The following is a 40,383-nucleotide window of genomic DNA, read 5'->3' as shown; positions in this document are numbered from 1 at the left end:
ATGCGTGATCTGATCCTGAGATTGAGCAAAAGTTCGATTTATTCAACAAAGCCTCATTTAACTACACACCTAAAAAATAAACCTTGCCGTAACTATATGATATTGATCATTTTATTGAAGCTAGATCAGAAGTGTTTAAAATCTGCTTAAAAACACTTAAACGGTGATCATTTTTGTGCAGAATTAAATACAAAAATTACTATTTTTGCTCATTTTCTTCTGAGCTATGCAAAATCCCCGAAATCCCCCGAAAGCCACGTCATTAAAGGCGTCGCGCTATTTCAGACTCTCCCATTAGCTATGTAAAAATGATCACTCCCACACATCCGGCCGGTTTTTTAATAGATAGAGAAAGTTACCAGAGTGGTAGAAGCAATGTGCTCGACTGGATTTCCGAGGACGTAAAGCCCCAATGCAGATAGAAATCTTTTGCTTCCTCAGACAGCGCATGAACTAATAACGCTTTCGTCCCCACCTGTTCAGTAACCTGCCGGGAACGCAAGACCGCATCTTTTAATAGTCCCGCACCAATTCCACGGCGCTGGTAACGTTCATCTACCGCCAGACGACCCAAGACTAATACGGGCAGCGGATCAGGCATATTACGCCGTAACGCGCCCGATACGGATTGACGCTGTACGCTGCCGGTTGCCAGCGCGTAAAAGCCAATAACCTGATTGGCACCCGATTCACACACGATAAAAGTGCGTGATGCGCCAATGGTTTGATTCTTGAGAGCCTTACGCTTCAACCAGTCATCCAGCGACGGTTCTGAACTTCGGAAATCAACCACGGCATGCTGAGGTAATAATAATTCAGGTGCCGTTATTCCCACGGTGATTTCCTGTCTAATAACGCCTGTAACCGCTCATTGGTGGCGACAGGTTTTTCTAACGCGGTAATAAAGGCATCAAATTGTGATTCATCAACCAGAAACAGGCGTTGATCCAATAGCACCTCTTCCGCCTCACGACATGCAGCCTCAAGGATAAAATCAGTACGTGACTTTGAAAGCAGTTTCGCGGCAACGTCTATCAGTTCCCGTTGTGATGATTTCGCCCGAATGTTGATCGGTGCCTCTTTTGCCTCTGTTCTCATAAAGGCCTCCTGTATAGCTAATCGTTATACAGAAATCATAATCAATTGTGTAGCAAATAGCTACACACAGGTTAAATATCACTATAGGGTGACGAGTGACTCATCACCTGTTCACCAACTCATCATCTATTAATCTATTGATTATTAAAAATAAAAAACTCTGGTGAAGAGGGTGAACAGTTTTGTGCAAAATCTTTTTATTTTGGCTACTGACGGTTACATGACGAACAGCGCTTTTCCGTCCTCTCCTTTTAACGCTTGCTGTAACGAGCCTAAGAGTGCTTTTAGTTCACCGCTCAAATACTGGCTGAATGCCTCCCGCCCTAACGTTCTATTAAATACCGCTTGTGGCAGGAATCGCCGCATTTCAGCGCTAAAGCGGCCATCCCCCACAACCTGATCAATGCTTTCTATGCGCTGTGCCAGTAGCTCATCATAATTCGGGATGCGGTAATCCTGTATTTTCTTACGAATCAGATCGATATCATAAGTCGCGCTCTGCTGGATCAGCCACGGTAAGTCCCAAACGTCACGGTAGCGGATATATTTGGTGGTCGCGACGAGCGAAACCAGTTTGTCACACATCACTTCATTTAGCGTTTCACACATGACCAGCGTATCGGAATAACCATCGGGCAGAACTTCATAGTTACGTTTTAGCGTCATCGGCGCTCGGGTATAAGCCGGAATATTGGCGATCTCAATCTTGATCCGCTGTCTCGGCATATCACGTTTTTCCGGTGCGGTGGTCACGGATACCTGCCATTTGTCGATACGGACTTCCTCATAGCCGGGTTCATTCCGTAACTCATTTGGCTCTTTCACGTTGACCTCAAGGCCGTAGCGATTCCCCAGATAATCTTCAATACAGGCTTTCATGTTTTTTAGGTCTGCGCCAGAAAACGCAACACCGCCGGCAAAATCCAAATCTTCACTGAAGCGGTTTGCGCCATGACACAACCTTAACGATGTCCCGCCCTGAAAAGTAAGTTGTTCTAACAAGCCCGCGATATCCAGACAGTAGAGAATGTCATAGTGCAAAAGCTCCTTTTCCACCACATTGCGCAAGCCTTCAAGCTCGGCTGATTCCACCGCTTTGCTGACCAGTTTGGCAAAGTTAACTTTCTGATTCATGATGTAGCTCCGATTCGTCAATCAGATGGATATTGCGGCCAACGCGGCGTAAATCCCTCACAGCGGTTTTCTTCGTCGCGTGCCGTAACGGAGAATTGCCAAAATAGGTATCCTGTAAAATCTTCTCAGGTGGCCGCTTGGTATGGGTAAATTCAATCACCCCAAAAGGCGTTTTATGTTCTTCGGAACGTCCGGTGGTCATCACCGTGATCCGGTCAATCGGGATTTGAGAAATCACGCCATATTCAGACAAGGCGGATTCGAGGCTAAGATAATTATATTCACCACGCCGCAGTGCTAACACGATACGCTCAAGCGTATAGGCATCTTTGCTTTTGGCATGGTTATAAACATACACGCCGCGAATAGCACGGGTTAGGATGCCATCTTTTACCAAACGATTTAGCCCGGCATTAAACGCTCTGGGCGTATCCTCATGGAAAATCTTGGCTAAATCGCGGGAGGTGAAGACATAACGCCCTTGCTTATCGAATGCGTTTAAACGTTCAATAGCAGTGATCCTGTCCATTTATAAGTCCACATGAAAACCACATAATTGTGTCATTCACGTATACTTGAATAAAAACCACCCGTCAAGTACACGCAAATAACACTAATAAGTGACATTCGCGTGTACTTGTCAAAGAATGACCATAGACTGAGGTGACAAAAGGTAGGTTTCACAGGGTGAGATCGTTGGACAAAATCCCTATCACTTTTCAGCATTGGTATACGTTTAGGTATACAAACAAAGTCTGAATTCACACTTAAAACATAAATATCATAATGTTACGATTGATATTCAGATTCCCCAGCGGCGCTACTAACCGGTGTCGCTTTCGGACAAGGGGACGGTATCCACCAGTCTGGTGGAAAGTGGGCATGATAGAAGAATGATATCTGTCGAACATTCTGGCGATATCATGCAGGGAATCACCTTGCTTATACCTGTCCCAGATAATCGCTTTCTGTTCCGACGTGTAGTTAATACGCGTTCTTCGTTTCATGGCAACGTCCCCCTTGATTAAGGATAGCGTTGCATCGACCTGTTGAACTCACAGCTCAAAGCAGATGTCATACTCTTCAACTTGTCCGTTCCGTGCCAATAGCAGAAATTGCTAATATACCGGTGTATTAATCAATGCGGAGCAGGTCACTATGGCTATAAAACACACAATTCGATTCCTCGGCTAAAGATATTTTTGCTACTCATGTCACAAATAAGTCCCACAGTTTCCACTTTAATCAAGCAAAAAAAATCTTTAGTCCCACTCTTAGGCCCATAAAAAATTGAATCAGGAATAAGCCATCTAATCAAAATAATAGGCAATAAATTCAGCTCCCCCCAGCGATATATTTCCTGCTTATACGTTTGGACATCAACGATAGCGAAATTTTACATTACGAAAGCAGATAATAACAATTTGTTATAAATTAAAGTGTAAATTAACGCCAATTTTTCAAATGTGAGTTAGATGACGATACGTGATCAAATTCACGCCCTATCACTGGTGATAATACAAATACAGAAATATTGACATTCATTTTATACGACTAAAAAGAGGTGTTACTGCTATGTTCAGAAAATTATCTTTCCTGAAGTTCGTTGTCATTTTTGCTATTTCTCCCTTTGCATTTGCCAAATCGGACATATTGCGTATCGGCGTCGATTTAACTTACCCGCCCTTTCAAAAAATGGATAAAAACGGTAATCCATCGGGCTTTTATATAGAAGTCACCGATGCCATCTGCCAATCAATCAATGCAAAATGCGATTATATCGTCAATACATTCGACGCTCAGATCCCCGCCCTTCTCGCAAAAAAAATAGATATCATTTTGCCGCTTGGGGTGACACGTAAGAGAAAAGAATCGATAGATTTCAGCAACTATGTTTCTCACGTCCCCACCAAACTTGTCGCAAGGAAAGCGTCCAATCTTCTTCCCCAAGCTGAGCTTCTGCGCGGGAAAAATATCGCAGTACAGAAAGGCTCCATTCAAGAAGCCTACGCCAATAAATATTGGCTACCCGCCGGGGTGATTGTTAAAAGCTATCCCGATCAGGAAGCCATTTATGAGGATTTATATTCAGGAAGAGTTGAAGGTGCACTGTGTCCGTCGGTTGCCGTCGCGTTTGGATTTTTAAAAACCCCACAGGGTAAAGATTTTGAGCTAAAAGGCCCGGAAGTCACTGATGCGGATTTATTCAGTATTGGTGCAGCATACGGTATCCGCAAAGACGATACGGAAACAAAACAGCTAGTCAATCAGGGGCTGAAAGATATCGTCCAAAAAGGCATATATGCAAAAATACAGAAACGCTATTTTGGTGACATCGATTTAAGCGTGAAGGAATAATATCAGGCGCGGTTAATGGGTGCTTTTCATGTCCAACCGCTCTCCCCGGTCCACCAAAAGGCTGGGGAGATTTTGCCAAAGCAAGAATTTACTGCCTTTCCCTCCGCACCAGCGTCTGCAACAGAATCTTGATAAAGAGGGAAAACGCCATCGTCCCTTTTTCTGTTACTATCACGCGTTGGAAAATATCGATATATATGTGAATATATTCCGCTTCACATCACCGCTTTCAATCACGCTTTCACAGTGAGCGACATGCAGGAGAAATCATGAGCCTTCACCTCTGGCTGGCTTATACAGGAATCATCATCGCCCTGATTGCCATTCCGGGCCCATCCGCCTTAATCAGCATGTCGCATGGTTTACGCTACGGCGCTTCACGTGCAACAGCGACCGTACTCGGCGGCGTCAGCGCGGCAATGATTTTGATGTCCTGTTCAGCATTGGGGCTAGGTGCCATCCTCGCGGCGTCAACCACCGCCTTCATGGTATTAAAAATAGTGGGGGCGGTTTACCTCATCTGGTTAGGCATCGCGTCATGGCGTTCTAAAGATATGAGCACCGGGGAACAGGACACACAGGAAACCGCTGCACCGGGCTGGTTTCCGTTATTCCGCAAAGGCTTTCTGGTCGGGATCAGCAATCCAAAAGATTTGCTGTTTTTCGCCGCGCTCTTTCCCAATTTTATCGATACCAGCGCCCCACACGCCTTGCAGCTCATCATTCTTGCATTGACTTGGGCCTTCTTCGATTTCAACATCATGTTTATCTATGCCTGCACCGGCCGCCGTTTATCAGGTCTGTTTTCCAATCCACGCCGCATTAAGCTGTTTAACCGTTCAACGGGCGGGATCTTTATTCTGGCAGGTACCACGCTGGCAGCGTCAACGCGTTAATTGGCTGGATCCTGCTGCTTTCAAGCTGGCAGGCGCCACCCCGTTACGATGCCGTAACAAAATCAGCAATGCCTTTCTCGTCCATCCGATAGCGAATCCACTCATCCTGCGGCTTCGCGCCAATGCTTTTATAGAAGTTGATCGCGGGTTGGTTCCAGTCCAGCACACTCCACTCCAACCGTCCGCACTGTCTTTCCCGCGCAAGACGCGCCACCTGTTTCAGCAGCGCTTTGCCTGCTCCCGCATTACGATATGCCTGCGCGATGTAGAGATCTTCCAGATAAATGCCGTATTTCCCCAGCCAGGTTGAATAGCTCATGAAGAAAATCGCATAGCCGACAGGCTTACCGTCAATCTCGCAAATCAGCGTTTCCGCCGTCGCCCCTTCACCAAATAGTGAGTGCTCAATATCCTCAAGCGAAGCCAGGACTTCGTGGCGCGCCTTCTCATACACGGCAAGCTCGATGATTAAATCCAGAATCACGCTCGCATCTGATTTCTGAGCGGGGCGGATAACGATGTCAATACAAGCTCGGTCTATAACAGCTGGGTTCATAACGTCTTTCTTCTCCTGTGCTAATTTTTCCAATGCTAACCATAACCAAAGCTTGCCATGCTACCGGATCAAAAATACTGTATGAACTGCATTTTCTACAGCGACTGATGAACATCATGCATCTGGACTTACGACGTATCGATCTAAATTTGCTGGTGGTGTTTAACAGCGTGTACCAGCATCGATCCGTCGCCGCAGCGGCAAAAGAGCTGGCGATGAGCGCATCGGCGGTTAGCCATGCGCTAACGCGCTTGCGCAATACGTTTTCCGATGAGCTATTTTTTCGCGTGGGCAACACCATGCACCCGACTGTTTTGGCAGACGGTATCGCGGAGCCGATCGCGGAAAGTCTGGCACTGCTAACGCGAGGCCTGACGCCACGTCCACGTTTTAATCCCGCCCACAGTACGGAAAGTTTCACCTTTTCCATCACCGATTACACCGCGTTTTCCGTCTTTCCAACCCTGATGGCACACATGGAGAAACTGGCACCCCATATCAAATTCAATCTGGTCTATTCGCCACAGAAAGTTGCGATTACGGATTTGCTGGCAGGGAAAATCGATTTTGCTTTAGGGTTCACTGACATGACGCAATCTGAGAACCGGGACATCGAAGAGATAGACTGGATTGAAGATAGTTATGTCATCATCACCGCCGCTGATTATCCCTCAGGCGAGTCGCTTACGCTGGATGATTACCTTGCCGCCCGGCACCTTGTGGTTACACCGTGGAATGAGTCACGCGGGGTCATTGATTACGCACTGGATCAGCTCAATAAGCAGCGTCATATCGCGCTAAAAACGCCGTCCATGATGAGTGCTCCGTTTATTATCGCCGATTCAACGCTGATCATGGCATTACCGCGTAATATTGCGACAATTTTTGCACAACTCCTACCGTTACGGATTCACCCTCTGCCTTTCACTGTGCCGCCCTATCGCGTGAAAATTTACAGCCACCGCAATAGCCGTTCGGAAGCGAGCCAGTGGATTAAAAACCTATTACACAGCCTGGTGGCACGACCCATTAGCTAGCCTGATTCACCGCCCTCTCCCTGTTAGCATGCAGCAGCCAGCGACTTCCGACGATTTCTCTTCGGCTATGCTGGCGCGACAGTGGCTGTGGCTGTGGCTGTGGCTGTGGCTGTGGCTGTGGCAAGCCAATCCTGACGAACGCTGGCTGGCGCATCCTCACCTGAGGATTACGCTATTCTGTCAGCCCATGCCGACCCGTACAAATGCGCCTTCATGGTATGACGTGCCTAATTTGCAGATACAAAAATTTCCGGCTGAGGAATTCGAGTTCACCACGCAGCTGACGCCCGTTCTGGAGCAAGTCGGCGAGCGTTCCGCATTCCTCGCCATTGAGAAAAGTGCGGCAGGTCTTGAATGGGTCACCGGATTCGGCTGGATGAGCGATGCACAGCAGTTGGAGCAACACCAGAGGCGTCTGGCGGTGTTGCCTGAAAAACAGAGCCTCACCCTGCGTGTCACGGTACGGCAGAACGCGATTTGCCAGTTCGCCTGACGAAGCGAGGATGGGGAATATACGGTGTGGGAGGATAGCTTCGCCGCAGGGTCGGGCAAATGGGTTAGCGATAAAGTGGGGCTGTACGCGCTGACGACAACATCAGGAAACAGCGGGAGTCACACCTGGATTAAAGATGTGAAAATCACGCGTCTGGCTGTCTGATCTTGGGTACGGTTCTGGTATCACAGTGCCCCAGAATTACACACCGAGAGCGTCAGCAACCTGTTCGCTTTCCACTTTGGAAAAATTTGCGTAGGTCAGTGCATCGAGTAGCGCTGCGCGATCGATCGTCGGATAAACCTCAGGGCCTTGTAAAAGTTGGCCGATGTCGTGAATGCTAAGCTGGAGATAGATGGCGTGTGAAGCCACGGCAATATCACGAGCGCTATAACCCAGCTTCCGTAAAATCACCGCAACCTGCTGAGGTGTTATCGCATCCTGGTACACGGTATAAAGCACATCGGCAATCAGTGTCGACGTCAAAACCGAAATACGGGACACGTCACCAGCTCGCCCACCCAATGCCTGAAGGATATGATCGACAGCTTGTTCTGGCGTTTTTCCCTGCGCCTGTTGTGCAGCCAGTACAGAAACCAGTTTATTTTTTATTTCATCATTTGCCATCGTTCGGTTCCTTAATACATTCATTACAGATGTAATTTTAGTATAAGCACGCTACCCGTCATGGCGGTAATGAGCAAATAAAATCATGCGATTTCGTGTGAATATCGAACAAAAAATCGACAAACAGTTCTAAAATCCAGAATAGATTTCCTTATCAGGAAACACAAACGCACTAAGATTGATGAATGTAGACCAGAGTGACGGAAATAAAACACAGTTTGATACAACTCCGTTTACATCGTTTCACCCTCTTTTTTCCTGAAATGCGATAATCCCCCGATAAAAATCGTATTTTCGTTTCTGCCTTGTCATTTTCATCGACCGAAAAGGCCATGCAAAATGAAAGGATTAGTGAGCAAAAAGGCTATAAGTCATGATCACCACCGACGCTAATAACGCAGTCGCCTCCGTGGCCTGGCGAACCAATGAAGTCATCGCCATCTACCCTATCACGCCCAGTTCCAGCATGGCTGAACAGGCCGCAGTCTGGTCGAGCAACGGCGGGTTGAATATATGGGGAGATACGCCCCGCGTTGTTGAAATGCAATCGGAAGGCGGCGCGATCGCTACCGTCCACGGCGCATTGCAGACGGGCACACTCGCGACCACATTTACCTCATCGCAGGGTCTGCTGCTGATGATCCCCACGTTGTATAAGCTGGCCGGCGAACTGACCCCGTTTGTCCTGCACGTCGCTGCCCGTACGGTTGCGACGCATGCGCTTTCCATCTTCTGCGATCATTCCGATGTCATGGCCGTGCGCCAGACGGGCTGCGCCATGCTGTGCGCCAACAATGTACAGGAAGCGCAAGACTTTGCGCTGATTTCACAAATCGCCAGCCTGAACAGTCGCCTGCCGTTTATCCATTTCTTCGACGGTTTCCGCACCTCACACGAAATCAATAAGATTGAGCCGCTGAACGATGAGACGATTCGCCAGCTTCTGCCACAGCAGGCCATTGATGCACACCGTGAGCGAGCGCTCACACCAGAACATCCGGTGATTCGTGGGACTGCCTCTAACCCTGACACCTTCTTCCAGGCGCGCGAAGCCACTAACCGCTGGTATGACGCAGCTTATGAGCACGTTGAGCAGGCGATGAACGATTTTGCCGCAGCGACAGGACGCCAGTACCAGCCGTTTGAATACTACGGCCACCCAGAAGCGACCAAAATCGTCGTTCTGATGGGGTCCGGCGTCGGCACCTGCGAAGAGGTAGTCGATACGCTGTTGATGCTCGGTAAGAAAGTCGGCGTGGTGAAAATCCGTCTGTACCGCCCGTTCTCCGCCAAACATCTGCTGACTGTGATTCCGCAAACAGCAAAAAGCATCGCGGTACTGGATCGCACCAAAGAGCCGGGTGCGCTGGCAGAACCGCTGTATCTCGATGTGATGACCGCGCTGGCCGAGGCGTTCTCCGCAGGTGAGCGTTCACTTATGCCACGTGTCATTGGTGGTCGTTACGGGCTGTCCTCCAAAGAGTTTACCCCGCAGTGCGTACAGGCGATCTTTAATGAGTTAGCACTTGCCAACCCACGACCGCGCTTCACGGTAGGGATTTATGACGATGTCACCAATCTGTCCCTGCCACTACCGGAACAGCATTTTCCGGGCAGCGCATCACTCGAAGCGCTGTTTTACGGCCTGGGCAGTGACGGCACCGTTTCCGCAACCAAGAATGCGATCAAAATCGTCGGTGAAACCACCCCGATGTTTGTGCAAGGCTACTTTGTCTATGACTCGAAGAAAGCCGGTAGCCTGACCGTTTCCCACATGCGTGTTGGCCCACACCCGATCAACTCAGCCTACCTGATCGATCAGGCGGATTTCGTCGCCTGCCATCAGTGGCAGTTTATCGACAAGTACAACATGGTCGAACGGCTGAAGCCCGGCGGGGTTTTCCTGATCAACTCGCCGTATAGCAGTGACGACCTGTGGCACCGTTTGCCACAGGAAGTGCAGGCAGGGCTTAACCAGCGCAATGCCCGCGTGTACTGCATCAACGCGGCCAAGATTGCTCGCGAATGCCATTTGGGCGCGCGCATCAATACCGTCATGCAGATGGCATTCTTCCATCTGTCACAGATTCTGCCAGCCGATGTGGCGGTGGAAAAACTGCGTACCGCCATCGCCAAGAGCTACGGCAGTAAAGGTCAGGAGTTGGTTGAACGCAACTGGCAGGCGCTGAGCGCCACATTGGAAGCGCTGGCCGACGTGCCGCTGGACGCCGTCAACCCAGACAGTCCGCAGCGCCCGCCAGTCGTGTCCGACGCCGCACCCGACTTCGTTAAAACTGTCACGGCCGCTATGTTAGCAGGACTGGGGGATACACTGCCCGTCTCCGCCCTGCCGCCGGATGGCACCTGGCCGACTGGCACCACCAAGTGGGAAAAACGTAACATCGCGGAAGAAATTCCGCTGTGGCAACCGCAGCTTTGTACGCAGTGTAACCACTGCGTTGCCGCCTGCCCGCACTCGGCCATCCGCGCCAAAGTCGTCCAACCCTACGCGATGGAAAATGCGCCCGCGTCACTGCAATCGCTGGATGTGAAAGCACGCGACATGCGCGGTCAGAAATATGTGTTGCAGGTCGCGCCGGAAGACTGCACCGGCTGTAACCTGTGCGTGGAAGTCTGCCCGGCCAAAGACCGCCAGAATCCAGAAATTAAAGCCATCAATATGGCATCCCGTCTGGATAATCTGGCGGCGGAAAAAGAGAACTTCGATTTCTTTCTGCAACTGCCGGAAATCGACAAATCTGCGTTGGAACGCATCGATATCCGTACCTCTCAGTTGATTTCCCCCCTGTTCGAGTACTCCGGCGCCTGCTCAGGATGCGGCGAAACGCCTTACATCAAGCTGTTGACCCAGCTCTATGGCGATCGTCTTCTGGTGGCGAATGCGACGGGCTGCTCGTCTATTTATGGCGGTAACCTGCCCACCACCCCGTGGACCACCGACGCCAACGGTCGCGGCCCGGCCTGGGCTAACTCGCTGTTCGAAGATAACGCCGAATTCGGTCTGGGCTTCCGTCTGAGTGTCGATCAGCACCGTCAGCGTGCCGTGCGCCTGCTCAACAAGCTGGCACCGCAGCTACCGCCAGATCTGGTAAGCGCATTACAAGAAGAGTCCATCGCGCCCGATCTGCGCCGTCAGCAGATTGAACAGCTGCGTGGATTGCTGGCAGCCATCAATGATACCAACGCCAGCGTGCTGGCAAGTGAAGCCGACCACTTTGTCGATAAATCCATCTGGCTCATCGGCGGTGACGGCTGGGCGTACGACATCGGCTATGGCGGGTTGGATCACGTCATGAGCCTGAGCGAAAACGTCAACGTGCTGGTACTGGATACCCAGTGTTACTCCAACACCGGTGGTCAGCAGTCCAAGGCAACACCGCTAGGTGCGGTGACCAAGTTTGGTGAGAAAGGTAAACGCAAAGCGCGCAAAGACCTTGGCATCAACGTCATGATGTACGGTCACGTGTATGTCGCGCAGATCTCGCTGGGCGCACAGTTGAACCAGACGGTGAAAGCGATTCAGGAAGCCGAAGCCTGGCCGGGTCCGTCGCTGATTATCGCGTACAGTCCGTGTGAAGAGCACGGCTACGATCTGGCATTCAGCCACGATCAGATGCGTCAATTAACGGCTACGGGCTTCTGGCCGCTCTACCGCTTCGACCCACGTCGCGCCGAAGAAGGGAAAGCCGCACTGGTCACCGATTCTCGTCCGCCATCAAGCAGCCTGAGTGAAACGCTGCTGAAAGAGCAACGCTTCCGCCGCCTGAATAGCATGATGCCGGAAGAAACCGCGCAGCTCTATGAAGAGGCTGAGTTGGATCTGCGTCGCCGCTTTGACTTCCTGACCATGATGGCAGGCAAGGCAGAGAAAAACCCGCAGGAATAACCTTTCCCCTTAAACCGGCTTCGGCCGGTTTTTTTATGGCGTGCCATCCCTGACCTCTACCCTTATGGGCCGTTGCTGACGCAACGTTAAAAATTTTTCCCGGAAATTTTTTATTGGCGATTCTCCCCAATCCAAACGAGGTTGAATATCGAAGAACCCAGCGTTGATACTCCGGTTTGTCAGGCACGGTAAAGAGGGGCTGACAAGACGCAAGTTACCTTATACTTTATGAGATTATTCGCTCGTTATTGTGTCAAGCCGCTCTCACAGACGCAGAGGAAGAAACATGAAAGGAAAGTTCGCCCCCTCACAGATTGCATTGCACTGGCTGGTTTTTCTGTTGCTCGTTGTGACCTATGCCACCATCGAACTACGCGGATTTGCTGAACGAGGTTCGCTACTGCGCACCATGATGATCGTAACGCATTTTAGCTGTGGCGTAGCCGTACTGGTGTTCATGCTGGCTCGCCTGTTCTTGCGTCATCGGCATACCTCACCCTCCATTACGCCACAGCCCCCTCGCTGGCAAAGTGCGCTGGGTTCACTCACCCACGCCGTTATTTACCTGCTGTTTATCACGCTACCGATACTGGGCGTTGCCTCACGCTACTACAACGGTCGGGACTGGATGTTGTTTGGCATCAGTATGCCAACCGCCGCGACGCCGAATTTCGACCTCGCCGAAACGCTGATTGGCTGGCATGAAACGCTGGCACCGTTAGGCTACTGGCTCATTGCCGCCCATACCGCAGCCGCCCTGTTCCACCACTATGTCATGAAAGACAATACGCTACTGCGCATGATGCCAGCCAAGCGCGATTAATCAGGCAACGAAGGAGCAAGAATGAAAGTCGCACTGGGGCAATTCGCCGTTGACCGCGAGTGGCAACAAAACGCCACAACCATCGCTGAATTCATGTCAGCAGCACAGCAAAACGGCGCCGATCTGCTGGTGCTGCCTGAAGGCGTGCTGGCTCGCGATATCACCAATCCCAACATGGTACTGACCGCCGCTCAGCCGCTTGATGGCCCGTTTATTTCACATCTGCTGGACGCCAGTAAAGGCAATAACCTGACGACCATGCTGTGTGTGCATATCCCAAACGGCGAAGGGAAAGTCTGGAATACGCTGCTGGCACTGCGCAACGGTGGGATCGTTGCTCAATACCGAAAACTGCACCTGTATGATGCGTTTTCCGTACAGGAATCGGAAAACGTACTGGCAGGCGAAGCGATTCCAGCGCTGTTGACCATCGCCGGATTAAAGGTCGGACTGATGACCTGCTATGACATTCGCTTCCCTGAGCTTGCACGCCGTCTGGTGCTGGATGGCGCAGATGTCCTTGTTCTCCCCTCCGCGTGGATTAAAGGGCCGCTGAAAGAGGCACACTGGGAACTACTGGTGCGCGCAAGAGCATTGGAAAACACCACTTATCTCGTCGCTGTTGGCGAATGTGGCGTCAAGAATATCGGCAACAGCATGGTGGTGGATCCTTTAGGCGTTGTCGTGGTTCAGGCACCGGAAACACCGGCTCTCCTCTATGCCGACATTGAGCCGAAACGACTGGCATACGCCCGTCAGGCTCTCCCGGTACTCGCTAATCGACGCTTTAACAAACCCACGCTAGACGGGGAAAATTGAGTCGCGGTTCACTCTCAAAGGTTTTCTTTCTCATTCGTGCACTAAAAAGTGTGATTAGTTACACATGTTGTTTCCCTCGAAGGCCATTCTGCACATATAATGCGCATCCGGTCGTCATCGCGACCTTAGCAGACCAGCCTCCTGATTCGGGGGGTGCATTTACCACTCAAATAAAGAAACGAAAATGAGTATTCGCGCGATCTTTACGTTAGTTCTTGCAGCCGCCGCATTCAGCCAAGCCGCTTTTGCCGTTGTTTATCCTCTGCCTGCGGCGAATAGCCGACTGATAGGCGAGAATATCGAAATCACCGTACCAGAAGATAGCACGCAGCCGTTGGAGCATTTTGCAGCGCAGTTCCAAATGGGTCTGAGCAATATGCTGGAAGCTAACCCGGATGCGGACGTTTACCTGCCTATTCCCGGCAGCAAAATGGTGATTCCTCATCAGTTAATTCTGCCAGATGCACCGCGTGAAGGTATTGTCATCAACAGCGCAGAAATGCGTCTGTACTACTACCCGAAAGGATCCAAGACCGTAGTCGTACTGCCAATCGGGATTGGTGAATTAGGTAAAGATACGCCGATCAACTGGACGACTTCCGTTCAACGCAAGAAAGCAGGTCCAACCTGGACGCCAACCGCCAAGATGCATGCAGAATATGCGGCACGCGGTGAGACGCTGCAAAAAGTTTTCCCAGCAGGCCCGGATAACCCGATGGGACTGTACGCGTTGTATATCGGTAACCTGTACGCGATCCACGGCACTAACGCCAACTTCGGTATTGGCCTGCGCGTCAGCCACGGCTGTGTTCGTCTGCGTGCCGATGATATCAAGTATCTATTCGACCACGTTCCAGTCGGTACTCGCGTTCAGTTTATCAATGAGCCAGTGAAAGCTACCGTTGAGCCAGATGGTTCGCGCTATGTTGAGGTTCACAATCCGCTGTCACGCACGATAGAAGAATTCCATTCTGATTCTCCGGCACCGATCAGCATGACGCCAAAAGTGAGCAAGGTTCTGGCCGATGCCAGCGTGAACACCAGAGAAGTTGCTCAGGCAATCCAGAGACGTTCTGGTATGCCGACCAAAATCAATGGTCTGATCGAGCAAGACACCCCGGAAATTCCTGTTGAGTCTGCTACGGCACCTGTTTCCCCAGAAGCACAGCCGCAAGATAGCCTGAGTGCGGATAAAAATGCCGCACCGGTAGAATTACAGCCGACAACTACCGTGACCGACGCTAACCGTTCGTAATCACGATGACACGTTGGAAACCCGTTCAGGTTTCCAACGTGTTTCTCAAACGCCCCTATCGCTTCATTTTTCTGCGCCGCTTTACGATAAAATGTGCACAGAGAAAAAAACGTGCGCGCTGTAACCTATCTGCTCGCCGTGTATTGCACCACCTCTAAATCACAGCTACTTTTAACATCTGGATCCCCCATCCGACAGCGCAATAAGTGCCTATTCCAGTAGGCGTTATTTGCAAGTGAGATAGCCCTAATGGACAGCGATACATGACTGATAAAATCAAAAACATTTTCACCTGTGACTTACCTGCAAGCGTCCAGTTTCCCCGCTACGATCGCCGGGCGCTGAAGCCGCGCATCGTCCATATCGGTTTTGGCGCTTTTCATCGTGCTCATCAGGCACTGCTCACCGATCGCGTGCTGAATAGGGTGGGAGGAGACTGGGGAATTTGTGAAGTCGTGCTATTCAGCGACGATACAATGATCAATGCACTGCGCCAGCAGGATCATCTGTTTACCGTGCTGGAAAAAGCCGCGACGAGCAACCAGCCGATTGTCGTTGGTGCCGTGTGTGAATCGTTACATGCCAAAATAGAAGGCATTAACGCCATTATTGAGAAACTCGCCGCGCCAGAAACCGCTATCGTTTCCCTGACGATTACCGAAAAAGGCTATTGCATGGACGGTACAAGCGGCAAGCTGGATCGTACCAATAAGCTGGTTCAACAGGATCTCATCGATCCCCGTCACCCCGTATCGGTACCAGGTTTGCTGGCGGAAGCGTTGCGCCTGCGTCACGAACGTGGAATTGCGCCGTTCACTGTACTCTCCTGCGATAACGTGCCGGAAAATGGTAAAACGGCCAAAGCCGCCGTGCTGGAATCTGCGGAGATCAACGATCGGAGCCTGATCGATTGGATCAACGCTCAGGTTTCTTTTCCGAATACGATGGTAGATCGGATTGTCCCTGCGGCAACGCCGGAAACATTGCAGGAAATTGCCGATCACCTTGGCGTTGCCGATCCTTGTGCGATAGCCTGTGAGCCCTTTATTCAATGGGTAATCGAAGATCATTTCACTGCCGGACGCCCCGAATGGGAAAAAACAGGCGTACAACTGGTACATGACGTACTGCCGTTCGAAGAAATGAAACTGCGCATGCTGAACGGTAGCCATTCATTTTTAGCCTACCTGGGCTATCTCGCCGGTTACGATCACGTCAGCGACTGTATGAATGACGAGAACTATCGCCGGGCCGTGTCTCATCTCATGCTGCTGGAACAGGCACCGACGCTTATCGTCGTGGATATCGATCTGAAAGATTATGCCGTCCAGCTACTGACCCGTTTTTCCAACCCGGCACTCAAGCATCGGACATGGCAGATTGCCATGGACGGTTCACAGAAGCTACCTCAGCGCATGCTGGAATCGCTACGGTGGCACGTGAGCAATGGAGGAGACTATCGCTGTCTGGCATTGGGCATCGCTGGCTGGATGCGTTATGTCAGCGGAAAAGATGACGCAGGCAACCCGATTGAAATCCGCGATCCGCTGGCTGACAAGCTCAGGAACATCGTGGAGGAAACATCAGACAGCGCCGAGCGGGTCAGTGCGTTTCTTAACATTCGTTCTATTTTCGGCGAGGATCTACCAGTCAATCACGATGTCTTTAACGCTATCGCGCAAGCCTACCTGAAGCTGCGCGATCACGGCGCAAAGAACACCGTGGCCGCACTGGTACAGGACTTTACATAACGATAAATCCAAGCAAACCCAGGTAAAACGCACTTTGGACACCCAGAGCCAAAGTGCGACTTTTCCCTTTTGTTTCATCCAGCCACGGCAGCAATGACCAACTCATTCCCCCACCAATCACGGCGATCAGCAACAGTCCAGCAGCGATCAGCCAGACGAGCTTATCCAGCAGCGAATTGGGAAACAAAATTTGCATTGCAGAGACGACGAGAAACAGGGTGACGCAACGTAATACCCCAACCAGAATACCCGCACGATCTCTCAGCCCGCGCGGCGCAGAAGTCGGTAACCAGGCCTGAAAAGCAAACAGCCCAACCACGGCAATAAAAACCACATAAATGACCGCGTAGATCATCAAATGACTCACGTTACGACTCCTGATAAGAAAAGACGGCAGATTGAACTGGGCGGGATGATGACGAGTTTTCCTCTCTGAGGTCAATGCGTTATTTCATATCACGCTATCGATTTGTGGGGCAGCGCTCAATGTCGGCTCGTCGCCAATCTGCATGCATACCGTCAAAATGTAATAAATATACATATTATGTAACTTAAGCACATAAAGTCAGGATCAGAAAATTATAAAAAGCAAATTAAAATATCTTATTTCATGATCTACCTGACAGATCGTCATTAAAAGCGCGCGAAAGCGTGATCGCCAGTTTACTTTCCTTTCAATAGAGCAAATCATAAAGAAATAACAGTTCAATACAAATGAAATATTATTTCATATTTTAAATTAGGCTGATCATGAATAAACCCATCTCTTTTAAACATACGTTCTGCTACGGCAGCGCAAACCTGCTCGGCAGTGGCGCACTTGCTATCAGCGGCGCATGGCTGATGTACTTTTACACCACATTTTGTGGATTAACATTGGTTCAGGCCGCTGCCATTTTCTCCGTTGCCAGCATCATTGATGCTATCAGTAACCCCATCATGGGGTACATCAGTGATAACTTCTACAACACTCGTGTTGGTCGCCGATTTGGCCGCCGTCGCTTCTTTATTTTGCTGGGTGTCCCGCTGGTTCTGGTCTACCCCATGCTGTGGGTTGATGGATTTGGTTTCTGGTACTATCTGGCGACATACGTGCTGTTCGAGCTGATTTACACCTCGATCATGGTGCCGTATGAAACGCTGGCTACCGAAATGACCTCCGATTTCAAACTGCGTTCCAAGCTGACAGGCTCTAAAGCCATTTTCGGCAAAATCGCCAACTTCCTGGCGGCATTCATTCCTGGGCAGTTTATTGCCATCTACGGTAAAGATTCCTCAACGCCATTCTTCTACACCGGTCTGGTCTACGGCGCCATTATGTGTGCGGCGATGATCGCGCTGTATATGACATCCTGGGAGCGCCCGGTCAACGAAATCGTCCGCGAGAGCACCTCTGGCCTATGGCAGGCGATGAAAAAGTTGAGCGTGGATATGGCCTCCACCTTCCGCCTGCGTATTTTCCGCAAGCATCTGGGAATGTACCTGTTTGGTTTCGGTGCAGAGTGGCTGTTTGCTTCCGCATTCACCTACTTCATCGTTTTTGGTCTGAAGCAGAACACGGCGCTGGTGTCACACCTCAATAGCTTCAGTTCCGTCATGCAGCTCATTTCTACCGCAGCCTTCATCGGTATCTGTGTCAAAATGGGCTTTGCGCGACCGTTCCGTCTGGCGTTGATGGTGGTGATTGTCAGCGTTCTGGCCTATGCCGCGCTCTATTTCGCTAACTGGTCAGAAGACATGACCATCTTTGTTCTGTTTGCCATTACCGCTGTATTTGGCCTGAGCACGGGCGGCATCTACTATATTCCCTGGACGGTTTATACCTTCCTGGCCGACGTGGATGAAGTCCTGACCGGTCGCCGCCGTGAAGGGATCTACGCAGGCGCCATGACGTTTGCCGGTAAAATGGTGCGCTCGGTGATTGTCTTCGCAATGGGCTGGACGCTGAGCCAGTTCGGCTTTGTCTCCGGGCAGTCAGCACAGCCGGAATCAGCGGTTCAGGCGATTATTGGCGTGTTCTCACTGGGCGTTATCGGTCTTGCGTTGGTTGCCATTTACTACACCACGCAGATGAAGCTGGATCGTAAGAACCATGCCATCCTGCTGGAAGAAATTGCACGTATCAAAGCGGGCGGCGCGATTGCCAACGTCCCACCTCACGCACGTGCTGTCGCAGAAGAACTGACAGGCTGGGAATATGAGAAGTGCTGGGGCAACAACCCGTTAGGCGTTCAGTCTGAAGAGACGAAACCGCAGGTTGCTACTACGCAGCATTAATCGAAAATAATCGTTTATTCAGACGGTGATTGACGACAACTATCCATTAAAAACATCAGCCCAATCTTGTATTGGGCTGATTCATTCAGGCCTTTGTTTGTTGACTAAGTGAACGGGTGTATAACACGCCAGCGATCAGACACAGCGTATAGCCGAACAGTTCGGCCCCCTCCTCAGCCACATTCTTCACGGTTCGGATATATCCCTCATCCATCAGCGTTCCCCACAGTTGGTTCATACCAAACAGACGAGAGAAGACCAGAACGGCCAGCAACCCACACACCATATAGCTGTAGCTAGCGTGACGGAGAAAATGCGCCAGTCCGGCGAGCGTACTATTGAGTGAAGATGCCGCGTAACCTATGCAAACCGCCGCACACAGTAGGGCGAAATAGAACCAACTGCCATGTGCGATCGCATCCAAAAGGAAATCCATCTCTCTAATCAACAAACAGAAAAAGAACCCAGCGATAAGCAAATAACCGCCCCGATGCGCGCGCCACGTTATCGCGAGGCGCAAAAACAGCAGCCCGGTTAGTAATAAGAACGCTTCCTGAGTAAACTCAGTAACGGAAATCTCCCCCACGGCGTCACCTAACACCACGACATCAACAAATAACGCAAGCAACACCAGACCCACAATGACCGCCAGCAGCAAGGCCCCCCCCAAACGGCGAACAATAACGGCAACGTCTTTACTCATACTTCAATAATCCGTACAGCAAAATAATAATGTTGCTAATCATAGCATTTCGTAAAGGAGGAGATTGGGCCATTGGTGCGCCGGAATAGCGTTCTATATGGCAATAGAAGGATATGGCAGATGATCGCATCGATCATCTGCCAAATAGTAGGATTAAATTAACGACGCTTCTTTCAATTCACTTTTCAGGTAGGCGTAGTATATCGGAGCCGCGATCACACCGGACAACCCAAATGCCGCTTCAAACACCAACATCGCCAGCAGGATTTCCCATGCGTGCGCTTTGATCCTCGTCCCAACAATTTGTGCATTCAAAAAGTATTCAAGCTTATGAATCAGCATCAAATACACCAGCGCAACCAGTGCGATGGGCAGCGAAAGCGATAAACCCGACAGAAAAACAATCGAATTAGAAATCAGGTTACCGATCACCGGCAGCAGACCGAAAATGAAGGTGAGAACCACCAGCGTTTTGGCAAATGGCAGATGGATACCACACAGCGGCAGAGCGCCCAGAATAAAAATGGCAGACAGCACGGTGTTAACCGTAGAGATTTTCACCTGAGCGAAAACAATGTTGCGGAACGATGCCGATAATAATGTCACCCGACGTAGCAACTCCGCTTTGAGTAATGGCTTCTCGGTGTCCTGATCGACGTTATAAAGCGACACAATCGCCCCCAGTACCATACCGATTAGCATCGTCACAAATCCATGCAGGAAACTTTTCCCCATGTTCTGCAACATCACAATATGTGCCTGAACCCATTGCAGCAGCTCACGCTGAAGCTCTTCAACACTGACCGGCAGATACCCCGGTAGATAGTGGGCGACCTGCTGTTGGATGTCATTGAGGATGTAGCCAATACGCACGTTGAAGGCCGTCGTATCCTTCATTTCCTGCATCAACAGCCCGACCAGACTACCAAACAGTAAACTCAACAGGCTGACCACCAATGTGCTGATCACCGCGACCACAATCCAGCGGGCGCGCTTACCGCTGATGACCCGTTGAAAATAGGGCGTTAGTAAATTCACGATTTCATACACCAAAAAACCGGCAATAAAACAGGCCAGCAGGCGTAAAGGCAGCAATATAAGCAGGCCACCCATAATAAAGAAAAAGCTCAACAGGCGAGCTTGTTTCAGGTTCAGTAACTGCATGATGACTTCCCGTATGAAGAGGCAACGTCGAGAATACTCGTTGTGGAATATGCTACGCCTTTTTCGGTATCAACAGATTGATATATATGCGCCAGATTTGCGTTTCGTCTGCGAGTGATAACCAACCAGATAACAAACGAAGAATATTTTTGGTGTTTTACCGACAAAATACCAGCGGTGTTTTAACTCGGCTGGATATCCACCCACCAGGAAAAACGCCGGGTTACCTTCACCGGCAGCGTTCGCGCAACGGCATCGAGCAGACGATCGGTTTCATGCAACGGAAAAACGCCCGAAATCCGTAACGTCGTCACTGCGGAATCCACATGAAAGTAACCATTGTGATAGCGGGAAACCTCATTAATGAACTGCCCTAACGGCATATTATCCGCGACCAGCTGTCCCTTACGCCAGCTCTGGCGGAAATTCTCAACGGATGTCGGTTCACTGCTCTTATCGCGGGTAAAGATAACCTGTTGCCCTGCCGTTACCCGCCTTGCGGCAGGGATTGCCGTTTGTAGCAAAACCTCACCGCTAAAAACGGAGAGCACACTATGGGCGGACGTATAGCGCAGCGCTAATTGGCAGGAATGCGCAGAAGCGGCGAGATCGCCATGGGGCGTGGTCAACCGGGCGGCATGCGCCGTTTGGTTGTCCAGCATCAATTCACCCTTGATCAATTGAAACGTCAGCGGCTGAGACAACGCAGGATTGCCCTGCTGATTCAATGCCGAATCGGTATTGAGCCAAACGGTCATCCCCGTTTCGATGCTGAGCTCACGCGTTTCCCCCGTGCCCGTACGGTAATCGGCAGCATAGCTTTCCCACGGCAGACTAAAGCCCACGCCTCCGGTCAGGCTGGCAATCGCCAATAGTTTGAGTATACGCCGACGTTCCTCACCGCGCTTACTCAGCACCGAAGAGACCAACTGGCTGTCTACCGCATGGAAACGGGCATGAATCTGTTCAACCTGCTGCCAGGCAAGCTGATGGATTTCATTCTGATGTAACCAGCACTGCCAGGCCTGACGATCGTGCTCGGAGCAGTCTTCGTCATACAGCGTGGCATACCACTCAGCGGCAGCATAAAGAACATCTTTGGGAATAGAAGAGGTGATAGAAGAAATCATAAGTCCTGACACAATAGACAATGCATTATCGCCTGTGCCATATATTTTTTTACCATCCGCTCGGAAACGGCTAATTGTTCAGCGACCTGTCGATAGGTTAAACCGTCAAGATGCACCAGCAAGAATGCCTGACGTACTTTGCCGGGCAGTGTCGCGAGCATCTGATCGATGACCAACAGCGCATCAACCACCATAGTCTGCTGTTCCAGCGAGGGAGAAAAATAAAACTCCTGCTCTGCCAGCACCTGAAGATAGGCATTCTCGATTTCTTTACGCCGCCAGTGATTTACCATCAGCCCATGAGCCACGGTCGTCAGCCAGGCGCGCGGTTCACGAATGCGATCGGTCTGATGCTGGCAAATCAAACGTAGAAACGTATCCTGTGCCAGATCCGCTGCCTGCTGTGAACACCCCAAACGCCGACGCAACCACGCCTGTAACCAGGCATGATGGTCATGATAAATCTGCTGAACGTTTAAGATTTCAGGCTGACTGGGGCAGACAACGGCGGGACTCTTCACGGTATTCGCTCAATGTGACAGCAATTAAATGATTTTTATTATCATTAACGGCAAAGTCAACGACTATTCACGTCTATCGTGCCGATTACGGTAAATACCCCGTCTGATGGCGGCCAGAACGGTGATCAAATAGCTGGCTGTCCGGCGACGAGTAGTTGCCGTAAACCGGATTAAACATATCAATAGGGTCGCCAAAGGCGTACAGGTTTCCATCCCGGCTCTGCGTATTGGCACGGCGATAGTCGAACCCGAGCAGCAGGGTATTTTCAATATTTTCCCCCTGCCATTCACCCACTAAGCCGGTTGTCCGTGGCCCAGTTTTGCGCAAAACCGTCGCGGTAGGTCAGTCCACGCGTGGCCAGACGATCGCTGACAACATTCGTGACCGAATCGGTATACCTTCCCAGCACGTAGGCACCACGCAGATCCATATTCAGATAGGCGTAATTCAGGTTCTGGTGGAACGTCCAGGTATCGTTCAGATGATGTGTAAACTCATAGCCCAGATTGAACTGTCGGGTGTCGTGGTTGTTAATCCCCGGTTCGCCCAGCGACGTTTTATAGCCCACTTTGCCAAATGGCGTGTTATGCAACGTACCATACGGCAGCTTAAAACCATTGGTCATGTCAGACTGCGTATCCATATAGCTGGCTAACACGGTCAGTTCCGTGTCTTCTCCAAGGAACGTGACGCTCGGTGCCAGATAGAAACGTTTACTCTTCGAGAAATCCACCTCACCCGAGGTATCCCGCACTAGCGCCACAACCCGATACAGCACCGAGCCGTCATCGTTTAACGGACCCGCACTGTCGACGGCCAGATGGCGGTAGTCGTTAGAACCGTATTCCAGCTCAACTTTCCCCTGTGGCAAACGCGTAGGCCGTTTGGTGATAACGTTAACCAAGCCGCCCGGCGGGTTTTGCCCGTACAGCACCGAGGCAGGGCCTTTCAGAACTTCAATACGTTCAACACCGAACGATTCAATCTGCTGACCATAGAACCCATCTTCATTCAGCGTCGCCAGACCATTCTGGAACCGGGATTGATCGCTAAATCCACGGATAGTCACGCATTCGGCTTTATTATCCGGTCCGTATGGCGTCGCCAGAATCCCGCTGCTATAGCGCAGCGCCTGATCGATCTTTTGCGCCCCGCGCTCTTCGATCTGTTTCTCTGTGACAACTGCAACCGCACGTGGCGTTTCTGAAATTGGCACATCCAGCTTCATCGCGGTATTCGGTGGAGCGGTGACAACAATCTGATCGTTTTTAACAGGCGCAGCAACGGGCACAGGCTCACTCGCCGTGCGCTGTACCAGCGTCACGCTACCATCAGCACTGTACTGTGCACTGAGTCCACTGCTGCTGAGAATCTGCTGGAAGCCCTGCTCTACGCTGTAGTTCCCTTGCAGCCCCGCACCGCGTTTACCCGCAACTAATTCCGGATCATAAGAAAGTAATACGCCAGCCTGTTGGGCAAAGTGATTGAGCACCTGATTGAGCGGGCCTGACGACACCGCGTATTGTTGGACTGGCACCGCAGACGCCGCATAGACCACCGCCATTGGCAGCGCTGAGGCAAATGCAGCCCCAAGTACCCCAGCACGTAAAGCACGCGCCAACAGGTGGGTACGGAATGTAACCATTATTTATCCCCTATCGCATAAGAAACGCTGTTTTCAGGAGGGATGCCAATTGAAGGAAGAAAAAGGGGAACCGAAAATCGGGAAATAATTGAAATAATGCGCCCTGAATCAGAATTATTGCGGAAAACGTGTTGTCGATATGGATCACCCCATGCAACTACCAATAAAAGCTGACATCAGTTTTATCAAAAAGTGCTATACACCGACGAAGGCGATATAGACCTAATCTCATCAATAACTAGACGAGAGTCTACTTATTCGTTTGTCACCCTTTGAGATTCAACACGTTAAAAATAAAGAAAATTTTAAGAGTTTCTTATCAAGGTTTAATAAACTCTACAGTTTAAGAGAATAATTTCGAGAAGGTGAAATGAAGAAGGAATAGGCGATAGGGAGAGCAATATGGCATCGAAACGTTTCGCTGTTCATTTTTAATAAGCAAGTATATGCAGTAAAACATATAACTCTCTATTTTTATTAGATTTTAAGATTATCACAGTTAACAAAGAGCGGCTTTCACTCTTCATTCACGAAAAATCGGTGCAACTTTATCGTCCTGCTGACCGCGAGGGGTTATCAGAGAATAACCTACACAATCGGTTGCTGTTGAAAAAGCGATGCTAAACTAGTGATAACAACGTTATTAATAGCAACAATTTTCTTTTGTCGTCATTTTCCACTGGAAAATACACGCCTCTCGTCTTCCTGCCACATAATCGACGATTATGCAAACTTATGACGCCAAATTTGCCGAAGGCTCAACTGTATCCTGGTTCAGGATCAGCAAAGAAAGCACACGGTTTTCAACATTCAGCTTAGAAAAAGACAGCGTACTTAACTGCTTTTTAGTAAAGCCATCAGACAACAAATCCGAAACCACTCGCGTACTTAACACGTTGGAATTCGTAATAAAATCATGATAGGCGAACTTCACGTTGATAGGTAGTACATCATCAATTGAGACAGGCGTATTCATTTCTGCACGCAATCCAAAATGGGCGTTGAAGGCAGAATTCGCACAGACGACCTTACACTTTTCGTCAACCACCGCCACAGCACGTCGATCGTTCTGAACTGGTTGAGAAAGCATGCCTAAAATTTCATTCCGGCCAAATATCAGACTCATTGTTTCCTCTGCATCATGCTATGTAAAAAGATATCTCACAGCACACCATGACCTCACGGCGCACCATTGATAAGCAATCAACCTACCGGAATTTAAAGGGTTTCCGGATTAATTGTGTCCTTCCGCACCTCAAGAAAATCACCTAATGAGAATAGTGAATTTCGCTAACCGGAACGGCTTACATGTTCTCAGGCTACCGAGGCTCAAACACCTGCCGCCTTAGTTAGCGTCAGTGATGTTAGGTATATCTATGTTATTTATTTTTGGAAACCGAATTTTTCTGAATAAGACACAAAAAATAGCACTGCATTTTTCTTTTGTCAGCGGCTAGCACACAGCATCTTTACCCTTTTTAAGAAGCCCACATCTGTGCCGTGGAACCCAGCTAGAGTGTAGATTATTCACACTTGTCTACCCGTTGATAATCAGATAAATCTATTTCATTAATAGTCTACATATAATCAATAACTGCAACAAAACTTCAATAGATGAACACGCTAAATAGCTGGCCCACGTAGAAATATACTCCGATCGGGGTTTTTACTATCGGCTGAATAAGCGGGATCTTTATGCCTTTTGATCGTAAAGGGCGATCAAAAACTCAATAACAATAGATATAATCTATTAAAAACAATAAATTGATCGTTAATGGCATTATAACAGCATTGATAATTCTGCTGACTGTCATATTGTGACACGCATCACTTATCGCGTTTTGGCTACCACGAAAAAGCTGCCTGTTTTCTGAACCAAAAGACTCTCTATTTAAGTAACGCCTCGCTGCTTTTCCTGCATTGCGTGATCAATCGCGCAAAAAAGAAACAAAGATAACTGGTTAACTACAATTAACCATTATTTGACATAGCATTAACATGTTTAAGGAGAAGCGCTATGACACAACATAATAAACACACCATTCCCGCCGCAATTGCGGAAAATGCACTGATAAATGCCCAGCAATACGAAAATATGTATCGGCTGTCCGTTGACGATCCCGCTGCCTTTTGGGGTGAGCAGGGAAAGATCGTTGATTGGATCAAACCCTATGAAACGATCAAGAACACCTCATTCGACCCCGGCCATATCAGTATCCGCTGGTTTGAAGACGGTACACTAAACGTGGCAGCAAACTGCCTGGATCGCCATCTGGCCGAGCGTGGCGATCAAACCGCCATCATTTGGGAAGGGGATGACGCGGCAGAAAGTGAAAAAGTCACCTATCGAGAGCTGCATCAGTCCGTATGCCGCTTTGCCAATGTGTTGAAGTCACAGGGCGTCAAAAAAGGTGATGTCGTTGCTATTTATATGCCGATGGTGCCGGAAGCGGCCGTGGCAATGCTGGCCTGCGCCAGAATCGGTGCCATTCACTCGGTAATCTTCGGCGGTTTCTCTCCTGAAGCGATTTCCGGGCGCATCATCGATTCCAGCGCCAAGCTGGTTATTACCGCCGATGAAGGCGTACGCGCCGGACGTGTGATTCCGCTGAAGAAGAATATTGATGAAGCATTAAAGAACCCGAACGTCACCACGATTTCCAGCGTCATCGTTTTCCGTCGCACGGGTAAAACCAGTGAATGGAAGGACGGGCGCGATCTGTGGTGGCACGATCTGGTTGAAAAAGCAGACGATTATTGCCCGCCAGAGGAGATGAATGCGGAAGATCCGCTATTCATTCTTTATACCTCCGGCTCGACCGGTAAACCAAAAGGCGTGCTTCACACCACGGGCGGCTATCTGGTTTATGCTGCACTGACTTTCAAGTATGTCTTCGACTACCACCCTGGCGACATTTACTGGTGTACGGCAGATGTTGGCTGGGTCACAGGACACAGCTACCTGCTGTATGGCCCGCTAGCGTGCGGTGCGATTACGCTCATGTTTGAAGGTGTGCCGACCTGGCCGGACGCCAGACGTATGGCGCAAGTGGTCGATAAGCATCAGGTCAACATTCTCTATACCGCCCCCACCGCCATCCGCGCGCTGATGGCTGAAGGTGATAAAGCAATCGAAGGGACATCGCGTGAATCGCTCCGGATCATGGGTTCCGTCGGTGAGCCGATCAACCCGGAAGCCTGGGAGTGGTATTTCAACAAGATCGGCAATGGCAAGTGCCCTATCGTCGATACCTGGTGGCAAACGGAGACGGGTGGCTTCATGATTACCCCTCTGCCCGGCGCGATTGAAGCAAAAGCCGGCTCCGCGACGCGTCCGTTCTTCGGCGTACAGCCTGCGCTCGTCGATAACCTTGGCAACCCACAGGAAGGCACTGCGGAAGGCAATCTGGTCATCGTGGATTCGTGGCCGGGTCAGGCACGAACCCTGTTCGGCGATCACGATCGTTTCGAACAAACCTACTTTTCCACCTTTAAAGGCATGTACTTCAGCGGTGACGGCGCGCGCCGTGACGAAGATGGCTATTACTGGATCACGGGTCGCGTTGACGACGTGCTAAACGTTTCCGGGCATCGTCTGGGGACGGCGGAAATCGAATCGGCGCTCGTTGCCCATCCCAAGATTGCCGAAGCGGCCGTGGTCGGCATTCCGCACCATATGAAAGGACAGGCCATTTACGCCTACATCACGCTGAACCACGGCGAAGAGCCGTCCAGCGAGCTGTATACGGAGGTCCGCAACTGGGTGCGTAAGGAAATCGGCCCAATTGCGACCCCGGACATCCTGCACTGGACTGACTCTTTACCCAAAACGCGATCCGGCAAAATCATGCGTCGCATTTTGCGTAAGATCGCCGCCGGTGACACCAGCAATTTGGGGGATACCTCAACGCTGGCCGATCCTGCCGTCGTCGAAAAACTGCTCGAAGAAAAGCAGGCTATGAGTACCGCCTCTCAATAACCCGCTGGCCCCACCATTCTCTTCATTCCCGTAAGCCATGACGTGGCTTACGGGGATGTGGCTGGCGATAAATCAGGCGGCATCGTCGCGGCAATACTCACCCCTACAGATTACTGGAGACTTACGATGAATGATGCCATTTATCAACGGATTGAAAGTAACCCCTTATTCAGAGAACTGGTCAATAAGCGGCAGCGTTTCGCTGTTTTTCTCTCGATAATCATGCTGGTGCTTTATGTGGGTTTTATTCTGCTCATCGCCTTTGCGCCAGGCTGGCTGGGAACGCCTATCAGCCCAGGTTCTAGCATTACCCGCGGCATTCCGATTGGCGTGGGATTGATTGCGATCTCCTTCATTCTAACAGGCATTTATGTGTACCGCGCTAACGGTGAATTTGATCGTCTGACCAAACAGTTACTGGATGAGGTAAAGCAATGAAAATACGCTTTATGATACTGTTCGGACTTTTGGCGCTGCCAGTGCTGACGTGGGCGGCCGATGCCCTCACGGGGGATGTCCAGCGCCAGCCGTTGAATATTCAAGCCATCGTGATGTTTCTGTTGTTCGTCGGCGGTACGCTGTATATCACCTACTGGGCGTCGAAGAAAACCCGTTCACGTAGCGATTATTATACGGCTGGCGGTAACATTACCGGTTTCCAGAACGGGCTGGCGATTGCGGGCGACTACATGTCCGCCGCGTCCTTCCTCGGTATTTCTGCGCTGGTCTATACCTCCGGCTACGACGGCCTGATCTACTCACTCGGCTTTTTGGTCGGCTGGCCCATTATTCTGTTTCTGATCGCTGAACGACTGCGTAACCTCGGGCGTTATACGTTCGCTGACGTCGCCTCCTACCGTTTGCAACAGCGCCCGATCCGCAGCCTCTCCGCCTGTGGCTCGCTGGTGGTTGTGGCCCTGTACCTTATCGCACAGATGGTCGGCGCGGGAAAACTCATCGAATTGCTGTTTGGCCTCAACTACCATGTGGCCGTGATACTGGTCGGTATTCTGATGGTGATGTACGTGATGTTTGGCGGCATGCTTGCCACCACATGGGTACAGATTATTAAAGCTGTCCTGCTGCTCTTCGGTGCTACCTTCATGGCTGTCATGGTGATGAAATCCGTGGGATTCAGCTTTGACGCGCTGTTCAAGCAGGCCATGGTGGTTCACCCAAAAGGGGCCTCGATCATGAGCCCTGGCGGACTGGTTTCTGATCCCATCTCCGCGCTGTCCCTCGGGTTAGGCCTGATGTTCGGTACCGCTGGCCTACCGCACATTCTGATGCGTTTTTTCACCGTCAGCGATGCGAAAGAAGCCCGCAAGAGCGTGTTCTACGCCACGGGTTTCATGGGCTATTTCTACTTCCTGACCTTTATCATCGGGTTCGGTGCCATCCTGCTGGTCAGTGCGAACCCTGCGTTTAAGGATGCGACAGGCGCCCTCATCGGCGGGAATAACATGGCGGCGGTGCATTTGGCAGATGCCGTTGGCGGCGACTTCTTCCTCGGCTTTATCTCTGCCGTGGCCTTTGCCACCATCCTGGCGGTCGTTGCCGGTCTGACGCTGGCAGGCGCGTCTGCCGTGTCCCACGATCTCTACTCCAACGTGATCAAAAAAGGGAAAGCGACAGAACGTGATGAGCTAAAAGTCTCAAAAATCACCGTGTTGGTGCTGGGTGTCGTGGCGATTTCGCTCGGTATCCTGTTTGAGAACCAGAATATCGCCTTCATGGTCGGGCTAGCCTTCTCCATCGCTGCCAGCTGTAACTTCCCGATCATCATCATTTCGATGTACTGGTCAAAGCTGACTACGCGTGGTGCCATGGTTGGCGGCTGGGCAGGGCTGCTGACCGCCGTCATTTTGATGATATTGGGGCCGACGATCTGGGTGAAAATCCTCGGTCACGCCACCCCCATTTACCCTTACGATTATCCAGCGCTCTTCTCCATGCTGGTCGCGTTTATCGGCATCTGGTTCTTCTCCATCACCGATCGCTCCGAAGCCGGACAACAGGAACGCGCTCGCTTCCATGCGCAGTTTGTCCGTTCACAAACCGGCGTCGGCGCTTCAAAAGGCAGTACCCACTAATCCTCCCTCTCACTGGCCCGCATTAGCGGGTCAGTTCTTCTCTGCAATCCAATGCTTTACGTTGTTGAAAATCGCTCCTGCGATTTTTTATCGTGGTCCATCCTGCCCATGTTTCTTCAAGCTAACCTGTAATATTGTTAAAACTGGTTTTACTCCTCACTTAACGTCACCACGTCGTACATCACGCTGCCGCCTTTTAATTGCAGCGTGATCGAGTTAGTGCCGTTTTTCAAAAAGCGGGAAGACACGGGGATGCGGGCGATGTGATAGCGACCGCTTTGTAGCGCACCACGATAAATAGCCTTATCATTTTCGTAAGTCAGCGTTTCCAGCGTGCTCCCGTTCACCGCTACCGCTAGCTGCGGCAGGGTCGGTTCACTCATGCCGCTGTTGCTGGCTGCCGCCAGTGCGATATTCAGGAAATAGGTTTTCTTCTCTGGTTGCAGAGCAAAACGGATATCCCATTTTCCCGGTTTGGTCTGCGCGTAATACCAGTCGCGCTGATAGTCGCTATGGCCAATATCGAACGTCAAATTTGCTGGAATCTCATGCTGCCAGCGTGTATTACGTGCTTCGTCGCCAAAGCGGAATTCACTCGCCTGCCGATTGGCCTGTCCAATTGCCCAGACAACCGGCTCGACTTTGGGCAAAGCAATCACAGGCAGCGCTTGCTTATCACCAGAAACGGATAGCGTTTGCTCCGCCAATACCCCCGGCTGCGTACCGCTGTTGGCATAGACCGCCAGATGGTAATTGCCCGGACGGACATGGGAAAATGTAAAATTTCCCTGTACATCTGTCGTCGCTTGATACGCATAACCACGGGTTTGCACATCAAACGGTTCATCCAATGACGACGAAAGCACGACAGTGACGGATTGCTGACTGGCAATGCGCCCGCTGACCTGCGTACGTTCGCGCACATAGCGGGAGTCATTCATCCACCTATACGGTAAACTGACCGTTTCCGTCAGCGCCTGACGTCGGGCATCCGTCAGCATCTGTTCGGTATCGCCCTGATTGATATACAGCAGCCACGGGCCGTAGAATTTTTTCCAGCCCGGCGGTGCCACCATATCCGGCGTACCAAAGTGCGAGCCCGTCATATAATTCAGAATGATCGCATCCTGATGTACCAGCAGCTCCTGCTTGAGCGCATCGCCGGAAAAATACTCCCGGTTGCTGTGAATCAACCACGCTCCCACGCCATTACCGAAAACGCCCCAGAAAGTCGCGGCACGCATATAGCCAGCAAAATCATATTTGGAATAGATGCTACCATCCGGCAGTCGCCAGGTTTCATCCTGTACTTTCGGTAACGCTTCAAGCTGGCTGTAGAGCAGCGGTTTGCCCTGACGATCGCCGTTGTAGAGATGATCTAACCGAGTAGGATCGAAGCGATAGACGTTACGCAGTTCACTGACTTTAACATCCTGATTTCCGCTATTTTCGGCCACCACATAGCTGTAAAGCCCGCTAACGCCGCGACGCATAATCAGGTGATATTCGAGCCGCAACAGTCCGTTCCGATCATCGATATAGGCGACATGCGCCATATCACGATCGTTGTGCAGTACCTCGACTCGTTCGGGGACAAAATCTTTCACGCCTTTAACATGAGCATCGTTAATATAGTAATCGAGATAAGCACTACGCGTTTTGCTCGGATCGCGCGCCGCACCGGACAGGTTAGTGACGATATTCTTGCCTCCCACCACCATGCTCACCGCGCTGCCATCTTCCCCGAACGCGACTTTCAGCTGGCCATTATCCAGTACGGTACGCAAACCAGAAACGGATAGCGACACCGCATTATCCTGCGCGCTATAGCTATAGGGTGCCAACATAGCCCCCACCAACAACAAGATAGATCGCTTCACAGTCAGCCCTCTTGTGTTCAATTGGTTAGACAGAATTTTTATCGCATCCGTTCAGGCCACTGCCGCTGCAATATCGAGATACACGGGGCTACCACGGTGCGAGGTATCCCTACGGGAACCTCATCACCGTGTTTCCCCTAATATCCAACATTGGGTGTAGCCTGAGATATCAAAAAATTCCCGCTATTTGAAATATATAGCAGTGGTGGGGACAACATAATCGAGGGGATAAGCGCCCTCCTTCCTGTCACTGCCAGCAGAAACAGGAAGCTGGCAGTGACAGGAAGAAAGTCAGGATCGACATCGCAGAAATCAAAACTGATCAGAATGACAGTTCACGAATCAGTACGGCGGACACCACTTTCCAGCCGCGAATGAACAGGCTTTGCGCCTCACCATCCATCACTACCGTGCCACGCAGTACCTGTGGCTGAGCACGATAATCGTCGGGCAGACGGAGCAACACGCGATAAACCGCCTGTTCAGGATGCAGTTTGCGCTGCGCATCACTCAGCGTGGCAATGTCGCCGCCATAAACCGAGGCGAGTTCCGGCGTAGCATTCAGATCGCGAGTCGCCGTGCTGGCAATCTCCACAATCCTGAGCGGCAGCGATGAGCGGCTGACATCCTGTAAATAAAACGTCCCCTTTCCGCCCGTGCGGAGCCGCTGCCAGTCCTTTTCCGACACGAACGCCTCCACCAGCCCGCCGGTTGGCTTAGTGACAACGGCCAGCCATTCGCCCTGTCCCAGCCACTCGCCAGTTTCCAGCGGCGTTGCCATGTCAGCCACCACACCGTCTATCGGCGCACGCACCGTCAGTTGTTCAGACTGACGCCGCAAGACCTGCAACTTTTGCAACGCCGCTTCATGCTCCTGCTTCACCCGCTGGTGATCGCCAACCGCTTCCTTGTTGAATACCTGAAAGGTACTTTGCCAGTTCAGCGTCGCGATTTGTCGCTCCAATTGCTGCCGCTCATGTGACAGCGCGTCAGACGACAGTGTAAATAGCGTTTGCCCGGCGCGCACCGGCTGACCGACCTGCACCTCAATACGCTGAATCATCGCGGGTACGGGCATATACAGGCTGCTTTGCTGTTCCGCGCGCAAAAGCGCTGGTGCATACACGCTGCTCTGCCAGGGAATCAGCAACACGAGCAGAAGTACAGCGCTCACCGTTAGCGTGGTCGTCATATTACGGTTCATACGGTAATCCTTACGGCGTTTACTCCATTCACGTACTTCATTCACCACGGGCATTACGACGAAGTAGCCGATTTCAATGGCGAAAAGCAGCATCCCCAACAGCTTGAACGCCATGTGGTAAACCAGAATGGCGATACCGGTAAACAGGAAGAAGCGGTATATCCACACCGCGAAGGCATAGCCCACCAGCGTACGTTGCAGCCAGCGTGGAAAATGCTCCGGCGGGGCATCCCCCAAGCCGAACAGCCATTCCCGCATCTGCCAGCGGCCGATAGCAAAGCCCCGGTTTTGCAGGTTTGGCACCTGGAGCCCATCAGAAAGCAGAAAATAACCGTCAAAACGCATCAGCGGACTGAGGTTAATCGCCAGCGTCATAATCCAGGTGGTCGTCGCCAGCATAAATGCGGCGCTGCGCAGCATACCGTCTGGCAAAAAGCTCCACGCCAGCGTCGCCCATGCCGCCAGTACCAGCTCGGTCACCATGCCTGCCGCGCCAATCGCCATACGCTGCCGCCGACGGGTGAGCTTCCACGAACCGGACGTATCGGTATACAACACCGGCATCATCACCAGAAACGCGACGCCCATCGTGGCGACCCGCGCCCCAAAACGCTTGCAGGTGTAGGCGTGGCCGAACTCATGCAGAATCTTGGTAAAGCACAGCGTCAACACCGCCAGCGCGGCACCTTCCAGCGTGAAGAAATGCAGAAACGTATGCTTGAACGTTTCCCACTGGCGTCCGGCGAGGAATAGCCCCAGCACGGCCACCAACAGCGTCAATTTGAGAAAGGTACGGCTGAAAAACGGTTCGACCCAGCGCTGCGTCGCGCCCAGAAAACGATCGGGGTGCCATAAGGGGATGCGAAAAAACAGATAGTTCTTCAGCAATTTGCGCCAAATTGAGACACGAGATTGCTCCACTTGACGAGAAAACTGCGCCAGCGCGTCATCGCCAGAGACGCGCGTCAGGCTGTTGGCCTGCAAAAAGTGGTTGAAGTACTGCACGTCGCTGTCATCCAGCGTCAATGCAGAAGTCTGGTTAACCTCAGCCACGATCTGTGCCGCGTTCCCCATCGACCAGCGCGAGAGCATCGCCATTTCTGCCCAGCCGATACGAAAATAGAGGCCACGCAGCGGATCTTCCAGCGTCCAACTGGGCGATCCGTCGCGGTTAGCGGGCCCAGTGTGCAGGATCAGTTCATCCCGTAGCGGGCTGAGTGCGGCAGGTGACGGCATTACACACCCAGCCAGACGCGCAGGGAGGCCAACGGCTTACGCAGCAGGTAAACGAACAACACCGTGCGTTTTCCGTACAGCTTGGCGGTGCCTTTCAGGCCTACGCGCAGCTGCGGGTCATCCTGTGTAAAGCGGGCCCGCAGCCGATAGGCCATCACATTATCCGGCGTCGGTGCGGCACGATAGCCAATCTGTTCAAGCCGCGCATCCTGTGCCGAATTCGGCGCAACATTGAGGAAAAGGCGCACATCCGCGCCCTTTTCCAGCGCAATCGCATCCGCCGCAGGCAACTGGATCTCCAGCTCAACATCGTGCGGATCGGCGATCATCATAATACGCTCCCCCACCGCCACCGAGCGCCCAATCCAGTCGCTGCTATCGTCAAAAATCGCCACGCCGCTACGCGGGGAAACCAGTTGCATACGTTCCTGCTGACGTTGCAGAAAATCCATGTCGCTCTGCGCCTGCTCACGGCGGCTTTGCAGCACAGCCAAACTGGCTTTGCTATTGGCATCGAACAGCGCCTGCTGCTGTGCCTGACGATACTGAGCATCGGCGGTAGCGAACGCCTGTCGGGCCGATTCCAGCCGGTTTTCCAGTTCGCGCACATCCAGCCGCACCAGCGGTTGGCTAGCGTTAACGGTTTGATTGGGGCGAACCAAAATGTCATCCACCACACCTGCTACAGGCGCACGCACCATCACCGGACGGTGTGCGACGATCTCCGCCGGTGCCAGCACCGACTGGCGAACCGGGATCAATAAGATCAGCACCAGCGCCACGACTGACGCGACGATCAAACGGCGTCTGGCAGGTGGCGTTTTCGACGAACGACGGCGTACTTTACACAGGCTCAACCACGCATGTGCATAGGCATCCGCCAGTTTTTCCAGCAGGATAATCTCGGCAGGCAGCCACGCGCTGTCGCGTGCCAACACCAGCACCAGCGGCGTATCGCCCTGCGGTAAACGCAGCGGCAGCCAGAGTAAAAATTCCGGCAGATGTTCCTGCCACAAAATCTGGTCATCGGCGGGCAACTCGCGGCATTGCAACGCCTGCGTTTGGCGCCCTTCTTTCTGCCACTGGCGGCACAGGCGGCTAAATTCGGTACAAAACGGTGCGTTGTGATCGAGCGAGGCCAGCCCGGAAGCCGCCTGCAAACGCTGTTTATCGCAGTCCCACAGCAGCGCCTGTCGATACTTCACCAGATTGTGCGTTTCATTGACGATGAAAAACGCCAGCTCGTCCAAGGTTTCCCGTGCTCTGGCACGGCTTTGCAATTGCAGCAGTTCGGCCAGCAATGCCAGCCGGGTATCCTGTTCAGTTTGCGCTGCTGTCGTGTTCCGTTCGGTCATGGCGACACGCTGCCGATATCAGGCGGCACGATTTGCGCCACACCGCTCATGCCCGGCAGCAATCCGGCGGTAGATTGAGTAATCCGGCCAAAAACCTTCACCGACTGGCTGACCGGATCGATAGCCGACGAGAGTCGGCTAATTTCCGCCGGATAGCTCAGGCCGGTTTCATCCAACGTAATCTGAAAAGCGCTGCCCTGCTTTAGCCACACCAGCCAGCGCGACGGCACAATCATTTCCAGCTCGAACGCGCTGTCATCATAAATCGCTAACAGTTCTTTGCCTTCCGGCACCGATTCCCAACGCTTCACCTTGGTTTCCGTGACGCGACCGGAGAACGGGGCTTTGATAGCGCAACGTTGCAGCATGGCGCGATTGACGCCGCTTTCGGCCTGCGCCATCGACACCGACGATCGCGCCTGATCGACATCCGACAGGCTGATCGAATTGAGCTTATCCAGCCGATCGGCAATCGCCAGCTTCTTACGCGCGGCATTCTCTGCGGCGTTCGAGTAATTCAGCTTTTCACGCAGCACAGTGCAGTCAAACGTCACCAGCGTATCGCCCTGTTTGAAGTGTTCGCCCTCTTTCACCGCAATATCTGTCACTTTCCCGGCAATTTCGCTGGATAATACGGTATAGCGCTGTGCGCTAAGCTGTACACGAATGTCTCCTGTCGTCGCAGCCTGCCCCCACAGGGGCAGACTTAGCACACTCACCAGTAACAGCGGACGCATCATGCCAAAAGCCATTAACGCGAACCTCCCGCCTGTAAAGATTGCAGGTTATCCCACATATCCGTGTTCACCACGCGGTAAGGCTTGTCCGCGTTGACCGATGGTGCGATAGGTTTCACCACAGAAGTCGCCGTTTTCAATGCAGATGGGGTCGCGAACGGTTTAACAGAAGCCGTTGTCGTGGCAGGCGTAGCAGGGGTAGACAGAGACAAACGTGGTACCGCAACGCCGCCTTTCTCAAGGTTATTCGTGGTGCGAGCAATCGAATTGCTCAACGCCGCCAGACTGACATCGTTCACGTTATCCGGCAGTACATCCAACCCGGCCGCCTGATACACCGCACCCAACGCGTTCTGCACATCGGCAAAGCTGCGGTCACGCGCACGGGTCGTCAGAATGGTTTCCGTGCTGACGCGCACCTGCTCCATTTGCGTTTCAGCACGATGCTGTACGCTAAGCGTGGTTTGATTAAGGATACCGCGCTGGATTCGTGCCAGCTCCTGATAGCGGCCAAACATCCGTGTACTCTGCTGATATTCCTGCCAGGCAACGTTCACCTGCGTCAGCACCGCCATACGCAGCGCCTGACGACGAACCTCGGCCAGATCTTCATTTGCCTGTCCGGCACGTTTCACTGATGACCACGACAGCACATTCAGCAGGTTTCCGCTAACCTGAACGCCCGCGTTCGCCCACTGATGATTAACCAGATAGCTGTTGCTATCACCGTTGACACCGGCAAACAGCGACACGCCCGGCAGCAATCGCAGCAGCGACTTACGGGTCTCCAGTACGCTGTTACGCGCCAGATAGGTCTCTTCACGCACTTCCGGACGCTTCACCATCGAGAAGTTTTCCAGATCGTCGAGCGAGTAGGCCATCTTCGGTGCGATCAGACTGCTTTCACTCGGCACGACGACATCGTACTTGCTGGACGGCGGCAAGTTCATCAGCGCGGCCAGACGGGATTTCGCCACCACCAGATCGCTGTCGACGATTTCCAACTGGCGCACCATCTCCAGCATGTTCTTCTGGAAGCGCAGTGCTTCAACCGGTGCCAGCAAACGCTGTTGCTCGGTCTGACGCGTGTATTCCAGCGCCTGACGCGCCTGACTCAGCGCCGTGGTCACTTCCGGCTGCAAACGCTGTGCCGTGGCCGCTTCCCAATAGGCCGTCCGCACCTGACGGGTAATATCCGCCACGACGCGACGACGGCGTTCTTCCGCCGCCAGCGATTTGTTCGCCTGTACTTTGGCGTTGAAATAGCTGATACCGAAGTCCAGTACGTTCCAGCTCATCGTCAGATCGGCAGTGCGCTGGGTCTGATCCTGACTGGTAGAGGCTTCCAGCGATTGCCGTCCCGTGCTGACCGACTGGCTGCTGGAACCGGCCACGTTATCGCGGGTTTGCAATCCGGCGCGCGCGGTCAGCTTAGGTAATAGCATGTCCAGATTTTGTACGCCCAACAGGTCGTCTTCCATCGCTTGTTCCATCAGCGCGACCCGCTGTTGCAGGTTATATTTCAGCGCACGGGCAATCGCCTCATCCAGCGTGATCGTGCCACGTACCGGTTCCTGATTGGCGAACATCTGCGTTCTGTCGCTCAGCGCCTGAGCAACCTGCTGCTCGATCGTCACGGGCTCAGGCTTGACGGCACAGCCAGCCAATCCCAGGCAGGCAAGGGTCACCGCGATCCGTAACGCTCGGGAACCCGCGGTGCGTGGTGTAGCCTCGTGTTGAACGTGCTGCTGCTGACTGTCGTGTTGCTGGCTATCCCAGAAATGCGCTATGTGCTGATTCACCCGGGTTCTCCCCATCTTCTATTTGTCTGTTCCCTTCCTCTTGCTGGCGGTGGAGTGGTTACCGCCTGCAAGCGTCTGGGTTAGTGGTTAAGTAATAAAATCTCGTCTCGATCTGCAGCGCGTTTACACGCGCAGATTGCTCAGTTCACTGAGCGCCGCCAGCAGCACACCCTGTTCAGGCTGATGCTGACGTAGTTGTTCGGTAAAGGCGGTTTTTCCCGCTGGCGCTGACGGTTCACCATCCCGTTTTTCCGTCGGGAATGAAGGCCGTTGCATCGCGCCACGGTCAGCCTCCATCTCTGCACTGGCGCCCTGTCCGGTTTGCAGCGTAATCGGCACGATCCGGCTGGTGCCGTCTGCGGTCTGGGCTTTCAATGCCAGTTGGATCTGGTTGACCTGCACTGCACTAGCATCGGTAATGCGCACCACGCCGCTGCGGGTATCGAACTGCACCCACGCAGGCAGTGGACGCCCGTTCGCCAGTTGCAGCGTCAGCGTGGCATTACCTTCACGCACGCTGAACATGCGCTGCGGTAGGCTAAAGGTGAGTGCACCGGAAGCATCTGGCTGTAACGCGCCTTGCACGCTGCTGAACGCCGACTCCAGCGCCGTTGCCTGACCGCGTGCGTTCAGGAACAAAGCCGAATCCGTCGAACGTACTGAGGCGTTATCGCGTATCGCCGCCTCAGCACGCGAAGAGAAGTTGACCTGTTCCAACGTCGGCATCAGCTGTAACATCACAGGATCGAGCATCCAGGGCGCCGCCGACGGACGTGCCGTATCGGCAGTGCGCTGGCGTACAGGTTCGGCGTTGATGTTGGTGGATAGCGGTTGTGGTTGCGCGTCTGGGCGAGACAAATCGGCGACAATCGCGCCTAACGGCTGTTCACGTTCTCTTTCGCCAGAATCCGCGGGCAGGCTCACGCCCTGCGGTACCAGAATCACCGGTGCCGCAGTTGCGGTGTTATCAGGGGTTTCTGGCTGTGGTTCCACATCGGGCGCTTGTGCCACCGTCACGTTAACTGAATGGGTCGCTTCCGCTGTGCCATCGCTGGCGGAGATGGTTACCGTGAATTCGCCGGAAGCGCTCGGTGTGCCAGATATTGTGCGGGTCGCAGCATCAAAACTCAGCCCATCCGGCAGGCCGCTGACGCGCCAGCTCAGACTGTCGTTATCCGCGTCGGTAAACAGGTTTTCCGGCAGTGTGTAGCGATACTCGGTACCCGCTTGTAGCTGACCCAGATTCAGCCCGGCGCTGTCGTTATACACCGGGGCACTAGTGTCCGGTTCCACATCGGGCGCTTGTGCCACCGTCACCTTGACTGAATGGGTCGCTTCCGCTGTACCATCGCTGGCGGAGATGGTTACCGTGAATTCGCCGGAAGCGCTCGGTGTGCCAGATATTGTGCGGGTCGCAGCATCAAAACTCAGCCCATCCGGCAGGCCGCTGACGCGCCAGCTCAGACTGTCGTTATCCGCGTCGGTAAACAGGTTTTCCGGCAGTGTGTAGCGATACTCGGTACCCGCTTGTAGCTGACCCAGATTCAGCCCGGCGCTGTCGTTATACACCGGGGCACTAGTGTCCGGTTCCACATCGGGCGCTTGTGCCACCGTCACCTTGACTGAATGGGTCGCTTCCGCTGTACCATCGCTGGCGGAGATGGTTACCGTGAATTCGCCGGAAGCGCTCGGTGTGCCAGATATTGTGCGGGTCGCAGCATCAAAACTCAGCCCATCCGGCAGGCCGCTGACGCGCCAGCTCAGACTGTCGTTATCCGCGTCGGTAAACAGGTTTTCCGGCAGTGTGTAGCGATACTCGGTACCCGCTTGTAGCTGACCCAGATTCAGCCCGGCGCTGTCGTTATACACCGGGGCACTAGTGTCCGGTTCCACATCGGGCGC

Annotated in this window: 34 protein-coding genes and 1 pseudogene; 14 read left to right on the top strand and 21 right to left on the bottom strand. The window is 52.2% G+C overall.

What is annotated here, in order from left to right:
* Positions 1 to 355: 355 nt before the first annotated feature.
* The 5 genes and pseudogenes from ACKQAD_RS18795 to ACKQAD_RS18775 all read right to left on the bottom strand — a co-directional run.
* Positions 356 to 835, bottom strand: coding sequence for a GNAT family N-acetyltransferase (locus tag ACKQAD_RS18795; protein WP_409161532.1), 480 nt, complete (start codon positions 833 to 835; stop codon positions 356 to 358).
* Positions 826 to 1,098, bottom strand: coding sequence for a type II toxin-antitoxin system TacA family antitoxin (locus ACKQAD_RS18790; RefSeq protein WP_039481848.1), 273 nt, complete (start codon positions 1,096 to 1,098; stop codon positions 826 to 828). Before ACKQAD_RS18790 ends, ACKQAD_RS18795 begins: the two co-directional genes overlap by 10 nt.
* A 216-nt stretch (positions 1,099 to 1,314) precedes the next feature.
* A complete protein-coding gene (locus tag ACKQAD_RS18785) occupies positions 1,315 to 2,232 on the bottom strand; it encodes a nucleotidyl transferase AbiEii/AbiGii toxin family protein (protein ID WP_409161531.1) in 918 nt (305 codons plus the stop codon).
* Positions 2,216 to 2,761, bottom strand: a complete 546-nt coding sequence (gene abiEi / locus ACKQAD_RS18780) for a type IV toxin-antitoxin system AbiEi family antitoxin (protein WP_409161530.1) — start codon at positions 2,759 to 2,761, stop codon at positions 2,216 to 2,218. The genes ACKQAD_RS18785 and abiEi overlap by 17 nt, the downstream gene beginning before the upstream one ends.
* Positions 2,762 to 3,044: 283 nt before the next feature.
* Positions 3,045 to 3,239 (bottom strand): annotated as a pseudogene (locus ACKQAD_RS18775) (IS30 family transposase); the annotation flags it as partial.
* Positions 3,240 to 3,807: 568 nt separating this feature from the next.
* On the opposite strand from ACKQAD_RS18775, the gene ACKQAD_RS18770 reads away from it, so the two are divergent.
* On the top strand, positions 3,808 to 4,590 hold the full coding sequence (locus ACKQAD_RS18770) for a transporter substrate-binding domain-containing protein (protein ID WP_409161528.1): 783 nt from the start codon (positions 3,808 to 3,810) through the stop codon (positions 4,588 to 4,590).
* A gap of 269 nt (positions 4,591 to 4,859) precedes the next feature.
* Complete coding sequence (locus ACKQAD_RS18765; RefSeq protein ID WP_409161526.1) at positions 4,860 to 5,486, top strand: LysE family translocator; 627 nt, start codon at positions 4,860 to 4,862, stop codon at positions 5,484 to 5,486.
* A 43-nt stretch (positions 5,487 to 5,529) separates the two neighbouring features.
* Here the strand turns inward: ACKQAD_RS18765 and ACKQAD_RS18760 are convergent, their stop codons facing one another.
* A complete protein-coding gene (locus tag ACKQAD_RS18760; protein ID WP_409161534.1) occupies positions 5,530 to 6,012 on the bottom strand; it encodes a GNAT family N-acetyltransferase in 483 nt (160 codons plus the stop codon).
* 137 nt (positions 6,013 to 6,149) lie between these two features.
* Here ACKQAD_RS18760 and ACKQAD_RS18755 point away from each other — a divergent pair, with 137 nt between their 5' ends.
* Genes ACKQAD_RS18755 through ACKQAD_RS18745 form a run of 3 tightly spaced genes read left to right on the top strand, consistent with a single transcriptional unit; the run spans position 6,150 to position 7,737 of the window.
* Positions 6,150 to 7,079 (top strand): LysR substrate-binding domain-containing protein, encoded by a 930-nt coding sequence (locus ACKQAD_RS18755; protein ID WP_409161533.1) that lies wholly within the window; start codon positions 6,150 to 6,152, stop codon positions 7,077 to 7,079.
* Positions 7,080 to 7,107: 28 nt separating this feature from the next.
* Positions 7,108 to 7,572 (top strand): hypothetical protein, encoded by a 465-nt coding sequence (locus tag ACKQAD_RS18750; RefSeq protein ID WP_409161525.1) that lies wholly within the window; start codon positions 7,108 to 7,110, stop codon positions 7,570 to 7,572.
* Between the two features lie 24 nt (positions 7,573 to 7,596).
* On the top strand, positions 7,597 to 7,737 hold the full coding sequence (locus ACKQAD_RS18745; protein WP_409161524.1) for a hypothetical protein: 141 nt from the start codon (positions 7,597 to 7,599) through the stop codon (positions 7,735 to 7,737).
* A 36-nt stretch (positions 7,738 to 7,773) separates the two neighbouring features.
* Here ACKQAD_RS18745 and ACKQAD_RS18740 read toward each other — a convergent pair whose 3' ends face one another.
* On the bottom strand, positions 7,774 to 8,199 hold the full coding sequence (locus ACKQAD_RS18740) for a hypothetical protein (RefSeq protein ID WP_409161523.1): 426 nt from the start codon (positions 8,197 to 8,199) through the stop codon (positions 7,774 to 7,776).
* Between the two features lie 373 nt (positions 8,200 to 8,572).
* Here ACKQAD_RS18740 and nifJ point away from each other — a divergent pair, with 373 nt between their 5' ends.
* The 5 genes from nifJ to ACKQAD_RS18715 all read left to right on the top strand — a co-directional run bounded on the left by nifJ (position 8,573) and on the right by ACKQAD_RS18715 (position 16,754).
* On the top strand, positions 8,573 to 12,106 hold the full coding sequence (gene nifJ / locus ACKQAD_RS18735; protein WP_409161521.1) for a pyruvate:ferredoxin (flavodoxin) oxidoreductase: 3,534 nt from the start codon (positions 8,573 to 8,575) through the stop codon (positions 12,104 to 12,106).
* A gap of 286 nt (positions 12,107 to 12,392) precedes the next feature.
* Positions 12,393 to 12,929, top strand: coding sequence for a cytochrome b561 (cybB, locus tag ACKQAD_RS18730; RefSeq protein WP_409161520.1), 537 nt, complete (start codon positions 12,393 to 12,395; stop codon positions 12,927 to 12,929).
* 21 nt (positions 12,930 to 12,950) lie between these two features.
* Positions 12,951 to 13,748, top strand: coding sequence for a deaminated glutathione amidase (locus ACKQAD_RS18725; protein ID WP_409161519.1), 798 nt, complete (start codon positions 12,951 to 12,953; stop codon positions 13,746 to 13,748).
* Positions 13,749 to 13,932: 184 nt separating this feature from the next.
* Positions 13,933 to 15,003: a L,D-transpeptidase family protein gene (locus ACKQAD_RS18720; protein WP_409161517.1), complete on the top strand. Its 1,071-nt coding sequence runs from the start codon at positions 13,933 to 13,935 to the stop codon at positions 15,001 to 15,003.
* Between the two features lie 263 nt (positions 15,004 to 15,266).
* Positions 15,267 to 16,754, top strand: a complete 1,488-nt coding sequence (locus tag ACKQAD_RS18715) for a mannitol dehydrogenase family protein (RefSeq protein ID WP_409161515.1) — start codon at positions 15,267 to 15,269, stop codon at positions 16,752 to 16,754.
* Here ACKQAD_RS18715 and ACKQAD_RS18710 read toward each other — a convergent pair.
* Positions 16,747 to 17,121: a hypothetical protein gene (locus ACKQAD_RS18710; protein ID WP_409161514.1), complete on the bottom strand. Its 375-nt coding sequence runs from the start codon at positions 17,119 to 17,121 to the stop codon at positions 16,747 to 16,749. The genes ACKQAD_RS18715 and ACKQAD_RS18710 overlap by 8 nt on opposite strands.
* Before the next feature lie 383 nt (positions 17,122 to 17,504).
* Here ACKQAD_RS18710 and ACKQAD_RS18705 point away from each other — a divergent pair, with 383 nt between their 5' ends.
* Positions 17,505 to 19,031 carry an MFS transporter gene (locus ACKQAD_RS18705; protein WP_409161512.1) on the top strand — a complete coding sequence of 509 codons (1,527 nt, stop codon included), beginning with the start codon at positions 17,505 to 17,507 and terminating at the stop codon, positions 19,029 to 19,031.
* A gap of 85 nt (positions 19,032 to 19,116) precedes the next feature.
* Here the strand turns inward: ACKQAD_RS18705 and ACKQAD_RS18700 are convergent, their stop codons facing one another.
* From ACKQAD_RS18700 to ACKQAD_RS18670, 7 genes are all read right to left on the bottom strand, one after another.
* On the bottom strand, positions 19,117 to 19,734 hold the full coding sequence (locus ACKQAD_RS18700; protein WP_409161511.1) for a hypothetical protein: 618 nt from the start codon (positions 19,732 to 19,734) through the stop codon (positions 19,117 to 19,119).
* A gap of 153 nt (positions 19,735 to 19,887) precedes the next feature.
* Positions 19,888 to 20,898, bottom strand: a complete 1,011-nt coding sequence (locus tag ACKQAD_RS18695) for an AI-2E family transporter (protein ID WP_409161510.1) — start codon at positions 20,896 to 20,898, stop codon at positions 19,888 to 19,890.
* A gap of 182 nt (positions 20,899 to 21,080) precedes the next feature.
* Positions 21,081 to 22,028 (bottom strand): FecR domain-containing protein, encoded by a 948-nt coding sequence (locus ACKQAD_RS18690; RefSeq protein ID WP_409161509.1) that lies wholly within the window; start codon positions 22,026 to 22,028, stop codon positions 21,081 to 21,083.
* Positions 22,025 to 22,549: a sigma-70 family RNA polymerase sigma factor gene (locus ACKQAD_RS18685; RefSeq protein WP_409161507.1), complete on the bottom strand. Its 525-nt coding sequence runs from the start codon at positions 22,547 to 22,549 to the stop codon at positions 22,025 to 22,027. Before ACKQAD_RS18685 ends, ACKQAD_RS18690 begins: the two co-directional genes overlap by 4 nt.
* A gap of 85 nt (positions 22,550 to 22,634) precedes the next feature.
* Positions 22,635 to 22,844: a hypothetical protein gene (locus ACKQAD_RS18680; RefSeq protein ID WP_409161506.1), complete on the bottom strand. Its 210-nt coding sequence runs from the start codon at positions 22,842 to 22,844 to the stop codon at positions 22,635 to 22,637.
* Positions 22,837 to 24,195, bottom strand: a complete 1,359-nt coding sequence (locus ACKQAD_RS18675; RefSeq protein WP_409161505.1) for a TonB-dependent siderophore receptor — start codon at positions 24,193 to 24,195, stop codon at positions 22,837 to 22,839. The genes ACKQAD_RS18680 and ACKQAD_RS18675 overlap by 8 nt, the downstream gene beginning before the upstream one ends.
* A 733-nt stretch (positions 24,196 to 24,928) precedes the next feature.
* Positions 24,929 to 25,321 (bottom strand): transcriptional regulator, encoded by a 393-nt coding sequence (locus tag ACKQAD_RS18670; RefSeq protein ID WP_409161503.1) that lies wholly within the window; start codon positions 25,319 to 25,321, stop codon positions 24,929 to 24,931.
* A gap of 891 nt (positions 25,322 to 26,212) precedes the next feature.
* Here ACKQAD_RS18670 and acs point away from each other — a divergent pair.
* The 3 genes from acs to actP all read left to right on the top strand — a co-directional run bounded on the left by acs (position 26,213) and on the right by actP (position 30,267).
* Complete coding sequence (gene acs / locus ACKQAD_RS18665) at positions 26,213 to 28,174, top strand: acetate--CoA ligase (protein ID WP_409161502.1); 1,962 nt, start codon at positions 26,213 to 26,215, stop codon at positions 28,172 to 28,174.
* A gap of 126 nt (positions 28,175 to 28,300) precedes the next feature.
* Positions 28,301 to 28,612, top strand: a complete 312-nt coding sequence (locus ACKQAD_RS18660; RefSeq protein WP_409161500.1) for a DUF485 domain-containing protein — start codon at positions 28,301 to 28,303, stop codon at positions 28,610 to 28,612.
* Complete coding sequence (gene actP / locus ACKQAD_RS18655) at positions 28,609 to 30,267, top strand: cation/acetate symporter ActP (RefSeq protein WP_409161499.1); 1,659 nt, start codon at positions 28,609 to 28,611, stop codon at positions 30,265 to 30,267. The genes ACKQAD_RS18660 and actP overlap by 4 nt, the downstream gene beginning before the upstream one ends.
* 149 nt (positions 30,268 to 30,416) lie before the next feature.
* Here actP and ACKQAD_RS18650 read toward each other — a convergent pair whose 3' ends face one another.
* From ACKQAD_RS18650 to ACKQAD_RS18625, 6 genes are all read right to left on the bottom strand, one after another.
* Positions 30,417 to 32,147: a polysaccharide lyase family protein gene (locus tag ACKQAD_RS18650; RefSeq protein ID WP_409161498.1), complete on the bottom strand. Its 1,731-nt coding sequence runs from the start codon at positions 32,145 to 32,147 to the stop codon at positions 30,417 to 30,419.
* 322 nt (positions 32,148 to 32,469) lie between these two features.
* Positions 32,470 to 34,587 (bottom strand): HlyD family efflux transporter periplasmic adaptor subunit, encoded by a 2,118-nt coding sequence (locus tag ACKQAD_RS18645; RefSeq protein WP_409161496.1) that lies wholly within the window; start codon positions 34,585 to 34,587, stop codon positions 32,470 to 32,472.
* Complete coding sequence (locus ACKQAD_RS18640; RefSeq protein ID WP_409161495.1) at positions 34,587 to 35,942, bottom strand: efflux RND transporter periplasmic adaptor subunit; 1,356 nt, start codon at positions 35,940 to 35,942, stop codon at positions 34,587 to 34,589. The genes ACKQAD_RS18645 and ACKQAD_RS18640 overlap by 1 nt, the downstream gene beginning before the upstream one ends.
* Positions 35,939 to 36,694, bottom strand: coding sequence for an efflux RND transporter periplasmic adaptor subunit (locus ACKQAD_RS18635; protein WP_409161493.1), 756 nt, complete (start codon positions 36,692 to 36,694; stop codon positions 35,939 to 35,941). The genes ACKQAD_RS18640 and ACKQAD_RS18635 overlap by 4 nt, the downstream gene beginning before the upstream one ends.
* On the bottom strand, positions 36,694 to 38,481 hold the full coding sequence (locus ACKQAD_RS18630) for a TolC family protein (RefSeq protein ID WP_409161491.1): 1,788 nt from the start codon (positions 38,479 to 38,481) through the stop codon (positions 36,694 to 36,696). Before ACKQAD_RS18630 ends, ACKQAD_RS18635 begins: the two co-directional genes overlap by 1 nt.
* A 123-nt stretch (positions 38,482 to 38,604) precedes the next feature.
* Positions 38,605 to 40,383 (bottom strand): putative Ig domain-containing protein (locus ACKQAD_RS18625; RefSeq protein WP_409161489.1); only part of this gene is annotated, 1,779 nt, incomplete at its 5' end.

Origin of the sequence: Pectobacterium artocarpous (assembly GCF_046159765.1) — a bacterium.
In the GTDB taxonomy this organism is placed as follows: Bacteria; Pseudomonadota; Gammaproteobacteria; order Enterobacterales; family Enterobacteriaceae; genus Pectobacterium.
This window is presented reverse-complemented; position numbering and strand designations above follow the sequence as displayed.

Excerpts from the sequence above, each read along its gene's own strand:
- ACKQAD_RS18790 (WP_039481848.1), bottom strand. The coding sequence starts at position 1,098 with ATGAGAACAGAGGCAAAAGAGGCACCGATCAACATTCGGGCGAAATCA.
- ACKQAD_RS18785 (WP_409161531.1), bottom strand. The coding sequence starts at position 2,232 with ATGAATCAGAAAGTTAACTTTGCCAAACTGGTCAGCAAAGCGGTGGAA.
- abiEi (WP_409161530.1), bottom strand. The coding sequence starts at position 2,761 with ATGGACAGGATCACTGCTATTGAACGTTTAAACGCATTCGATAAGCAA.
- ACKQAD_RS18770 (WP_409161528.1), top strand. The coding sequence starts at position 3,808 with ATGTTCAGAAAATTATCTTTCCTGAAGTTCGTTGTCATTTTTGCTATT.
- ACKQAD_RS18765 (WP_409161526.1), top strand. The coding sequence starts at position 4,860 with ATGAGCCTTCACCTCTGGCTGGCTTATACAGGAATCATCATCGCCCTG.
- ACKQAD_RS18755 (WP_409161533.1), top strand. The coding sequence starts at position 6,150 with ATGAACATCATGCATCTGGACTTACGACGTATCGATCTAAATTTGCTG.
- ACKQAD_RS18750 (WP_409161525.1), top strand. The coding sequence starts at position 7,108 with ATGCAGCAGCCAGCGACTTCCGACGATTTCTCTTCGGCTATGCTGGCG.
- ACKQAD_RS18740 (WP_409161523.1), bottom strand. The coding sequence starts at position 8,199 with ATGGCAAATGATGAAATAAAAAATAAACTGGTTTCTGTACTGGCTGCA.
- nifJ (WP_409161521.1), top strand. The coding sequence starts at position 8,573 with ATGATCACCACCGACGCTAATAACGCAGTCGCCTCCGTGGCCTGGCGA.
- cybB (WP_409161520.1), top strand. The coding sequence starts at position 12,393 with ATGAAAGGAAAGTTCGCCCCCTCACAGATTGCATTGCACTGGCTGGTT.
- ACKQAD_RS18725 (WP_409161519.1), top strand. The coding sequence starts at position 12,951 with ATGAAAGTCGCACTGGGGCAATTCGCCGTTGACCGCGAGTGGCAACAA.
- ACKQAD_RS18720 (WP_409161517.1), top strand. The coding sequence starts at position 13,933 with ATGAGTATTCGCGCGATCTTTACGTTAGTTCTTGCAGCCGCCGCATTC.
- ACKQAD_RS18715 (WP_409161515.1), top strand. The coding sequence starts at position 15,267 with ATGACTGATAAAATCAAAAACATTTTCACCTGTGACTTACCTGCAAGC.
- ACKQAD_RS18705 (WP_409161512.1), top strand. The coding sequence starts at position 17,505 with ATGAATAAACCCATCTCTTTTAAACATACGTTCTGCTACGGCAGCGCA.
- ACKQAD_RS18700 (WP_409161511.1), bottom strand. The coding sequence starts at position 19,734 with ATGAGTAAAGACGTTGCCGTTATTGTTCGCCGTTTGGGGGGGGCCTTG.
- ACKQAD_RS18695 (WP_409161510.1), bottom strand. The coding sequence starts at position 20,898 with ATGCAGTTACTGAACCTGAAACAAGCTCGCCTGTTGAGCTTTTTCTTT.
- ACKQAD_RS18690 (WP_409161509.1), bottom strand. The coding sequence starts at position 22,028 with ATGATTTCTTCTATCACCTCTTCTATTCCCAAAGATGTTCTTTATGCT.
- ACKQAD_RS18675 (WP_409161505.1), bottom strand. The coding sequence starts at position 24,195 with ATGGTTACATTCCGTACCCACCTGTTGGCGCGTGCTTTACGTGCTGGG.
- ACKQAD_RS18670 (WP_409161503.1), bottom strand. The coding sequence starts at position 25,321 with ATGAGTCTGATATTTGGCCGGAATGAAATTTTAGGCATGCTTTCTCAA.
- acs (WP_409161502.1), top strand. The coding sequence starts at position 26,213 with ATGACACAACATAATAAACACACCATTCCCGCCGCAATTGCGGAAAAT.
- ACKQAD_RS18660 (WP_409161500.1), top strand. The coding sequence starts at position 28,301 with ATGAATGATGCCATTTATCAACGGATTGAAAGTAACCCCTTATTCAGA.
- actP (WP_409161499.1), top strand. The coding sequence starts at position 28,609 with ATGAAAATACGCTTTATGATACTGTTCGGACTTTTGGCGCTGCCAGTG.
- ACKQAD_RS18645 (WP_409161496.1), bottom strand. The coding sequence starts at position 34,587 with ATGCCGTCACCTGCCGCACTCAGCCCGCTACGGGATGAACTGATCCTG.
- ACKQAD_RS18640 (WP_409161495.1), bottom strand. The coding sequence starts at position 35,942 with ATGACCGAACGGAACACGACAGCAGCGCAAACTGAACAGGATACCCGG.
- ACKQAD_RS18635 (WP_409161493.1), bottom strand. The coding sequence starts at position 36,694 with ATGGCTTTTGGCATGATGCGTCCGCTGTTACTGGTGAGTGTGCTAAGT.